The 57,182-nt window shown below is 45.5% G+C and carries 60 protein-coding genes and 3 pseudogenes (1 of these 63 running past the window's edge); 49 read left to right on the forward strand and 14 right to left on the reverse strand.

The window, feature by feature from the left end:
* The 8 genes from NST83_RS06880 to NST83_RS06915 form a co-directional block, all read left to right on the forward strand.
* Positions 1–414 carry the end of a filamentous hemagglutinin gene (locus NST83_RS06880; protein WP_342417074.1) on the forward strand. Its footprint begins 2,367 nt before the window's first position, so the window shows 414 of its 2,781 coding nt (coding positions 2,368–2,781); its start codon lies off the left edge, out of view; the stop codon is at positions 412–414.
* A 36-nt stretch (positions 415–450) separates the two neighbouring features.
* Positions 451–4,440 carry a DNRLRE domain-containing protein gene (locus NST83_RS06885; protein WP_342417075.1) on the forward strand — a complete coding sequence of 1,330 codons (3,990 nt, stop codon included), beginning with the start codon at positions 451–453 and terminating at the stop codon, positions 4,438–4,440.
* A 111-nt stretch (positions 4,441–4,551) separates the two neighbouring features.
* Entirely contained in the window at positions 4,552–4,836 is a 285-nt protein-coding gene (locus tag NST83_RS06890) for a hypothetical protein (RefSeq protein ID WP_342417076.1), read from the forward strand.
* A gap of 520 nt (positions 4,837–5,356) precedes the next feature.
* Positions 5,357–5,893 carry a sigma-70 family RNA polymerase sigma factor gene (locus tag NST83_RS06895; RefSeq protein WP_342417077.1) on the forward strand — a complete coding sequence of 179 codons (537 nt, stop codon included), beginning with the start codon at positions 5,357–5,359 and terminating at the stop codon, positions 5,891–5,893.
* Positions 5,894–6,054: 161 nt separating this feature from the next.
* Complete coding sequence (locus NST83_RS06900) at positions 6,055–6,471, forward strand: hypothetical protein (RefSeq protein ID WP_342417078.1); 417 nt, start codon at positions 6,055–6,057, stop codon at positions 6,469–6,471.
* 76 nt (positions 6,472–6,547) lie between these two features.
* Entirely contained in the window at positions 6,548–6,865 is a 318-nt protein-coding gene (locus NST83_RS06905; RefSeq protein WP_342417079.1) for a hypothetical protein, read from the forward strand.
* A 17-nt stretch (positions 6,866–6,882) separates the two neighbouring features.
* Positions 6,883–7,230, forward strand: coding sequence for a hypothetical protein (locus tag NST83_RS06910; protein ID WP_342417080.1), 348 nt, complete (start codon positions 6,883–6,885; stop codon positions 7,228–7,230).
* 43 nt (positions 7,231–7,273) lie between these two features.
* Positions 7,274–8,278 (forward strand): sigma-70 family RNA polymerase sigma factor, encoded by a 1,005-nt coding sequence (locus tag NST83_RS06915; RefSeq protein ID WP_342417081.1) that lies wholly within the window; start codon positions 7,274–7,276, stop codon positions 8,276–8,278.
* 110 nt (positions 8,279–8,388) lie between these two features.
* Here the strand turns inward: NST83_RS06915 and NST83_RS06920 are convergent, their stop codons facing one another.
* Both NST83_RS06920 and NST83_RS06925 read right to left on the reverse strand, forming a co-directional pair.
* Complete coding sequence (locus tag NST83_RS06920) at positions 8,389–9,477, reverse strand: Xaa-Pro peptidase family protein (protein ID WP_342417082.1); 1,089 nt, start codon at positions 9,475–9,477, stop codon at positions 8,389–8,391.
* Positions 9,478–9,556: 79 nt separating this feature from the next.
* Entirely contained in the window at positions 9,557–10,279 is a 723-nt protein-coding gene (locus tag NST83_RS06925; protein ID WP_342417083.1) for an MBL fold metallo-hydrolase, read from the reverse strand.
* Positions 10,280–10,491: 212 nt separating this feature from the next.
* Between NST83_RS06925 and NST83_RS06930 the strand changes: the two genes are divergently transcribed.
* A complete protein-coding gene (locus NST83_RS06930; RefSeq protein ID WP_342417084.1) occupies positions 10,492–11,013 on the forward strand; it encodes an N-acetyltransferase family protein in 522 nt (173 codons plus the stop codon).
* Positions 11,014–11,145: 132 nt separating this feature from the next.
* Here NST83_RS06930 and NST83_RS06935 read toward each other — a convergent pair whose 3' ends face one another.
* From NST83_RS06935 to NST83_RS06945, 3 genes are all read right to left on the reverse strand, one after another.
* Positions 11,146–11,580, reverse strand: coding sequence for a threonine/serine exporter family protein (locus tag NST83_RS06935; RefSeq protein WP_137062121.1), 435 nt, complete (start codon positions 11,578–11,580; stop codon positions 11,146–11,148).
* Between the two features lie 20 nt (positions 11,581–11,600).
* The gene (locus NST83_RS06940) at positions 11,601–12,356 is read right to left on the reverse strand and encodes a threonine/serine exporter family protein (protein WP_342417085.1); all 756 of its coding nucleotides are present in this window, start codon (positions 12,354–12,356) and stop codon (positions 11,601–11,603) included.
* Between the two features lie 111 nt (positions 12,357–12,467).
* Positions 12,468–13,316: a hypothetical protein gene (locus tag NST83_RS06945; protein ID WP_137062123.1), complete on the reverse strand. Its 849-nt coding sequence runs from the start codon at positions 13,314–13,316 to the stop codon at positions 12,468–12,470.
* A 374-nt stretch (positions 13,317–13,690) separates the two neighbouring features.
* Here NST83_RS06945 and NST83_RS06950 point away from each other — a divergent pair, with 374 nt between their 5' ends.
* Positions 13,691–14,128 (forward strand): HAD family hydrolase, encoded by a 438-nt coding sequence (locus NST83_RS06950; RefSeq protein ID WP_342417086.1) that lies wholly within the window; start codon positions 13,691–13,693, stop codon positions 14,126–14,128.
* Positions 14,129–14,182: 54 nt separating this feature from the next.
* On the opposite strand, the gene NST83_RS06955 is transcribed toward NST83_RS06950, so the two are convergent.
* Positions 14,183–15,535, reverse strand: a complete 1,353-nt coding sequence (locus NST83_RS06955) for an MATE family efflux transporter (RefSeq protein ID WP_342417087.1) — start codon at positions 15,533–15,535, stop codon at positions 14,183–14,185.
* Positions 15,536–15,671: 136 nt separating this feature from the next.
* Between NST83_RS06955 and NST83_RS06960 the strand changes: the two genes are divergently transcribed.
* The 3 genes and pseudogenes from NST83_RS06960 (at position 15,672) to NST83_RS06970 (ending at position 17,778) form a co-directional block, all read left to right on the forward strand.
* Positions 15,672–16,358 (forward strand): TetR/AcrR family transcriptional regulator, encoded by a 687-nt coding sequence (locus NST83_RS06960; protein ID WP_342417088.1) that lies wholly within the window; start codon positions 15,672–15,674, stop codon positions 16,356–16,358.
* Positions 16,359–16,409: 51 nt separating this feature from the next.
* Positions 16,410–16,977, forward strand: a pseudogene (locus NST83_RS06965) (response regulator transcription factor); the annotation flags it as partial.
* 120 nt (positions 16,978–17,097) lie between these two features.
* Entirely contained in the window at positions 17,098–17,778 is a 681-nt protein-coding gene (locus NST83_RS06970) for a serine/threonine protein kinase (RefSeq protein WP_342417089.1), read from the forward strand.
* A gap of 94 nt (positions 17,779–17,872) precedes the next feature.
* Here the strand turns inward: NST83_RS06970 and NST83_RS06975 are convergent, their stop codons facing one another.
* The gene (locus NST83_RS06975; protein ID WP_342417090.1) at positions 17,873–19,291 is read right to left on the reverse strand and encodes an NAD-dependent malic enzyme; all 1,419 of its coding nucleotides are present in this window, start codon (positions 19,289–19,291) and stop codon (positions 17,873–17,875) included.
* A gap of 569 nt (positions 19,292–19,860) precedes the next feature.
* On the opposite strand from NST83_RS06975, the gene NST83_RS06980 reads away from it, so the two are divergent.
* Entirely contained in the window at positions 19,861–20,109 is a 249-nt protein-coding gene (locus tag NST83_RS06980) for a hypothetical protein (protein ID WP_342417091.1), read from the forward strand.
* A gap of 273 nt (positions 20,110–20,382) precedes the next feature.
* Positions 20,383–21,231: a hypothetical protein gene (locus NST83_RS06985; RefSeq protein ID WP_342417092.1), complete on the forward strand. Its 849-nt coding sequence runs from the start codon at positions 20,383–20,385 to the stop codon at positions 21,229–21,231.
* 83 nt (positions 21,232–21,314) lie between these two features.
* Here NST83_RS06985 and NST83_RS06990 read toward each other — a convergent pair whose 3' ends face one another.
* A complete protein-coding gene (locus NST83_RS06990) occupies positions 21,315–22,361 on the reverse strand; it encodes an RluA family pseudouridine synthase (protein WP_137062129.1) in 1,047 nt (348 codons plus the stop codon).
* Between the two features lie 248 nt (positions 22,362–22,609).
* Between NST83_RS06990 and recQ the strand changes: the two genes are divergently transcribed.
* The 3 genes from recQ to NST83_RS07005 all read left to right on the forward strand — a co-directional run bounded on the left by recQ (position 22,610) and on the right by NST83_RS07005 (position 26,946).
* Complete coding sequence (recQ, locus tag NST83_RS06995) at positions 22,610–24,508, forward strand: DNA helicase RecQ (RefSeq protein ID WP_342417093.1); 1,899 nt, start codon at positions 22,610–22,612, stop codon at positions 24,506–24,508.
* Between the two features lie 50 nt (positions 24,509–24,558).
* The gene (locus tag NST83_RS07000) at positions 24,559–26,385 is read left to right on the forward strand and encodes a B12-binding domain-containing radical SAM protein (protein ID WP_342417094.1); all 1,827 of its coding nucleotides are present in this window, start codon (positions 24,559–24,561) and stop codon (positions 26,383–26,385) included.
* Positions 26,386–26,484: 99 nt separating this feature from the next.
* Positions 26,485–26,946: an NUDIX domain-containing protein gene (locus NST83_RS07005; RefSeq protein WP_342417095.1), complete on the forward strand. Its 462-nt coding sequence runs from the start codon at positions 26,485–26,487 to the stop codon at positions 26,944–26,946.
* A gap of 601 nt (positions 26,947–27,547) precedes the next feature.
* On the opposite strand, the gene NST83_RS07010 is transcribed toward NST83_RS07005, so the two are convergent.
* Entirely contained in the window at positions 27,548–27,826 is a 279-nt protein-coding gene (locus NST83_RS07010; RefSeq protein ID WP_192511528.1) for a hypothetical protein, read from the reverse strand.
* A gap of 142 nt (positions 27,827–27,968) precedes the next feature.
* Here NST83_RS07010 and NST83_RS07015 point away from each other — a divergent pair, with 142 nt between their 5' ends.
* Together NST83_RS07015 and NST83_RS07020 are read left to right on the forward strand one after the other, a co-directional pair.
* Positions 27,969–28,244, forward strand: coding sequence for a hypothetical protein (locus NST83_RS07015; protein WP_052646709.1), 276 nt, complete (start codon positions 27,969–27,971; stop codon positions 28,242–28,244).
* A gap of 54 nt (positions 28,245–28,298) precedes the next feature.
* Positions 28,299–28,592: a hypothetical protein gene (locus NST83_RS07020; protein WP_342417096.1), complete on the forward strand. Its 294-nt coding sequence runs from the start codon at positions 28,299–28,301 to the stop codon at positions 28,590–28,592.
* A 338-nt stretch (positions 28,593–28,930) separates the two neighbouring features.
* On the opposite strand, the gene NST83_RS07025 is transcribed toward NST83_RS07020, so the two are convergent.
* Together NST83_RS07025 and NST83_RS07030 are read right to left on the reverse strand one after the other, a co-directional pair.
* Complete coding sequence (locus tag NST83_RS07025) at positions 28,931–29,536, reverse strand: DedA family protein (RefSeq protein ID WP_342417097.1); 606 nt, start codon at positions 29,534–29,536, stop codon at positions 28,931–28,933.
* A 16-nt stretch (positions 29,537–29,552) separates the two neighbouring features.
* Positions 29,553–30,128: a phospholipid methyltransferase gene (locus NST83_RS07030; RefSeq protein WP_342417098.1), complete on the reverse strand. Its 576-nt coding sequence runs from the start codon at positions 30,126–30,128 to the stop codon at positions 29,553–29,555.
* Positions 30,129–30,392: 264 nt separating this feature from the next.
* On the opposite strand from NST83_RS07030, the gene NST83_RS07035 reads away from it, so the two are divergent.
* The 17 genes and pseudogenes from NST83_RS07035 to NST83_RS07115 all read left to right on the forward strand — a co-directional run bounded on the left by NST83_RS07035 (position 30,393) and on the right by NST83_RS07115 (position 45,270).
* Entirely contained in the window at positions 30,393–31,226 is an 834-nt protein-coding gene (locus tag NST83_RS07035) for a hypothetical protein (protein ID WP_342417099.1), read from the forward strand.
* 80 nt (positions 31,227–31,306) lie between these two features.
* Positions 31,307–31,663, forward strand: a complete 357-nt coding sequence (locus NST83_RS07040) for a FlxA-like family protein (protein WP_137062135.1) — start codon at positions 31,307–31,309, stop codon at positions 31,661–31,663.
* Between the two features lie 270 nt (positions 31,664–31,933).
* Complete coding sequence (locus NST83_RS07045) at positions 31,934–33,403, forward strand: hypothetical protein (RefSeq protein ID WP_342417100.1); 1,470 nt, start codon at positions 31,934–31,936, stop codon at positions 33,401–33,403.
* Positions 33,404–33,578: 175 nt separating this feature from the next.
* Complete coding sequence (locus tag NST83_RS07050; protein ID WP_342417101.1) at positions 33,579–35,222, forward strand: helix-turn-helix domain-containing protein; 1,644 nt, start codon at positions 33,579–33,581, stop codon at positions 35,220–35,222.
* Positions 35,223–35,317: 95 nt separating this feature from the next.
* On the forward strand, positions 35,318–36,298 hold the full coding sequence (locus NST83_RS07055) for an ABC transporter substrate-binding protein (protein ID WP_342417102.1): 981 nt from the start codon (positions 35,318–35,320) through the stop codon (positions 36,296–36,298).
* A complete protein-coding gene (locus NST83_RS07060) occupies positions 36,299–37,324 on the forward strand; it encodes an NAD(P)/FAD-dependent oxidoreductase (protein WP_342417103.1) in 1,026 nt (341 codons plus the stop codon). It begins immediately after the preceding gene.
* A 219-nt stretch (positions 37,325–37,543) separates the two neighbouring features.
* Positions 37,544–37,716, forward strand: a pseudogene (locus NST83_RS07065) (GNAT family N-acetyltransferase); the annotation flags it as partial.
* 52 nt (positions 37,717–37,768) lie between these two features.
* The gene (locus tag NST83_RS07070) at positions 37,769–38,260 is read left to right on the forward strand and encodes an 8-oxo-dGTP diphosphatase (RefSeq protein WP_342417104.1); all 492 of its coding nucleotides are present in this window, start codon (positions 37,769–37,771) and stop codon (positions 38,258–38,260) included.
* A gap of 2 nt (positions 38,261–38,262) precedes the next feature.
* On the forward strand, positions 38,263–39,270 hold the full coding sequence (locus tag NST83_RS07075; protein ID WP_342417105.1) for a phosphotransferase: 1,008 nt from the start codon (positions 38,263–38,265) through the stop codon (positions 39,268–39,270).
* A 39-nt stretch (positions 39,271–39,309) separates the two neighbouring features.
* Positions 39,310–39,831, forward strand: coding sequence for a GNAT family N-acetyltransferase (locus NST83_RS07080; protein WP_342417106.1), 522 nt, complete (start codon positions 39,310–39,312; stop codon positions 39,829–39,831).
* Between the two features lie 199 nt (positions 39,832–40,030).
* Positions 40,031–40,362 (forward strand): annotated as a pseudogene (locus NST83_RS07085) (hypothetical protein).
* 29 nt (positions 40,363–40,391) lie between these two features.
* Positions 40,392–40,526, forward strand: coding sequence for a hypothetical protein (locus NST83_RS07090; protein WP_342417107.1), 135 nt, complete (start codon positions 40,392–40,394; stop codon positions 40,524–40,526).
* Positions 40,527–40,679: 153 nt separating this feature from the next.
* Complete coding sequence (locus NST83_RS07095) at positions 40,680–41,714, forward strand: NAD(P)/FAD-dependent oxidoreductase (protein WP_342417108.1); 1,035 nt, start codon at positions 40,680–40,682, stop codon at positions 41,712–41,714.
* A gap of 347 nt (positions 41,715–42,061) precedes the next feature.
* Entirely contained in the window at positions 42,062–42,727 is a 666-nt protein-coding gene (locus NST83_RS07100; protein WP_342417109.1) for an HD domain-containing protein, read from the forward strand.
* Positions 42,728–42,894: 167 nt separating this feature from the next.
* Positions 42,895–43,956: an SPFH domain-containing protein gene (locus NST83_RS07105; RefSeq protein ID WP_342417110.1), complete on the forward strand. Its 1,062-nt coding sequence runs from the start codon at positions 42,895–42,897 to the stop codon at positions 43,954–43,956.
* A 5-nt stretch (positions 43,957–43,961) separates the two neighbouring features.
* Entirely contained in the window at positions 43,962–45,014 is a 1,053-nt protein-coding gene (locus NST83_RS07110; RefSeq protein WP_342417897.1) for a sugar kinase, read from the forward strand.
* A gap of 76 nt (positions 45,015–45,090) precedes the next feature.
* The gene (locus tag NST83_RS07115; protein WP_014280513.1) at positions 45,091–45,270 is read left to right on the forward strand and encodes a hypothetical protein; all 180 of its coding nucleotides are present in this window, start codon (positions 45,091–45,093) and stop codon (positions 45,268–45,270) included.
* Positions 45,271–45,371: 101 nt separating this feature from the next.
* Here the strand turns inward: NST83_RS07115 and NST83_RS07120 are convergent, their stop codons facing one another.
* Positions 45,372–46,484, reverse strand: a complete 1,113-nt coding sequence (locus NST83_RS07120; protein ID WP_342417111.1) for a LuxR C-terminal-related transcriptional regulator — start codon at positions 46,482–46,484, stop codon at positions 45,372–45,374.
* A gap of 309 nt (positions 46,485–46,793) precedes the next feature.
* Here NST83_RS07120 and NST83_RS07125 point away from each other — a divergent pair, with 309 nt between their 5' ends.
* The 12 genes from NST83_RS07125 (at position 46,794) to NST83_RS07180 (ending at position 55,848) form a co-directional block, all read left to right on the forward strand.
* A complete protein-coding gene (locus NST83_RS07125; RefSeq protein ID WP_342417898.1) occupies positions 46,794–47,579 on the forward strand; it encodes a class I SAM-dependent methyltransferase in 786 nt (261 codons plus the stop codon).
* Positions 47,566–48,651, forward strand: a complete 1,086-nt coding sequence (locus NST83_RS07130) for a saccharopine dehydrogenase NADP-binding domain-containing protein (RefSeq protein WP_342417112.1) — start codon at positions 47,566–47,568, stop codon at positions 48,649–48,651. The genes NST83_RS07125 and NST83_RS07130 overlap by 14 nt, the downstream gene beginning before the upstream one ends.
* A 346-nt stretch (positions 48,652–48,997) precedes the next feature.
* Positions 48,998–49,555: a DJ-1/PfpI family protein gene (locus NST83_RS07135; RefSeq protein ID WP_342417113.1), complete on the forward strand. Its 558-nt coding sequence runs from the start codon at positions 48,998–49,000 to the stop codon at positions 49,553–49,555.
* 24 nt (positions 49,556–49,579) lie between these two features.
* Entirely contained in the window at positions 49,580–49,759 is a 180-nt protein-coding gene (locus NST83_RS07140; RefSeq protein WP_137062148.1) for a hypothetical protein, read from the forward strand.
* A gap of 24 nt (positions 49,760–49,783) precedes the next feature.
* Positions 49,784–50,497, forward strand: coding sequence for an HAD family hydrolase (locus tag NST83_RS07145; protein ID WP_137062149.1), 714 nt, complete (start codon positions 49,784–49,786; stop codon positions 50,495–50,497).
* A complete protein-coding gene (locus NST83_RS07150; protein ID WP_137062150.1) occupies positions 50,494–51,087 on the forward strand; it encodes a GNAT family N-acetyltransferase in 594 nt (197 codons plus the stop codon). Before NST83_RS07145 ends, NST83_RS07150 begins: the two co-directional genes overlap by 4 nt.
* Positions 51,088–51,279: 192 nt before the next feature.
* Positions 51,280–51,438 (forward strand): hypothetical protein, encoded by a 159-nt coding sequence (locus tag NST83_RS07155; RefSeq protein ID WP_170970797.1) that lies wholly within the window; start codon positions 51,280–51,282, stop codon positions 51,436–51,438.
* A gap of 1 nt (position 51,439) precedes the next feature.
* Entirely contained in the window at positions 51,440–51,928 is a 489-nt protein-coding gene (locus NST83_RS07160) for a DUF2809 domain-containing protein (RefSeq protein WP_342417114.1), read from the forward strand.
* A gap of 60 nt (positions 51,929–51,988) precedes the next feature.
* Complete coding sequence (locus NST83_RS07165) at positions 51,989–53,200, forward strand: SGNH/GDSL hydrolase family protein (protein ID WP_342417899.1); 1,212 nt, start codon at positions 51,989–51,991, stop codon at positions 53,198–53,200.
* Positions 53,201–53,459: 259 nt separating this feature from the next.
* Positions 53,460–54,410 (forward strand): class I SAM-dependent methyltransferase, encoded by a 951-nt coding sequence (locus tag NST83_RS07170; protein ID WP_342417115.1) that lies wholly within the window; start codon positions 53,460–53,462, stop codon positions 54,408–54,410.
* Positions 54,411–54,452: 42 nt separating this feature from the next.
* Complete coding sequence (locus NST83_RS07175) at positions 54,453–54,869, forward strand: HD domain-containing protein (protein ID WP_342417116.1); 417 nt, start codon at positions 54,453–54,455, stop codon at positions 54,867–54,869.
* Between the two features lie 421 nt (positions 54,870–55,290).
* Positions 55,291–55,848: a hypothetical protein gene (locus tag NST83_RS07180; RefSeq protein WP_137062155.1), complete on the forward strand. Its 558-nt coding sequence runs from the start codon at positions 55,291–55,293 to the stop codon at positions 55,846–55,848.
* Between the two features lie 169 nt (positions 55,849–56,017).
* On the opposite strand, the gene NST83_RS07185 is transcribed toward NST83_RS07180, so the two are convergent.
* Together NST83_RS07185 and NST83_RS07190 are read right to left on the reverse strand one after the other, a co-directional pair.
* Positions 56,018–56,359, reverse strand: a complete 342-nt coding sequence (locus NST83_RS07185; protein ID WP_137062156.1) for a GIY-YIG nuclease family protein — start codon at positions 56,357–56,359, stop codon at positions 56,018–56,020.
* Positions 56,360–56,392: 33 nt separating this feature from the next.
* Positions 56,393–57,151, reverse strand: coding sequence for a DUF2087 domain-containing protein (locus NST83_RS07190; RefSeq protein ID WP_342417117.1), 759 nt, complete (start codon positions 57,149–57,151; stop codon positions 56,393–56,395).
* Between the last annotated feature and the right edge of the window lie 31 nt (positions 57,152–57,182).

A 57,182-nucleotide genomic window follows, 5' to 3' on the forward strand; every position in this document is an offset into this window, starting at 1 on the left:
AATGACGGTTATCCAGCTTTAAGGAAGCTCTTACCTCTTGATCTGCCGTTGCTGGGCTTCCGTAATGAATTTGGTAAATACTATACGGATAATGCAGGAGAGCGGCTGCGTTACCTGGAGTTTGGCACATTAGTCGCAAGCCAAACCTCTTCCCCCAAACCAGTATGGTTGCAAAATAATGCTGATTTCCCGGTGAATCAACTCAAAACATGGGTGGATAGTGCGACAGTAGCTAAAGGGATGGAAATTGACTTAAGTATGTCGGATACCCCATTTTTGCCTGCTCAGGAATTAGCTTTTAACGGCACATTGGCCAGGGGGAGCGCGGAAAAGCTCTATGTAAGAATCAAGTCGGATATTGCAGTGAAGACGGGCGGAACGTTTGATCTAAGGGCGAAGGCAAGCCCCATGTAATGATGTTCCAATACAATGGAATAGGGCGTGATGTTCATGTTTAGTAAGAGAGGATTAATCCTTTCCCTTCACGCTTCCCTTGCCGATCAAGGTTTGGAGGTTGGCTCCAACTCAAAACCCACTTCGCAATGGCATGATTTGAGTGGTAAAGGAAATCACGGCATACTGGAAGGCTTCCATTTTACGAAAGATGATGGTTGGGGAGGCAGTAACACCCTCGCCGATCCCTATGCCCTGTTTTTTAACGGGACGAGCCATTATATCCGATGTACAGGAGCGGATACCTCTAGGCCTGTCGCCAGTGTTACCTTTGAAGTGTGGATATATTATATCGGGGGCAACGTTGTTTTGTCTTCCGGGGGATGGTTGAACGATACCCAGGGCATTTTGGTCATGTTTAACCCTGTGGGGGAATTGGAGCTTCAGGTTGCGACCCATACGAGAAAAGCATATGCCAACTTAGGGAAGTTACCCAGAAACAAATGGTATCATATTGTTGGCGCATATGACGAAATTACAGGCAATCTATCTACCTTTCTGAATGGGGCTCCTCAAGGAAGTGTGCAAGCTGAAGCCACTGAACATATCAAACAGCCAGATGGACTTTTTATTGGTAAACACAGTACAGAGGCTAGTCAGTGGTTTCGTGGATATATTCCTGTTGTACGGATGTACAATGCTGCGCTAACGATGGATGAAATCGTTGCAAACTATATGGCTGGCTACCTTTTGGGGATAAGTCATTCGGACATGCAGATTCATGCAAGAGTGCCGGAAAGGCTGAATCTTACTGCATCCTTGCAAGTGGGAATTAGCGGGGAAGTTCAAGGAAAGCAGGCCATTATTCCTACCGACATGTCTGACATGTCTTCACATATAACCGTTAAAAAGCCTAGTCATATAGTGAGCAATATGCATATTAATACTCATGTTTCTGTAAAAGCGCACTATGCGACTCGCCCTGCGGATCATGATGATGTACAGAGTACTATTGAAGTTAAAGTAGCGGATCATCTTGCAGCCGTGCTGGGGGTTAATGCATCAGGGAAAGCAGCAGTTAAGGCTCGCTACAGTATCCTGCCTGCGATTAATAGTGATGTCCAAGGTAGGTTGGCAGTTAAGGTATTCGATCATCTCACTGCCGTGCTGAGTGTTAGTTCATCAGCTATAGCAGTAGTCACATACAATGTGAAGCGGCTCACGCCAAGTGATTTGCATTCCAGCCTGAATGTTGTGCAACAGGGATTACCTTCCCGTATATCGGTTCAAGCAAGTACTACCTTAGCCGCCCAATACGATATTCATGCTGCTCAGGAGCAAAACCTCAAAGCTGCAATAGAGGTCAAAAAGTCTAATGATATCGTCAGCAGCTTAAAGGTAAACACTCAGGCAAACAGCAATGGAAGATATCAGGTGCGGGGGATCGAGCTTGCTAACCTTAGCTCCAGCCTGCAAGTTAAATCTATTCAACAAATATATTCATTATTGTCTGTACGAGCCCATACTCGCCTGGGCGTGAAATATGGTATAGAGTCTCTTGGAGCCGAAGACTTAACCTCCTTCCTGACGGTACCAAGAATATCTGAACTACACAGTAGCATTCTGGTAGGTATCCATACCCGATTAATGGGGTATTACCATATTCGTAAAAGTCATGCCATAGAGCTTTATTCCAGTCTGGAAATAAAGAAAACGGTGAATCTACCTTCATCTTTATCTATTGCATCCTTTACCCAGTCTACCGGCAGATACCGGATAACTTCTCGGAGTTATGATGATCTTCCATCTGCAATGACGGTTCGGGAAGTTTCGAATATGGCTTCATCCATAGGAGTTGCACCCTATACATGGATGAAAGGCAGATATGATGTTATCGAGCCTCCGACATACACGACGATTATGTATTCTAATAAAGATGCTTTTGTTCGTGAGTCTCAGCCCAGATTAAACTATGGCGTTGAGGAACAAATGTATGTTGGATATTCTGCCTCGGCTCAGGAGAGATACAGATCTTATGTTGGTTTTGATCTGGATACTGCTTCTATTCCCAAGAAAAATACAACGATTAAATCTGCCGAGCTCAAAGTGTATTTCGATGGTCGCAACGTACCCCAGAAGGGGATACAGCTCATTGAAGCATCCAGGGAATGGACAGAATACGGAGTTACATGGCAAAATCAACCGTTTCCGTTTGGCTTTAGCAGCCCCAATTCAACCTATGACGGTATAAACATCGTTCAAGATGTAGGTGGAGATTCAGGGTACATTTCATTCGATGTGACCGATTCCATTCGTGCATGGTATGAAGGAAAAAGGCCGAATTTTGGATATATCTTTAAAGCTCTGGATGAATTTGAAAATGGAAGTATCCGTTTTTTTACCAAGGAGCAAAAATCGTACCGTCCTATATTAGACATTACCTACTATGATACTCGTATCTATAGCTTGGGCAGGAACAGTATCGAAGGTGGCCTTACCTCTCGTGTAAGTAAGGTATCTGATCTTGCAGCTTCGTTTCGTATTAAACAGTCTCATGGGGCAGCGGTTTGGAAGGGGAGCTTGTTTGTCCATAACCAAAGGGAGATCCTGGCCGATATTACAGTGACGGTACCTAACTTAACCAGTAAGATGTCCGTACGGCGCAAGGATAATCATTCTTTGGAAGCTCAGCTTGTTATTGCTGTTGCACGTGAGAATTCAATGGACAGTACCCTATGGGTGAATAGGAAAATAGTACCTTCGAATATGTATGTCTTTTACAGGGAGAACCTTGCTTCCGAACTGAGCGTTACCCGCTGGGCAGCTCCGTTTCCCGAGCTTCCAGCAATGATTCTTATCAATCGTAAGGAAACGCTTGGGTCGTTCCGTGTAAGAAGGACAGAGCACCAGGATATCTCCTCCGGTGTGGAACTGAATATCCCTAATATATTAGGGAGCATAACCGTTTTTCAGGGAGCAGTAAAGAAAAGCTCTATTTCAGTCCGTAGATCTCGTGAAGCGGATTTGATGGTGGAGGGGCGTATACTTGATAGGCAAGATATGCCTGCGGATATGAATATCCACAATCCTGATTTTTACGGCTGGCTTCAAATTGTGTTTAGTAATCAGCTCATATCCGGTTTGTCTGTAAGAGCCCAAGCGTATTCCAGGCTATCTTCAACGTTCACAATACCGCATTATACTTCTTTGAGATCAAGTATAGCGGTCTGGCCGAAAAAAGATGTGCCTTCAAGTCTCACTGTACTTTCAGGGAATTTATGGGCCTCCATATCCATTCCGTACCATAAAAGAATGGATATGCAGTCACGAATTACAGTGCGGGCTAAGCTCGTTTCTGATCTGGAAATTGCAGTAGGAGTAAGATCCGGCAATCTGGGCTCTAACTTAAAGGTTCGAGTGGACAGCCATACGGATCAGTCTTCTCATCTGCGAATCAGACGTAGTCATTTGGACTCTGTCTCAAGTGAGCTTTACGTAAAAACTTGGGAGAAATCTGAACTTAAAGGCAGCGTCAGTGCACGGAAAAGCCGTGAATCTGATAGATGGTCTCGAATCTCTGTGCGAATTTCCGATCAGCAGGATTGGGATACCGAACTATCGATTCGTGTTATGAAACACCATGATCTGAATGCTGAAGTGGGGATTAGGCGGGACGCAGCGTATGATAAATTTGGTTACGTTACCGTTCGACATTCCAAGCAAACCGAGCTTCCATCAGATTTGGGGATTCGTGAGCATAGTCACATCACAGGCTATCTAACTGTGAAAAGGACAGCACAAATAAGCTTGCGAAGCGAAATGAGTGTGTGGGAGAAATCCATTATCACTGGTTCAGTGGTGGTCAGACAGTATCGACAAAATGATCTTCATGGTTCCATGGACATTTGGAAAAGATCTATATTAACAGGTCATATTTCGGTATGGCAGAAATCATTACTACCTGGGGCTATACAGGTTCAGGTGTATGATGAGATGGCTTCCAGCATAGATGTGGCTACAGAATACGGATACTGCTTTATCATGTAAACCTAACCCCTGCTATTCGTAGCAGGGGTTAAATTTTACTGATTTTTACTTATATTGAACCTGTCGGGAAGAAAATAGACAAAAGGCAGGTGATGTGGGCTGGACATAAATGTGATAACCGCAGTTATAGGAGTCATCGGTACAGCCATATCAGGAGTCATCGGCTACGCCAGCGGTCGTAGCAATAATAAGGTCACGGATCGAGAGCTATTGTCAAAAGATGAGCAGGCTTTCCGGGTTACCCTAATGGATGCATTGTCAAGTCATAAGGAGGAAATCCATAGGTTAAGTGAAGAGGTAGCTGTACTTCAAGCTGAAAATTTAAGTTTGCTCGCAGAAAACAGATCCTTGAATGCAAAGGTAGAGGCATTGGTATCCAGACTTGAAGGTGGATAGGAAATAGATTTATAGGGAGAGCGAACGGCCTTTTGATATGAAGTACTAGTGGAGGCTATCGAGCAACTTCGACAGTCTCCAAAAGAATGTTGAAATAGGACTTAAGAAACATATTGGAATTGATTCAAAAGGCTTGATTTTAAAGATGTATACACAAAAAAATGGAACAACATAACCAGATGAAAATAACATCAATCAATGTTAGGAATTGACAAGGTTATATATACCTATTAGAATGGGAACATAGGTTCGTATTTTTGAAAAAGTGTAGATAAATTGCAACTCTTCTAATAGATATGACGACTATTAGAGTAGAATCCTATAAATTATATATTTAATTAGGTAAATGGAACTGATTCAAATGTATTACGTATTAAAAAAAGAGTAGGGTAAGATAAAGAAAAAAGTGGAAACTAATTGTCGAAATCGGAAAGGAGTTGTGTTACAAGTTTTAAGGAGGGAACGGAGTGAACTGGAACCTATTGAATTAAAATAAACTATTTAAAATAGGAGAACCGCGATGATAACGACAAATGTTAGCTCATTTAACCCAGATACCTTAAATCATATTTTTAACTTTATACTTCGTGGTGTTAACGAGGAGGATCGGGAAGATGTGAAACAGGATTCAATCGTTCAAATTCTGACAGCAATCCACAAAGGCAATATAAAAAAGGATATATCTACTTTTTCACATACGGTTATCAAACGTTCTGTGGTTGACTATTATCGTAAAAAAAAACGTAAAATTACACAGTTCAGTACAACCGTTAACTTTTGCGATGGCACAGATGAAGAAGGCTCAATGGCCAATTATTACTCGGTTCAAGTGAATGATTACGGGTTTAAATTAGCAGACGTGAAAGTAGACTATTTAAGCAACCGTAACAGGTTCACAAAACAGGAGCAACGAATCATAAATTTCATGCTATTCACTGAAGAAGGAATGGATATGAAACCTGCAGAAATTGCCCATTATCTTGATATTCATAAATCCCATGCTTGTCGAGCCGTGAAAAAACTAAGAGATCTCTATAAAAATGAGATTGACAAATAAACATTCTGATATACCACTATCAGAACAAAACCAAAAGGAAATAGAAAGGCACTACGCACTGCCCCTTACTATACATTTTTAGTATACATATCTGGCCGAGGCATTGCAAGTGAATGATTCTGAAAATTTAATGAAAATTGTTAAAAAGGGAGGTAGTTTACATGCTGAGTCGCTATATAGTTGGTGGAAGATTAGATCCACCTTTCTATCCTACCAAAACAAGGCCGTGCATAGCAAGTCGCAGGGTTGATTTAGATGGTTTAAGAACTTTAGAGGGTAAAAGGGCGGTAACGGACACTTTTAAGATATCTAATGATCTGGAGTTTTTCGCTATTTCCATAAAGGCGGATGTTATTACCCCTGCCGATTACTGGTCCTTAGTGGTAGATGAAAATGTAATTGTTAACCACGTATATTGTAAAGATTATAGTGAAGGTCTCTATTTTCAGGTAGCTCATCCTGTAAAGGGCGGGCGAGATTTTTGTTTTGAATTTTACACGGAGAGCGCTGACCGCAAAAGAATAGAAGTATCCTATTATTTTTTGACAGACCCGAAGGTTACCCTTCGTCTAATATAACGAACCAAAAGCTATGATCCTAATTCTCTACCTGACCGAGTTTCAGGAACAGCACCTAGGGAGGAGGTTATAGAACATGATCGGTTATATGAATAAATGCCCCCACTGTGGGGCGGATTCTTCTTTTGTTCCTGAAGAGATGGAATGCGATCAATCCCTTGTTCTTTGGTGTAAGCACTGTGGGGATTATATCAATCAGACCCTAACAATGGAGTCCCTGAGGAAGTGGTGGGCCAGATACGACGCAGGGGAAGACACATGTAAGCCGCCTGTGAGCAAAGGCATGCTGCTTATGTTTGAAAAGCTGGAACAAACGTTGGCAGCAGAACCTGACTGTAACCTGAATCGGGTCGAAATACATCTCAAGGATTTTACTGACTATCGCTATAAATAAACTTTGGAGGAAATGATATGAACTATATGAACAACCACATGTATGAGCAAGATGGGGAAGATTCTGATTCAGTAGAATTTATACAAATTATTAGCAAAATTCAGAGGGTTGTCAAAGAGAATAAGGAGCTTAAAAGGAAAAATCATCATCTGATTTCCCAAAATAGACAACTTGCGGCCCGTAATCAATTGCTCGAATTGCAAATGAATGAATATATGTCTTTGGTCCAGGAAATGGAGCAGCAGTTCCTGGACCAGCATGAGTATGTGTTGGATTCGATGCAAGCTAATCAAACGCGTTCAAAGAATTTTTTATACTTGGATGATTCCGGCGATATGTATCGTATTAACTATTCGGATAAATAAATTCTAAAAAGGTAGACCGACTACTAGAGTGTGAGCTTGATCAATGGAGAAGGAATTTCATTATGCTGGTATCGCCAGAAAATACGGGGTGAACGAATTGCTTAGTGATACGTATGTACAATTAAGAAAACCTGCTGTGAAGGATATGCATAATATAAAGCTGATCTGTGCGTGTAAAGAGGACAAAGACCTTCTTGGGGAGTTTCTTCAAGAGAATCGTAAATTTATGTTTTCGATTATTATGCGATATAAGGGAAGTATAGAAGATCTAAAAATGAAATTCAAGGTTACTGAGGATGACTTATACCAACATGCATGTATAGGATTACTAACGGCACTTAAGGATTTTGATATTCATCGAGGAATTAAATTTACTACGTATGTAGTAAGACCAATTTTATGGGAGGTTAACCAGTTATTATATAGCAACTCTCAAGAGGTAAGACTTAGTCGGGGAGCTATTGATATGATCCGAAGGATGGTAGAGATAGAAGATACACTAGGCTACAGGCCGGGTGAGCAAAAAATGGCGAAGCTCCTTCAAGTTCCTGTAGAGCGTTATAGAGAAGTTGCTCAATTCAGTGATGCAATGGAACATTTTGATTCAATAGATAACTTTGAAGCTACAGACAACTCACATTATAACATGGATGAACTTGTGATTAATAAGGTTTATGTTCAACAACTGTTATGTAGTACTCTGTTTACAGAACATGAAAAAACGGTAATGCACTTAATTATGAAAGGTGCAAATAACTCTCAGATATCCGAAATACTCCACGTATACCCCATGACAATCAGCAGGACGTTAGCACGCATCAGGAAAAAAATAGACAAACAAAAACAGGATACTGAGAATATCCCAATTGAAGCTCAATCAAAATACAGAGAAGAAATTAACTTAATTGTAGAGAGGAGTAAAGAACATAAACAAGTCTTGAATGTTACAGACATAACAGATGTACTTAAAATATCCGGCTATGATATTTCAAAGTATTCAAAACGTGTTCTTTACTATATCCGTAAAAAAGCAAAACTAGCTATATAAAGTATAGCAAAGTTAAACGCAAATCACAACTGCTCTCGATCGATTTAGAATCATAAGGGTAAAAAAAGCCCACGCAGCTTTCATCATGAGCTTTAAAGTGAAAAAAGGACTTATCCCAGCACCGTCAGCTCTTTCGGAAAAGAGGTCAGGACTTTTACGCCGTCAGAGGTGACCAGAACGTCATCTTCAATCCGCACACCGCCGAGGCCTGGCACGTAGATACCGGGCTCTATCGTGAACACGAAGCCCTCATGAAGCAGGTCTTCATTGCCGCCATGCACAGACGGATATTCGTGAACGCTCATGCCAAGGCCGTGTCCAACCCGATGGTTAAAGGCTGGGCCATACCCAGCAGCTTCTACAACTGCACGAGCTGCCTGATCTACCGACGCGCAGGATACACCCGGACGAATGGCGGCAATACCAGCCTCGTTTGAGCGGAGTACCGTCTGATAAATCGTCTCCAGCTCAGCCGACAGCTTGCCAAAAGCAAAAGTGCGCGTAATGTCTGAGGCGTAACCATCTGAATATACGCCCATATCAAACATGAGTAGTTCGCCATGTTGCAGCTTGCGGGTGCCCGGAACACCATGAGGCAGCGCTGTTTTGGGTCCGGACAGCACCGTGGTGTCAAAGGACGGGCCATCTGCGCCGATTTTCTTCATCTGGTATTCAATTTCGGCAACCAGCTCGACTTCTGTCACGCCTTCACGCACGTGGGTCAGGCCGTGGCGGAGTGCGTCCTCCACCAACTGTGCGGCATGTTTCAGACGCCGTACTTCCTCAGGTGTTTTTCTTACGCGCATGTCCTGGAGCAGAGGGCCGAGATCCACATATTGGGCCGCATCAATGGCAGTATGTAGCTGTTCGTAGCGGAGTACGGAGACGTGCTCCTTTTCCAGCGCGAACACCTCCACTCCAGTACCTGTGCGCTGGCGCAGCAGATCATATGGATTGTCTGTATCTGTGTGAGTGGATATGCGAGTCACGGAAGAAGCGGCGTGGGCCGCCTCTGCATCCAATGCAGGCACGATCAGTTCAGGCTCCTCGTCCCGAAGCAGCACCAAGCCGAGAAATCGCTCATGCGGGTCACTGGCAAAGCCAGTCAGGTAGTAGATATGCTTGGGATCGGTGACGAGCAATCCGTCCCATGATTGTGACTTCAATTCATCATACAGCCGGGTTATTTTATCATTCATACAGATTCATTCCTTTCTATTCATGGATTCATTATAACGCTTATTACATATTTGTTTATAGATCTGACTGACTTTATTCTCATTCCTGACTTAATGTCTGTAGACGTGCCTGTACATTCTGATCATAAAAACCCCCATGGTAGCACAGCACCTTCTCGACTTCCAATACAGTCAGTTTACCGAGGCTTTCCAAGGCCAGTGGCATATCCGGTGTAGCCGACTCAGCAGGGCCGACCAGTTCGCCTTCAACTACACGTAGCTCGTCCGCCGCCAAAAGCAGCTTTTGCGCAGGCGCATACAAGCTGATATGCCCCGGCGTGTGACCAGGTGTATGGATAATCTGTATTCCCCCACCGTAAGGAAGATGCTCACCGTCTTCAAGGGCATGGGCAAAGCGCAAGTCCGGCAGGCGGTGAATCATATCCTCTGCTTGCTCCTTGAGTACAGTATCCATCTGATTGATTCGTTCCGGTGTCAGCTTCACAAACGGCCGATCCCCTGTCATATAAGGAATATCATCCTTATGAGCCAATAGAGCGGTATTCGGCAGCAAGTCCAGTAGTGCATGAACATTTCCGATATGATCAATGTCCTGATGCGTTAAAATAATTCGCTTTAGGTGGCTGATATCCTCTCCCACATCTGCAATAGCCTTGCGCAATGGTTCCAACTGGCCTAGCATCCCCGTGTCAATGAGTGTAAGCCCGTCTTCATCCTTAAGCAGTACAGGATAAATCGTCGTCTTTCCAAAGAAGGATTCCATAGGTACTTCCAAAATCAAAATTTGGGTTCCAATATTCATATAAGCTGCTTCAGAATCCCGTGAACTCCGAAGCCCACCTCCTGTCTCTTATTGTTTAATGGGTCGACCAACCTTTGAGGCTTTTGTTTTTCATCAAGCTCTATTATAGAACCCTTTACATCCGAACCGCAAAAAATCAACTCCATATGGCTGTTCAGGCGCTTGTCTTGTACAATGAAATAAATCAACAGAGCAGGAGGCGGGTACAAACGATGAATAGGTGCCAATCTTTTTCCATTGAATTTGCGCGCAGGGAGGATCTTCCGGCTATTGTGGGCATTTATAATTCCACCATTGCAGGACGAATGGCAACGGCAGATTTGGAGCCCGTGACAGTGGAGAGCCGTATCCCATGGTTTGAGGCTCATCAAGAAGACCATCGACCTTTGTGGGTTCTGAGACATAAAGAGACGATTGCAGGGTGGGCCAGCCTTCAGTCTTTTTACGGACGTCCAGCTTATAACGGTACGGCGGAAATCAGTATTTATGTCCATGAAGACTCTCGTGGAACTGGAGCAGGAAGCCGTATGGTGCAGCATGTACTGAATGAATGCTCTGGGCTTGGAATTACGACGCTGTTGGGGTTTGTATTCGGTCACAACAAGCCGAGTATCGCCTTGCTGCGGAAATTCGGTTTTGAACAATGGGGTTATTATCCGCGTGTTGCGGTGCTGGACAGCATAGAGCGGGATCTGGCTATTCTGGGTAAACGAGTGGATGTTGAGGATAAATAGACGAACAAACATCATTTATAAGGTGAACATGAAAAAAGCTGCATCCAAAATGTTCTGTGCACTACAATCGTGCGTGGTTTTGGAAGCAGCCTTTTTATGTTGTGAAAAAAAGATGTTGTCTATCTCCGTCGTTCAACGGTGAGATTTAAAACGTATGTTGCGAAAAATCTGATTGAGCACCTCGGACAGTACCAAGCCGACAGCAATGGCACCTGCGATCATGAGTGTGCTCATAGCCAGCTCCAGCGCCTGAGGATAATTATGTTGTACAAACTGTCGCATCGCATTGTAGGCCATTCCCCCCGGGACGAGCGGAATCATGCCAGCCACGCTGAAAATAATAACAGGCATTTTGTACAGTCTGGCCAAACTCTGGCTGATGATTCCGATTAGAACCGTTGCCAACAGGCTGGCGCTCACGGGTCCCATGCTGTCTGATGTCCAATAATAGACGAGCCAGCCCAACATGCCGACGAAGCCACATTGTAACAGTGAATGTCGGGGAGCGTGGAAAAGAATGCCGAATGCAGCGGTAGCAATAAAGCTTGTGAATAATTGTGCAAGCATAAACTTGGATCTCCTCCGAATCACATATACGAAATGATAACCGCAACGCCAGCTCCAATGCCAAAGGACGTCAAGCAAGCGTCAGCACCCTTGGATATGCCCGAAACGAGGTGCCCGGCCATCAGATCCCGAATGGCATTAGTAATTAATAAGCCTGGCACCAATGGCATAACGGAGCCAATAATGATTTTGTCCATCATCTGGCCCCAGCCTGCAACTGTCAGTAAGGCCGCCAGCATGCCGATTAAAAAGGATGCAGAAAACTCCGAGAAAAACTTAACTTTAACGAGTCTGTGAAAATATTGCACAGCCGCGAAGCCAGCCCCGCCACAGAGAACGGCTGCAGGGAAGTCTCGCCAGACCCCGCCAAACATAATCATAAAGCAGCCGCTCGCCAATGCCGCAGCCATCAGCTGCACGCGATTGGAATAGCGGAGAGGACCACGTTCAATCTTGGACAGCTCCGTAACTGCTGCGCGGGGTGCCAGGTCACCCCGACTTATTTTACGTGAAATCGCGTTAACCTCTACTACCTTGTGCAAATCGGTGGTCCGCTCCACAATCCGGATCAGCTTGGCGGGCTCCGAGTCGTTAATGGCAAAAAAAATCCCGGTCGGTGTCACATAGCTATGGGACTGGGATATGCCGTAGGCTAAGGCAATGCGGGACATCGTATCTTCGACACGATAGGTTTCGGCTCCATTTTGCATCATGAGCTTGCCAGCCAGCAGACAAACCTCGATGATCTCAGGGGTAGGATGGGAATGATTATTCATGCTCGCTCTCTTTCATTCGTACCGGGCCGTTTGGCCGTATTATTTGTATATATTGTAGCACAAATAACCGCCCTTTCAGAGGCGGTTGTGTGGGAAATAAGAAGGCATCCGTCAAGATTCCATCGTATCTGGAATAACTGTATAGTAGGACTCTTCCAAATGTGTTGCAGCCTCAGACAAGCCCATGGATCTAAGCTGTCCTGCTACAAAAACACGAAGGGCAGAATGGGTGAACAGATGGCGTGTTTGAGCATCCCGGATAAAGGCCAATCTCGCTTCACGCGAGGCGTTGCGGAACAAATCACGAACCGTTTCACCTTGTTTATCCCAATGAAAGGGCTCTGCCACGCTTAAAAGAGCACTCTTCATAGAGGAATGCTGTTTTGCGGAAGAAGGAAATGCCGGAATGCCCAAGCCGTTCAGTGTAGGGGCAGCTTCGTTTTGCTTACGCTCGGTTCGCAAACTGTCAATGTAGGCAGCCATATCCTGAATCGTTTGAACACCGAAGCGCTCCCGAAAGCATTCCCGCACAAACGCAGTGCGTTCATCTACGGCCTGAGGAGGCTGATGTCCTGTATAATCCTGTCCATTAGCATAGTAGCGCTTTAATGAACTGTTCTCTGTATAAACAACACTTAAAAAATCCTGCAAGTGGCGGGCAACCACCCATACACCTGTCCAGTCAACAGGGGATATGCATACAATGGGGGCCTGCGAAAGATCCTTTACAAGTCCAAAATCCGTTAAAAAGCCGTAATGTATTCCGTCCACGCCTGCGTGGGCAAAGGGAATCACATCCGGCGGTGTAGCCATATATCGTGGCGCGCGGCCATGCTCCATAATCAATCCCAAATCAAAACCCAGAGAGTGCCGGTTCGCTTCAAGCTCCTGTTCAAATTCTATAAGTGCCTCAATCAAAGGTGTAGCTGATCCGTAGGCAGGGTTAGAACCGGAATTCATCGTGTATGCCTCCTTATCCAAGTACATCCATAAAGCGTCCATCCCTAAAAGGTACGTGATTTTACACGAAATGTAAACCTGTATGCTGAATCTTTTCAAAAATGTGACCTTTTACCTGTGTTCTATGGAATAAACCGCTTTCGGGGCAAAACAGGACGTGATGCCTATATTTAGAACAGTACAGAAGTAAAGTGAGTATATGAAAAAGATGTCTTTTCAGTTTATGACCGCCACGGTGAAGTGTGAATGCGGGAATGGATACGAGCTATGGATGTCGAAGGAGTAAGGTGCAACGTATCGGGTCAGCGGGTATAATATCAGGACAAGGTGAGGATGGACGTCATCCAATGATTTTTACAGAAAGAAGTGGGTATATGAACTTGCACAAGAAGGCCGTATTTTTTGATGTGGATGATACAATGTACGATCATTTGCACCCTACTCGCGATGCTTTGCGTACAGTATTAGGTTTGAGTGAGCGTTTTCCTTATGAAGAGGCCTATCATCGTATTCGCTATTACAGTGATGTGTTATCAGCAAAAGGAGGACTATTGGAGGGTAAAGCGGGGCAGGATGAGCTGGAGGATATGAGGGAAGGTCGTTTTGTTCTAGCTTTACAGGAATTTGGGGTGAATATTACCCGTGAGCAGGCAGTGGATATCCAAAAAGAGTACCTGGATCGCCAGTATCGGATTGAGCCTTTCGAGGGAGCTACATTATTAATGGACGAGTTGAACTCGGCTGGATATTTGGTTGGCTTGATTACGAATGGTCTCGAAGATCATCTTCTTGGCATTCCCCTATGTACCTAAAAAGGCAGGATCGGGGAGTTGCCCTTATCCTGCCTTCTTGCGAGTTATATTTTTCTACTGTACTAAACTATCCAATTCCGGCTGCAATTTATTCCTCAGAACATACAGCATGATAGCCCCAACAAGGAACGCGACGACATCCGCAATAACAAGTGACCAGACCACTCCGTGGAAGCCATTCATACGATTGGAAATAAACAACACAGGAATCAGGGTAATTCCTTGAATAACAGACATAATAAACGCGGCGGTTCCTTGCGCCGTTGCCTGGAAGATTCCCGTAAACAACGTGGTCATTCCTGTAATGAACAAGGATAAGAACGTCACATGCAAAATGTAGCTCCCCATTTCAATTAATTGCGGGTCATTCGTAAATAAACCAATTAAGTTGTCGGAAATCAGATAGACGACCAATCCGAACACGACGGCTAACGCTACGATCGCTTTGATCGTGAATCCAATGGTATGCTTCATGCGTAATTTATTCGCTGTAAAAGAGAAGGCAATGAGGGGCACGACTCCCTCGCATAAGCCCATCAGAATAAATTCAGGAAATTGCAATAAACGTGATGATATTCCGTAAGCCGCTACGGCCTGATCTCCATATTCGATAAGAAAATGGTTGAAGATGAGTGACATTGCACCCAAAAAGATACTCATAATAAAGATTGGAACTCCGATTTTGAATACATTGCTTAGAATGTCCTTGGTAGCCTTAAACCATTTTATAGAGACAGTTAAGAATTGGCTCTTATATCCCATATGGAAGGCGTAGAATGCACTCGCGACCAAGTTAGAAATGACCGTAGCAGACGCAACGCCGATTATGCCCCAATGGAAAACGAAGATGACCAGCGCATCGAGAATAATATTCACGACAACACTCAGAATCATACCGATCATCGACGTGAGAGCCGCACCCTCCGAACGCACGATATTCTCCAGCGTGAAAAATAATACGACGAATGGTGAACCCATAAGCATAATTGTGACATAGTCCTTCGTGAAGACGAAGGAGTCAGGCGTTGCCCCCAGGCCATTGACGATTGGATCGATCAACGGGAGCCCTACGGCAATTAAGAAAAGACTGAGAACTAAACTGCTGTAAAAGGCGAATGAAGACACATGCTTTACATCATCATATTTTTTCTCTCCCAGCAAACGTGAGATGAAGGTACCGCTGCCCATGCCAATCAAGTTGCCTAACGCCATTATGATCGCGAATAACGGCAAGGTTAGTGCTAGTGCGGTTAACATGGCGGTATTGTTGAGAGTGCCAAGGAAATAGGCATTCAAGATGGAATAGATGACACTCATTGACGTACCTAGCATCATAGGTACAGCGAAGTGAGCTACGGCTTTAGCGATCGGTGCTTTTTCAAAATAATGGAGGTTTTCTGCATCCATGTGGATCACTACTTTCTTTATATATTTTGTTCTGACCTAACAGTGTTAGTTTGAACCTTACAGTGTTAGATGGTATCATGTACCTATAGATCTGTAAAGAACAAACTTACACTGTTAGATAAAAGGGCGGATAACGATGAAAAAGCAGCAGCCTCAGATTTCGGAGAATAAGATTTTGGAAGCCTCGTGGGAGCTTCTGGGGGAGCAGGGGATCGAGAAATTCAGCTTGAGACGATTGGCCGACCGGCTGGGGATTCAGGCTCCCTCTCTGTACTGGTACTTCAAGAGCAAGCAGAATCTCTACCAGCGTCTGGCCAACCAGGTATCGAAAATCATTCTGGAGGAGTTTCACTCCGAGGGAGACTGGAAGGAACAACTGACAGGGCTTGCGGGAACGGTACGGAGCGTGCTCAGCCGGTATCCCTGCTCCACGCAGCTCATGATGATGACGCTACCCCATGAACCGGACATCATCCGGTTTACCAACCGGATGATGCTCTGCGTGGAATGGACGCCGCTTGAGCAAGAGCAGAAAATGCAAGTCATTACTACGTTTGTCAACTATGTCTACTTCTTCGTTCTGGACGCTTATCAGCATGAGCGCAATGTCTCCGCTATCCTTAAGGACCAGGGAGCAGAAGCGCTTCCGGGCGAGGAGATGATCCGCCTTCTGGACTCTATGAGCGAGACGGAAGCGGGACTGTTCCGGAGGATGTTCACGAACGGGCTGTTCGAGCTGATGGGGACCGACAGGGCGTTCGAGTTCGGCTTGAAGCTGATTCTGTTGGGGATTGAGCAGGTGATAAAGGAGCAGGAGAAGTAGAAGTAACCAAGATGAGGAGTGAACTTACTCTAACGTAAGAATGATCTGCATATGAAAATTTTATTAGTCGAAGATGATAAGACGATCGCGTCGGGACTGGAATATTCGCTGCAGCAAGATGGTTATCGGGCCGTTCTCTGCCATGATGTCGCCTAAGCCAAAAAGGTGCTCGCCGAATACATTGATCAATTCACTCTATGCTTGTTCGATTTACAGCTTCCGGACGGAAACGGCTATGAGTTGTGCAAGATGGTGAAGGAGCGGCGAGACATTCCGGTCATCTTCTTAACGGTGATCGACGATGAGGCCAATGTCGTGATGGGACTCGACATGGGAGCCGATGATTACATTACCAAACCTTTTAGAATACGTGAGCTTCTCTCCCGGATCAAGTCCGTCTTGCGGAGATACCAAAAGCCGTCCCACGCCGTAGCTATCTGGAACGGTTGGCTATGCCAAGCCTGATCCACGTATTTTCGAAGTAGTGAACGAACGGACAGGGACTCTGGCGGAGCATTGCTGCTATATTGGGGATTCCTGGCGTAATGACGTGGCGGGAGCTGTAGCGGCGAATTGGCGGGTCATCTGGTTCAATCACAGAAAGGTTGCCCCGGAGTCCGAGATAGCAGGAACCTATGAAGCAGCAGCAAGCTATTCAGAACTGAAAAAATTACTGCTGTATCCGACAGATGTCTAACTTCATTCCAATGTTTTAGAACAGAGAAGGAAGGGATCGCGCATGGTTGAACAATGGAGGCAGGCAGACGAAATTATAAGTCAAGTGACTGTTTACAGTACGGAGGATAATGATCCGGTAACAATTAAAACAGTCTCCCATGACGTCCGTTGTATTGGCATCGGGACGGATGCGGCCGTATTTACGCTCGATACGTTGCCCGGCTACGCGTTCAAGGTGTACTCAGACATGGCGATCGAGAAAAAGGATGCGGAGGCCGATGTATACGAGCGTTTGCGGGGCTCTGATTTTTTTCCACATTATTACGGGAAAGGTGACAAGTATATTGTCATAAGCTATGAATCAGGTATTACGCTGCTGGATTGTCTGCTGCAAGGCATTCCTGTGCCGGAGCAGGTCATTCTGGACGTGGAAGAGGCGAGGGAGTTTGTCCGATCCAAGGGGCTGAACCCTCGTGATATTCATCTCAAAAATGTACTGATGCAAGATGGACGCGCCAAGGTATTGGACGTATCCGAATACGTGAAGGAGGGCTATGACAAGCGCTGGGAGCATCTGGTGTGGGCGTATCATACGTTTTACTCAGGTATCTCGGAGGTTAAAGTTCCGTCATGGATTCTGGATACGATTAAAAAATGGTACTACAAGCTGGACAACTCCAGCTTTAATCTGGAGGAGTTCGCCCAACGCGTCAGCCAGTTATTTTCCAAATGGAAGTCATAGCTGCAGGAAATCTTGATCTTCTTATAAAAAAAGGATTGCACCCGTATTAGGTAGGGGAGCAATCCTTTTTGGCACGTTACATGGTAGTTCTCTTTTACCTGAAATCGCGAGGTACTCTTCTGGCGGTTCCGCTCTCAATCGCAGCCTGAATGACCTTCTCACGCACCCGCTGAACGGCATTCTCGTTAAATACGCCGGGAATGATATACAGCTTGTTTAATTCTTCGGGACGGATCGTACTCGCAATGGCTTCGGCTGCCGCAAGCTTCATCTCCTCGTTAATTTCACGGGCGCGACAGTCGAGCGCCGCACGGAATATGCCGGGAAAGCAAAGCACGTTGTTGATCTGGTTAGGGTAGTCTGAACGTCCGGTGGCAATGACACCTGCGATGTCTTCGATATCCTCGGGTGCAATTTCGGGAACCGGGTTAGCCATGGTGAACAGCACGGGGGCCTCGTTCATGCGTTTTACGTCTTCCCGCTGGAGTAGTCCGCCTGCCGATAGACCGATAAACACGTCAGCGCCTTTCAGAACCTCGGACAGCGTGCCTGACAACCGTTCGGGGTTGGTATGCTGTGCGTACCAGTTCCACACCGGATGATCGTATGTTTCATCAGCTGTAATGGCTCCGTGGCGATCTACACCAATGATGTTAACGGCACCCGCAGACAGCAAAATTTTAGTGCAGGCTACTCCCGCAGCTCCGATGCCGCAGACCACGATTTTGACCTCGGACAGTGCTTTGCCGACGACTTTAAGAGCGTTGATCAGTCCTGCATACAACACAACAGCGGTGCCATGCTGGTCATCATGAAAAACAGGAATGTCTAGTTCCTGACGTAGCCGTTGCTCAATTTCAAAGCAGCGGGGCGATGAAATATCCTCCAGATTAATACCGCCGAAAGCTGGAGCGATTTGCTTGATCGCCTTGATGATTTCCTCAGTGTCCTGTGTGTCCAGACAAATCGGGAAAGCATCGACAGACCCAAGCTGCTTGAAGAGCATTGCTTTGCCTTCCATGACCGGCATAGCCGCGTAGGGGCCAATATTGCCCAAGCCGAGGACAGCGCTTCCGTCCGAGACGACTGCAACCGTGTTACGTTTGATCGTCAAACGGAAGGCTTTGTCCGGCTCTTCATGAATCGCCATACACACACGTGCTACATCTGGAGTGTACACCCGGGACAAGTCGTCGCGATTCTGAATCGGAACCTTGGGCTGCATTTCAATTTTACCTCCAAGGTGCAGCAGAAATGTCCGGTCAGAGATGGACAGTATCTTCACGCCTTGCACTTTTTTAATCTGGGCAATCATTCGGTCGATTTCGGCCGGATCAGCAACGGTAACCGTAATATCCCGCACGGTGACCTTTTCAGAGGTGCGAATGACGTCAATTGCAATAACATCCCCGCCATGTTCGTTGACCAGCGTAATCAATTGACCAAATTGGATGTGCTCAGTGGAAATTTCCAGTCGTAAAATGATATTTTTACCGCCAATACCGCCTTGCATATAAATTCCTCCTTTAGTGTTCCATACAAAATAAGTAGGATCAATTGTTTGCGTTTACAATCGAAAGCGTGCCTAAGAGGTGAATTTAATATTTCAAATTAGTGGATTCTTTCCCTATCATAGTGAACAATCTCCCACTTGTACAGATAAAGCTGAATTAAATCTCACATTTGCATCAAAAAAGGACAAATGCCAGGCTCTGTTTCAGCTCCGAAGCTACGTTATATTTTTGCCGTAATAAATTTCATTCATTAACCTGGAATCAACGTTCACGTACGCTCTTGACCAAATCCTCGTGAACGTCTTCATTAAAGATACAATGAATCTCCCGAACCATCGTTTTTCGCGGCACCCGCAGTCCACCGGATCGCATTGTCTATTTAAGAACCGCGCTGGCTTTCATATATCCGTGAAGTTCTGACAGAAGCAGACGGCTTGAGGGAGTCCACACACAAGGCTTTAAGGCTGCTGGACGCTATTACCTGAGCGAGCTTTGTTTTGACATGCCGAAACATCATACGCATATACTTTAATTCACGTTTAGCTAATCTTTAGTAACAGGATTTATAATGACAAAGCAGATGATGAATAGAACGCTCTGTGGACATTTGGCGCACAGTCAGCAGGACAAGGAAAATGAAGGCCGTAAACGCCCATGTTCGGGGTTAAGTCTCGTGCAATTCACGAGGCGCTTTCAGACGGTGGTGGGCTTGACAGCCATCCGGTATGTAACCGCGCTGCGTCTTGAGAAGGCCTGGACTTTATTGCTGGAGACAGAATATACGCTGGATTATATTGGGAAAAATGCGGATATCTGAACGGATTTTATTGTAGTCGATTTTTTTTCGTCAGAAAACACGTGTCACCTTCACAATATCGCAAGCTTAACCGAATATGATTATAGACTTGCAGGGAAAGTGACTTTGGGCATTGCGTAAAATGAGAAAAGAAACTTCAGCTAATAATAAGCGTATATTAAATAAACGTAAGAAGCTAAGAATTATGAAGTTAAAATGAATTTGATAGCAAAAAGAATTTCACAATCCCATCCCATGTTACACTGAAAGTAAAATGGTGAAAGGAGTTTCAAGATGCTGGCTTTGTCCGATCCGGCCTGGGCTTTGCTCCAAGGCCCCTATGGTTCCTCTCAATACGTCCCGGAAATGTTGAAGCAGCTCCAAGCCGGATATGACGGCGAAATGGCTGACACCTTGTATTGGGAGGAACTGTATCACCAAAATACGTTATATACTTGTACCTTCGCAGCTGTACCGTACCTCGTAGATATTGCGTTAAGCACTTCTGATATAAGTATTCGAGCGGATATTTATAATATTTGCGGAATATTCGAAGCCAAAAATGTTAATCCATTACATACAAAAGTTCCGTTGGAATTTGCAAGGGATCAGGTAGAATTGGATGCAGATTTGGCTGAATATATATATGAACAATACCAACAAGCCATTGTCCGGCTTACAGGATTAACCGAGGAAATAGTGCTGTATGCCAAGGACCACGAAGGAGATGTTGGCAAGCGTTATGTTTTGGCTGCGGGGGCTGCCTTTCAGGGTTATCGATGTGTAGCTTTTATGCTGCAAAGCTTTGATACTGGTGATGAATATACGCTGGATTGTCCGCATTGCGGAACTTCGCTCTATATTTGGCCTGCTGAACAAAGTGATGTTCTGGTGGTTTACGATAAAGATCCGGTAAACTCAAACAATCTGATTCCCTATTCGATCCAACCCGGCTCATTGGACCATAAAGGCTCTAATCTACAATGGCTATATCAATATGCCCAAAAAATTGAAGAGAACAACCTTTTGGCCCATTTACCCTATTTAAACGGTCGGATGAATTGTCCCGTTTGCAATACACCGATCTCCATTTGGGACGAGCTGATGAAAACAGCTAATGGTGTCCGAAAGTACACCGCTTAATGAATAAAAAGGGGGCTGTATCATACACCCCCCTGATTTTCCCGTAGATCCGCTCCAATTATTCCTGCTTGTCTTACATAAGTCTACTCCCGAAACGGATTTAGAAAGGTTTTAGGAATGTCGGATTCAAACCGCAGCAATACTCCAGTGACGGGATGAATAAACGACAACACCCGCGCATGGAGACCAAGGCGACCGATAGATTTGGCTTTGGAGCCGTATTTTTTATCTCCCACAATCGGATGGCCGATATCCTCCATATGAACGCGGATTTGGTTCTTGCGTCCGGTTTCCAAACGTACTTCCAGCAAAGAAAAATGCCGATTGGCCTGAAGCAGCTTGTAATGAGTAACCGCGTGCTGTCCGTCATTCGGATACGGGCTGGAATACATTTTCAGCGTCTTGCTTTCTTTCAGCCATGAGGTGATGGTACCCGCAGCTTTTTTAACCTGTCCTTCTACAAGAGCAATGTACGTTCGTTCATACACGACTTCCTTCCACGCTTGTTGCATTTCCTGCTGTATGGCTTCGCTTTTCGCAAACATCATAACTCCGGATGTATCACGATCCAGACGATGCAGCACAAAAATACGATTGTATGGATGTTCTCGTCGCACATGTGCCGTAAGCTGACGATATGCTGTTACTTCCTGTTCCTGCGCAGAGGCGACGGACAGCAGCCCGGCATCCTTGTGGATAACAATAATGGCTTCATCCTCATGCAAAATACGCAGCCCGGTCAGCGGCACCTCGGGAGTGATTTTTTCCTTGGAGAGCGCTACAGTCTGACCCTGCTCAAGCGGAAAATTGTACACAGTCCGAGGAATGCCGTTCACGGACACCTGTCCACGGGCCAGCGCTGATTTAATGGAATTGCGGCCCATGCCAGACACATGCTCTACCAAAAAATTCAACAGCTCGGCAGGCTCCTGCACGATGTAAGTTTTTGCAACGTTTTTTTCTGGTTTACCGTGCTCTCGGGCAGCAGTTTTATCAAAAACCCCCGCTTTGCCCCGTGCATCGGGTCTATGTGAGCCGGATTTTCCGGCGGGTTTGTGGCTGCGTCTGGAGTTGCCTGTGTTTGGCGTGGATTTTGTATGATTTTTTCGATTGGGTTTACGATTGTTCATAGGTTCTTTCTCCTTCTTGATACCGTGTCTCATCATAAGTAATGGACAAACTTGCGGCACCGTGTCCACTATATCATGAGAAAACAGCGAACGCCATGGTAGAAAGGGTTCGATAAGAATTTCATTATACATCATGCCTATGGACTTCCAGCGGTTGAACATTACCCTGAACCCCGGTAAACTAAAGGTAACGAAAGATAAGCCGATATGCGTCGAGGGACGCCAGAAATATGAGGAGTTTTGAAACTATGAGTGTACAAGCACCAACATTGGAACGGGCGCAGGATTTACTGCAAAAATTTTATGGCTATCCCGATTTCCGGGAGGGTCAAAAGAAAATTGTCGCCAGTATGCTGGAGGGCAACGATACGTTAGGTATTATGCCAACAGGTGGAGGTAAATCCATATGCTACCAAATTCCTGCACTGCTGCATGATGGGCTGACGATTGTTGTGTCACCGCTGATCTCACTGATGAAGGATCAGGTGGATGCGCTGACCACGATGGGAATTGCGGCTGCCTATATCAATAGTACGCTGAGTGGCCGAGAAGTGAACGACCGCATACGTGCCGCACGGAATGGAGATTTGAAGCTGCTATATGTTGCACCGGAGCGGCTGGAGCTGGACTGGTTCCGCGATGAGATGGCGCAGCTACCGATTTCCTGCGTTGCGGTTGACGAGGCGCACTGTGTATCCCAGTGGGGACATGACTTTCGCACCAGCTATTTGGCGGTGGCTCCTTTTGTGGACGGGCTATACGAGCGCCCGATTGTAGCGGCATTCACGGCAACGGCGACACCGCAGGTCATGGACGACATCGTGCGGCTGCTTCGCTTGCGTGAGCCGGAGACATTCGTCACGGGACTGGGACGTCCGAATTTGGCGTTCAGCGTGCTGCGTGGGGAGGATAAGCGCAGCTTTCTGCTGAATTATGCGCGTGAGCATGACGGCGAATCGGGCATTATTTATGCGGCGACACGCAAGGACGTGGACGATCTGTACCAACGGCTGCGGGCTGCGGGAATGGCGGCTGGGCGTTATCATGCCGGGATGACCGATCAGGAACGGGCAGACAGCCAGGAGGGCTTCCTGTACGACGATATTCGTGTCATTGTAGCGACCAACGCCTTCGGCATGGGAATCGACAAATCGAACGTGCGCTACGTCATTCACTACAATATGCCTAAAAATATGGAGGCTTACGTACAAGAGGCGGGACGCGCAGGACGTGACGGCGATCCGAGTCAATGTATTTTGCTGTTCGGACCGCAGGATATTGTGACCCAGAAATTCCTGATCGAGCAAAATCCGCAGGATGAGGACCGCAAGCGCAACGACTATCGTAAGCTCCAGCAGATGGTTGATTATTGCTACACGACTCGCTGCTTGCGTACGGCGCAGCTTGAGTATTTTGGTGAGGCAGAGGAGCATGAAGCTTGCGGCACATGCAGCTCATGTACAGATGAACGGGAACTGGTAGACATGACCATTGATGCGCAAAAGATTTTTTCGTGTATTCATCGCATGCGGGAACGTTTTGGTGTTTCGATGGTAGCCTCGGTATTGAAAGGCTCGCGTAACAAAAAAGTGCTACAGTATGGCTTTGACAGCCTGCCAACCTATGGTGTAATGGGCAATCGGACGGAAAAAGAAATTTCTGAAATTATTAACGTCCTTGTATCGGAAGGCTATCTGCTGCTGTCTGAGGGACAATATCCGGTTGTCCGTTTGCAGCAGCCTGCGGCTGAAGTGCTGAAGGGCCAGCGCGAAGTCATGCAGCGTGTGGTGCGACATGCCACAGCTTTTGCAGGTGGGACAGGCTCACGTGGACGACAGGGACGCGATGCGTACCCAGCGGCAGTCAACGAAACGGTGTTCGAGCAACTGCGCCTGATTCGCCGCGATTTGGCTGCGCAGGAGCATGTACCGTCCTATATCATTTTTAACGATGCCACGCTGCGTGAGATGAGTGTAGCGAACCCGCAATCCGAGGCGGACATGCTGCGGATCAAGGGTGTTGGTGAAGTGAAGTTCCGCAAGTACGGCAAGCTGTTCCTTGATTTTTTTCAAAATCAGGGGAATGCCGGGGGAACGGTGAGTGAAGATGAGATTTATGCGGACGATGTGTACGAGGATTTTGAATAGCTATACTAAAGGATATGAGGCATCATGCAAACTATAAAAGGTTGTGACCTATGAAAGTCATTTTATCAACGTTAAACGCAAAATATATTCATACCTCGCTGGCGATCCGGTGTCTCAAAGCCTACAGTGAAAAGGACTTTGACATCGAGCTGGCGGAGTATACGATCAAGGACCCTGTGATGAACATCGTATCCGACCTGTTTCAGCGGGGAGCGGATGTCATCGGCTTTTCCTGTTACATTTGGAACATTGAAGAGACAATTAAAGTGATTGATGTATTGAAAAAAATTATGCCAGAGGTCAAAATCATTCTCGGTGGCCCGGAAGTTTCTTACGATACCGATCATTGGATGAAACGCCTGCCGAATGTGGATTTTATCGTTGTCGGTGAAGGGGAGGAAACCTTTCATCAACTGCTTCAGGAGATTGAGGGTACGCAAAAGTACCATTTTGTCTACGGATTGGCCTACCGCAAGGGAGAAGAGGTCATTCAGATGCCAGGTCGTCCAAAGGCGGACTTGAACGAGCTTCCGTCACCGTACCGCTTTGCAGAGGATATACCGGAATTAGGCAAACGGGTTGTTTATTTTGAAACCAGTCGGGGTTGCCCGTTCAGTTGCCAGTTCTGTCTGTCCAGTATAGAGGTAGGGGTGCGTTATTACGATATTGAGCGTACAAAGTCGGATATTCTGTATCTGATCGACAACGGAGCCAACCTGATCAAGTTCGTGGATCGGACCTTTAACATTAAACGCGATTATGCGCTGGAAATGTTCAAGTTTCTCATTGAAAACCATCGTGGATGTGTCTTCCAGTTTGAGATTACAGCAGATATTATGCGTCCCGAGGTGTTGGATTATTTGGCAGAAAACGCGCCGCCAGGCGTATTTCGCTTTGAAATCGGCGTCCAGTCGACGAACGATCCGACCAATGAATTGGTCAAGCGTCGCCAGAACTTTGCCAAGCTTTCCCGTACCGTTACGAAGGTCAAGCAAAGCGGCAAGATCGACCAGCATCTCGATTTAATTGCAGGCCTACCTTTGGAGGATTACAATACGTTCCGTAAAACGTTTAATGACGTTTTTGCGCTCGGCCCGGAGGAGCTTCAGCTCGGCTTCCTCAAAATGCTGCGCGGCACTGGACTGCGTATCGACGCAGATAAGTACAACTACACGTACATGGATGTTGCGCCTTATGAAATGCTGAGCAATGACGTCCTTTCCTTTGCCGATATCGTTCGGCTCAAACGCTTGGAAGATGTGCTGGAGAAATACTGGAACTCCCATCGTATGGATCATACGGTGAACTATCTGATCGAGCGCGAATTTGCGTCGGCCTTTGATTTCTTTCAGGAGTTCGGAGACTATTGGGAGGGACAAGGCTGGCAAAAAATCGGCCACCAGCTCGAAGACCTGTTTACGCGTCTCCAGTCCTTTCTTGAATCACGCGGAACGAAGCGAATGGATATGGTGCTTGGGCTGATGAAGCTCGACTATTTCCTGAACCATAAATACAAGCCGCGTAAAATCTGGTGGGAGCATGCCTTGGAGAAGGACGATTGGTCCAGCTATATGAAAATGGCTCTCCAGCACCCGGATGCGCTGTTGTCACCTGTGGTTGCAGACTCTGTGGCAGATCAGCCGCAGCCATACCGCGAGATCATTCCGACTTTCGCTTCCTTGAAGCTGGGTGAAAAGGAACTGCAAAAGCACGCTGTGCTGGATGTTCTTCCGTTCCGGTTGGATCATATGCTGAGTGGCGGCAGCCCTTTGACCGCAGAAGGCCGCACACTGCTACTCGTAATCTACCAGCAAAACGAACAGCAAAAGCCGCTGTACTACACCATGCCGATTGGCAAGGAAATTGCAGCGATTTAAAAGGAATAAGGTACAAATGACATCTAAACATCAGAAGGCATCGTTCTTGACAACACAAGAGTCGGTGTCTTCTTTTGACGAATGAAAAGAGTGATCAGATTGGGCTATATGATGGACTTAAGAAAAGTGGTAGGTACCAGACCCTTAATCATGGCAGGCGCTTGCGTGCTATTACTTCATAAAAACAAATTACTACTAGGACTTCGAACAGATAATGGTTTGTGGGGATTGCCAGGCGGGTCATTGGAACCGGGAGAATCTATGGAAGAAGTCGCGGTAAGAGAATTAGCCGAGGAAACAGGGCTGAAAGCAGGTAGCCTTACTCTATTGGATGTATTCTCCGGGCCGCAATTATACTATAAATACCCGCATGGGGACGAAGTATACAATGTCGTTACAGCCTATATTTGCACCGAATATACGGGGGAGCTAAAGGAAGATCCAAATGAAGCCAAGGAATTAAGATTTTTTGATCTCGACCATCTTCCTGATGAAATTAGTCCCCCGGATATCCCGGTAATTCAACGGTTTTTACAAATAACCCTGCTTTCAAAAAAATAACTTGGGATGAAATGCTGTCATCTGATATATGAATAGAGAATGTTAGGTGGGAAATCCTGCATTTGGGTGCCTGAATAAAAGATTTTCCATATTGGCAATATGGTTTTTCCTGTGATAAACTATAGCCAATAGGTATATACTAAAAAAGAGTAAGGATGCTACCAACACCCTCACTCTTTGACAACAGCCGCTTATAAGGGCGGTGGCTGTGTTAACAAAGGCGTTGAAGTAGACCGTTTACCTTTGCTGAGGGCGGTCTACTTCTTTTTGTTGAAGGAAATAATCAAGATCACCAACGTTGCAAACTGAATCATCAACATCAGCGTATCTTTAACCTCCACAGGCATCACCTCCTTTGCAGGAGACTAGCCGACCGCCCATCTAAGCCATTCTGTTGTTAGTTCATAGTATATCATATGGATAGTCTTGCTAAAAAGGACAAAAATGAAAACGTCTGTTTCTAGATTCTAGGTTAACTGTTCACCAACGATTGTGCAGGATGGACAGAAAAGTTTAACCTATCATTTCGTGAAATTAGAGTGTGGTTTTTGGATAAGCTATTAAGGGTAACTTTATCCTTCTGACAAGAGAAAAGAGAAAATTATTCACCAAGCAACATTTGGTTTAGGCATACGCCATCTTTTAAGCCTTGTTCATACATAATAGATTCAGCCATGCCTTGGAGTAAGGTAGTATTGGTTTCATAGTCGTAAAGTGCTTGTATGTATTCCTTTGGCAAGCAATCATGTAGAATAGAAAAGAGTTGATTACAGTTTTTTATTAAATCTTCGTATTCTGGGGATGTAGCCAACATGGAACTTGCAACATGCTCCATGCGAATAGAAATGAACTGGTTAAGGCCATCTTGTATAGCATTCATTTATCTTCCTCCGTTAAGGTGACATCAAAGTGAAATCATAATTTCATTTTAAAGTGACATCACTATGATGTCAATAGGTAGAGTTAAATGGTTGTTTCACAGTGCTATAATAATGAAATCACTATGGTGAGGAGTTTAAACGATGACAACAAATAAAAAAGCGTTCACACTACGATTAAATCCAGAAAATTTTGAGAAAATCAAAATTATAGCTGAGCATGATAAGCGGTCAATCGCAAAACAGATTGAATATTTAATTGAACAACATATTGAAGAATTTGAGAATAAAAAAGCTAAAGAGCTTGAAGAGGAAAAAGCTAAAGAGTTAGAAGATAAAAAAAATGAAGAGCTGGAAAATGAAAGACTGGTTAATGAAATAGTTGAAGATAATAATTCTGACTCCGCTAAACAAGAGTAATTCAGGACTGCTCTGCTTTGTAATAGATTAAATAATGCCTAAGGGAGTGCAGTCATGAACTCCATACTAATAAACTCGGCTCAAACCTCCTTTTATACGGATTTAAGACTGGTTTTTGAATCCATAAACAATATCCAAACGGAATATAATTGGTTACTTACCGGGTTAGAGTTGAATTGGATACCGGACGATCTTTTGGAATATGTAGAACGCAATCTGGCTTTTGAAGAAAACGGGTATGGAAATACGATGTTATGGATGACCGGGGAGCAACTGACACGCCTTGTACATAGATATGAGATTCAATTTATTTGGGGAATGCTTATGGGATTTAGAAACATTTTATAACCAGGAATCGGATATAGAGGGCGCGACAGTTTCTACATGATCGTTTTGTCGCAATGGCATCTGTCGTTTTTATCCTAAAGGATATATATAAGTTGAATTAAAAAAATGTACATGGAAAACGGAGTAGGCGGAATGGTGCTGTACAAGCGAAGCGGTCGCTTTTGTCCCCGGATTTCTACCCTTATAAAAGGCTTTATTCAAGAAATCCGGGGGCGGTGGCGATGGGAAGCACCATCCGACTGCGTAGTGGCGCATTAGGTAACTTTTAAATTCAGATTATATAGAAGAAGGTAAATTGATCGGATTTACACAATTGTATCCTTCATTATCCTCTATCTTTACTCCTCAGTTGTTTTCTTCCCCCAAACATATTTCATTATAAAAAATAGTATTGCCAGTACCATAAGAAGCATTGTGATCTGTAAGCCATAACGATGTATAAGTTCTTCTGCTGTTTGTACATGATCACCGAAGAAATGTCCGACCAAAAAGAAGATTAGCGTCCAGATCAAGCCTGTTGAGTAAGAGAACAGAGCATAACGCCTAAAGCTCATTTTATTGATTCCTACAATATAAGGGATGATGTGACGGACAATTGGTAGGAAATAACTGATGCAAATGGTGAAATTGCCATACTTATGTACCAAATTTTCCGAAAATGTAATGTACTTGTCCATTTTCTTTTTTCGTCGTAAACGATCTAGAACGGTTGTACCCAAGAATCTTCCCAATACATAACCTAAGGACAAGCCCGATATAACCCCTAGATATACGATGAAAAAGGCGAGTAGCGGTTGAAGTATTCCTATGCTGGTTACAGCCCCGCCAGTCATCACAATGACTTCATCTGGAATGGGTAGCCCCACGATCCCGAGCCATAAGGAAAAAAATAATGCCGCATAGCCGTAGTCTTCGATAATGGAAATTAAATAATCAACGTCCATATCCAACCTCCCTTGCTCAAGCTTTTTTCCGGCAAACATAGACAAACGCAGGTGGAAGGTTCATGGGCACAAACTTGATTTCCTCAATATCAAACCATTCCTCTAATTGCTGTTTCATTTGCTTGGAATATTGAAAGGCGACAAACATTCCCTGATCCTTGAGCGATAGGTGAATCTGTTCTACAATTTGATCTCGCATCGCTTGGGGGAAATTAAAAAATGGCAGCCCGCTTATAATGCAGTCAAGCTGTTCAATTTCGGCATTTTGCATAGCACGTTGAAGCTCACGGGAGTCGGAGTAACAAAGATAATTTGGAAATTTCTTTTTTAAATCTCGTTGCATTGTCTGATCCTTCTCAAAAAGCAGTACCTTGGTTTGTTCCCTTGTAGCAGATGGAATGTATTGGGTGATTGCCCCGGTACCAGCGCCAAGCTCGGCAACGCTATGAATCTCACTCCATGGAATGGATTCGATCATTTTTTTAGCTAGAAATCTGGAGCTTGGCGTTACACTACCCACATAGGCTGGCGAATGCAAAAATTTAAATAAGAACAGAAATCTCTCTTGAACCAAATGACTAATACGGATCATGAACCGTTCCCCTACTTTCGATTTTCTGAATACGTTCGTTTATTCTCTGCTAAGAGTAACAAATTATACCTTTGCTTACTCCTGTCTGGAGTAGGGTTCATATCCCCGTCCTGAGGCGGGTTTTTTCCTTGACTATAGTCCAGGGAGCAGTGGGGAAATTATTCAGTTATCATTCAGCGGATTTTCAGGTTGCATTCAGTTTCGCTACCGATGAAAGAGGGGTGGGCAACTAAAAACATGATGTACACTGAGAGGAGATCTACTTTGTCACTATCCATTAACAGGCATCTGATCACGACTTCCTATGATACCTCCAATACGGTGAAGTCCAACGAGACTGGATTAAATAACACAGGTAACACCACACACAAGAAATCGAATGATTCACTCGAATTGAGCACGGAATTTATGGAATATGCGGGTGGAATGCAAACCTCGCTTCCTACGGAAAACTACAGTTATGATTACAAATACGACCAGGATAAGCTTACGTTGAGTACAGATCAACAGAAAACGTTATTATCCGAGCTGCAAAGCTACCTGACCTCCTCAAGCGCTTTATCTGAAACATATGAACCTACTAGAAGCACCAAGAACCCGCTGGCTTCAGTTACCGAGTTATTATCCAATCTGGATATTTCGACTATAACGGATGAGGAAGTATCGGATCTATTCGATAAAGTAGCAGAAACGATCCAGAATAATCGGCCTGCACCGCCGCCCAAAGATGACTCATTCCAGTCGGAGGTTGATAGCAGCGGTCTACCTCCTATGATGCAAGCGATGGGTGGAATTATGCCTCCGTTCGCATGGAATATACAGGAGACCTCGAACCAGGAGGGCAACAGCACTACATCTGACAAGGAACTTACGGTAGATGAAAAAAGATCTCTCATGAGTGATTTGCAAAGTATCCTGAGTTCCAGTCTGGTGTCCGGGTCGACATCTTCAGAGGATGATCAAGCAACAGATCTGTTGTCTGCATTAAAAAACGCATGGGGCAATACGGACGAATCGAATGCGACAGATGAAGAAATATTGGCTTTATTTGATAAAATCGCTAAAGTTTTCGAACAATCTGTTTCATCATCTTTTTAGTCATACTTTGCAATACTATTACTTAGAGCATAGTTAGCCCACAACTGTAAACCCATACTATGATAAAGGCGGAACCTTTTATGAACATTTCATCGACTTCCAGCAGTTCTATATCTATTGCAAGCACTTCATCTTCATCCAGTACCAACGATACAGCTAGTCTGGAAAAGCAAAAAGCTCAACTTGAAGCGGAGTACAACAAGGTACAGCAAAGTAAGGATAATAAGGATACAAAAGAAACGAAAATGAAGCAGCTTCAGCAGCAAATTAAACAAATTGAAGCGCAGATTGCCCAGCAAAGTTCGCAATCCAGCAGCACGTCAACTTCAAAAGCGCAACAGCCAGCTCCACCAAGCAACACGGAATCCACTCGTGTCAACACTGCTAACAGTAGCGACATTACCGGTGTTGGGAAGTCATTGGATATTTCAATCTAATCAAACTTTCTCTTCTCATTTTACGGCAGACAACAGACAACAGAAGACAGCAGTTAGCAGGCTCTCCGCCTCACCGGGGGCCTGTTTTTTTAGCATTCAGCAAACCTTCAGTAAGCACTCATTTTATTTTCAATCTAGTATTCTAAAATGAGTTTGTAGCCGATAAGGACAAGCAATTCACTCCTTATAAGCTCCCTGACACCTTGTAGAACCATCAAGTCTATGCATACAGGCTTCACCAAACTATACTTTGTGAAAAGGAATGATTTTATGAAAAAGAAATTGAATGTAATCGCTACGGCTGTACTGCTGGCTTCCATTACTGCATCGTATGCTTATGCTAGCTCATCGACGGACGGGACGACCGCTGCATCTACTTCATCATCTGTAACCGCCACTCAAGAGGATTTTGCTACAGTAACTGCTACAGACACCAATTCGACAGGTACTAGCGCAACCGTAGAAGCCCTACCGGAAGGAACGCCTCCGGATGGAGAGCCACCCAGCGGACAACCAGGTGAAGGCTCGGACAGCTATACAGATAACGGAACAGCAAAATACACACAAAGCGGTAAAAGTGTAACCCTGTCCAAGCAAACGATTGCTGCGGATCAGGCAGATCAGTCGATTGTCAAAGTAACGGATAGTGGAAAATTAACACTTTCCAAATCCACTCTAACTAAAAAAGGTGCTACCTCATCGGACGATTACAGTAACTTTTACGGCCTGAACGCCGGGGTTTTAGCTGCCTCCGCCAGCACCATTCAGTTGTCGGATTCCACTATTAAAACGGATGCCAACGGAGCCAATGCGGTGTTTGCAACAGGAGAAGGCTCTACCATTAATGTAAAAGATGTTACCATTCAAACCAGCGCTGACTCCTCGCGTGGACTGGATGCTACCTTGAAGGGAACGGTTCATGCAACGAATGTCAAAATCCAAACGACTGGTGAGCATTCCGCAGCTATTGCGACAGACCGGGGTAACGGTACGATTAATGTGACCAAAGCAACGGGCAAAACAACAGGAAAAGGCTCCCCGGGCATCTATTCGACAGGTACGATTACTGTATCCAATTCGGATTTGAAAGCAACCGGATCGGAAGCGGCTGTCATTGAGGGTAGAAACAGCATTATGGTCAATAACACCAGCTTGTCTGGAGATGTAGATCGTGGCGTCATGCTGTATCAAAGCTTCTCGGGCGATGCCGAGGTCGGAACCAGCGTCTTTACGATGAATGGGGGTACATTGACGGCTAAGGCGGGGCCGATCTTCTATTCTACCAATACAGAAGCTGTGGTTAACCTGAAAGGGGCCAAATTAAAAGGAAATACAGGAGTGCTGCTGAACGCTGCTGCCGACAAGTGGGGAACCACAGGTTCAAACGGGGCTAACGTGACGCTGAACGCAGACAACCAAACACTGCCGGGCAGCATTACTGCGGATAAAGTCAGTTCCATTACCGCTAATCTGAAAAACAAGACAACCCTGAAAGGCGCTATGAATTCGGAAAATACAGCTAAATCAGTTGCGTTAAATCTGGATAAAACAAGCAAATGGGTCGTTACAGCCGATTCCTATCTGACCTCTTTGACAGACAGTGATACTAAGCTCTCCAACATCGTGGATAACGGACACATCATTTATTATGATGCAAGTGCGAGTGCAAATAGCTGGTTGAACGGGGAAACCATTACCCTGTCCGGCGGTGGCAAGCTGACCCCAGTCAGTGCCTCATAAGCAGCTTATTCGATAGAGTTGTTAGTTGAATCTATAAAAAAGATTGTGTTAAAATAGCTAAAGCCCATGTTGGATTCTTCCGTGCATGGGCTTATTTGTTTTAAGCAATAAGAGCATTCAGCTTAAAATCGTTGACATAACCATCTATATTTGCAGGAACAGGAGATTAACAATATTGACTCAAGTACAAGCACAACCAAATGAGAACGCATGGATTGCGAAATGGGAGTCAACTCAGCCGTTAACAGATAAATGGCTTACCGTAGGAGAAATACATTATTTTCTTAGCCATGCACTGATTATCATTACAGACGGGCAAGCGGTTTGGAACATTAATGGGCAGCATGTCCATGTTGCATTTGGGGATTTGATTGCCATCGAAAAAGGATCGTTGATTGAGGTTCTAGAGGGTGGGAATCTTGATCTGGCTGGCTGGAAAATTCAGTTTGATACGTATTCTTTCCACCAAGAACGAGAAATCATGAAATTTGAATGGCATGTACCTACCGGGAAAACCTATCAAAAGGTGCAGTTAACCCGCGGTTTTTTAGCGAGTATACGTGACCGTTTGAGTGAAGAACAAGTTTGTGATGGAATTAGTGAGATGATGGTTGAGAATCAACATCTTTTGTATGGATTATTGAAGAATTTATATCATATACAGCCAACTGAGCAGCAGACCACTGAAAATGGAATTATACGTTCTATCACCTATATGCAAGAACATTATGATGAAGTGATTACACGTGAGCAATTAGCACAGATGGCAGGCATAAGTCAGTGGCATTATTCTCGGAAATTCAGTGAATTATGTGGCCAACCTCCATTAGAGTATCTAGCGAAATACAGGATTTATCGCGCACAAGAAGAGCTGTTATTAACTTCAGCGAAATCTCAAGAGATTGCTAAAAAAGTAGGTTTTGAGGATGCTCATTATTTTAGCCGCCGCTTCAAACATTTTACAGGTGTGTCACCAGGAAATTATGTTCGAACCTTGGAGCAACGCAAAATTTTATCCATATCACCGCTTTGTGCTGACGTTTTAATTGATTTAGGCATCATACCCTATGCGGTTATGGTCACCCCCCTGCTATTACCACAGCATCAACGGCAATTATTTGAGAAACATCAAGTAGAATTGCTGGAAGTACCACAATACGATATCAATATAACTTTAATTCAACAAAAAAAGCCGGAGCTGATTGTTGGACATCTGTTAACGGAAGATACAAAGAAGAAATTGCGCACAATCGCACCCATTATCACAGGTCTTACCATCCATTTGGATGTTCTGCTTGACCAATTTGCAGCATTATTTAATAAAAATGCAGCAGCAGAAAAGCTCCAGGCTCAAATGGAAGAAGGAGTGAGAGCAGCAAGAAAACAATTAAAAAGAATAATAGACTCCTCTGCTACAGTCATGGTTCTAAGAGTGGAACCCTTTGGATATCGATATCTTGGGGGATATTCAAGCGAGGTATCTCAATTGCTGTATCAGAAGTTAGGACTATCACTCCCAGAATCGCTAAAGGCGGGAGAAGCATGGTTTAATCCATGCTCCCTTGAGCAGCTGCTTATGGCTAATCCTGACTATCTATTTGTGGAGAAGCGTGTGATGGAGAATTTCAGCGCAGAGGAAAATATGAAGAAGCTCATGGAGAGCAGTCAGTGGGAAAATGTCAGAGCGGTTAAAGATCATCGGGTGTTCTATATAGATACGAGTCTGTGGGTGGATGGTAGTGGAGTTGTTGGGTATACGATGATTATGGATCAAATCGTGAGCAGTTTAATGGATTCACCAAATAATAGAGCACAATAATCCACTTCAATACGCACGGTTAGCTATGGAAGGATATCTTCTTATTTGATAATCTTTGATAATGATAATTATTATCAACAGAAGAGAGGGCCATCATGTCAAAACGGGCAATGATACGATTGGGAACCGTACTGTTAGCTTTTACCTTCGTATTAGCAGCGTGTACCAATGCACCAAAGCAGAAGGAAGCGGCTTCTTCCATAGGGAATCCAGAGAGCAGTGGAACAAGAGTGGTGAAGGATGCTTTTGGAGATGTGACAATCCCATCTCATCCGAAAAATATGCTTGTCATGAGTTCCAAATATGCAGAGTATTTAATTGAAATGGGAATTACGCCACAAATGGTTTCATTTGTTCCCGAAATAGAACCGGCTTATCGGCTGCCATATTTTGAAAAGCATGGAGTTAAAATGATTCAAGAGCAGCAGTATCAAATGAATTATGAAAAATTGCTTCATTTATCGCCAGATTTGATTATCACACAAGGAGACGGGATGGATGCACAAGTATATGAAAAGGTATCCAGGATTGCTCCAACCATTGCTTTACAGGCAGGTAGCGGCATGTATGACGCAATGCCCAAATTAGCAGACCTCTTCGATAAGAAAACAGAATCCGAAAAGGTATTAGCTGAATTTGGGGAGAAGGCGACAAGGGCGAGAGAAAAAATTCATCAAGCTATTGGGAATAAAACGGTGCTTATTCTTCGAGTAGACCCCAAACAATACCGTTATTTAGGATCACAAGCTGGCGAGAGCAGTGAATTCTTTTATAAAACACTTGGGCTAACAATCCCTGAAATATTTAAAGACTCGAAAGACTGGTTTACACCATTTTCACTAGAGATTTTACCTGAAATCAAACCGGATTTTGTTTTCCTTGAGAAAAGAATGATACAAAATTATAACAGTGCAGATTCACTGAAAAGTTTGGAAGAAAACCCGTTATGGAAGAACATGGACGCTGTTAAAAATAACCATGTATTTCCACTAAAAACAAGTGATTTTGTTGAAGGTGAAGGTCCCATTGGATCAAGTCTGCTTATTGACTATGTCGTAGAAAAGTTGGTGCCTTAAATGAAAACAGAGCAACGGGATATTTACGATATCACCATTATTGGCGGCGGCCCTGCTGGTATGTATGCTGCTTTTTATAGTGGAATGAGAGCGATGCGTACTAAATTAATTGACGCTAAACAGGAGCTGGGCGGATTTATGCGTACATATCCTGAGAAATTAGTCTGGGATGTGGGCGGAGTAGATCCGATACGATGTGAGAGATTGATTGATGCCTTGGAGAGACAAGCGAAAACATTTGATCCCACTATTGTGTTAGGTCAGGAAATCGCACATTTGGAACGTCATGAGGATGTCTTTGTACTGACATCAAAAACGGGTGAATGTCACTACACACGTACTATATTATTATGTGCTGGAAGAGGAATGACACAAGTTCAAAAGCTGGATGTTGAAGGGGCAAATCGGTATGAATTGACGAACCTTCATTACGTGATTACAGATTTGTCCAGATTTAAAGATAAGCGTGTTCTAATTTCAGGGGGCGGAGATTCCGCGGTGGATTGGGCGAATGAAATTGTAAAGCTGGCCAAAGAAGTTATTGTGGCTCATAGACGAGATGAATTTACTGCACATGAACTTCCCGTAGCCCAAATGAGGGCATCTGCTAAGGTCATGACACCGTACATGATAGATTGCTTACATGGTGCGGGGGATTCTATTGGAAGCGTGGCTCTCAGGCATTTCAAGACCGGTGCTATCAAGCAGGTTGAAGTAGATGAAGTTGTAGTCAGTCATGGATTTGATCGTGATTTCGGTGATGTATTGAATTGGGGGCTAGACAGGGAAGATTATGGAGTCTCTGTTGATGCCCGAATGCGTACAAGCATCCCGGGAATTTTTGGGGCTGGAGACTTTATCACCTATGGCAGCAAGGTACGTTTAATTGCAGGAGCATTTAATGATGCCGTATTAGCCGTAAATAGTGCTAAGCTCTATCTGGAACCAACTGCTTCAGATATGGCTGGTGTTTCGTCTCATCATGCTGCCTTCTTTGAAAAAAATAAAGCGATCTTACAAGGTTGATAAGAGATCACAGTAATTGACGAGATTTTTCTCGAATCATTACTGTGATCTTTTTGGTGTAATAAGAAAAATGAGAAGGTGACTTTACATGGAAATATTTATACAGTAGCTTTAATAAAGGGTCATATAGATCAAAATGGCTTAGTTTGTCTATATGTAGTATACATTTCGTTGGCTTAATCATTTTTGAAATGGATTCAAGCGATTATAGATTTTAATTTTAACTGGGCGGAGGTTGATATTTTGTGGATAGATCAGAGCTACAGAGGGAAGGGCTATGGTTCACAATTGCTTGGTGAGATCGAACAAATCGCCAAGATAAAGGGTGTACCTTTATACAACTCAACACATTTACTTTTCAGGCACCCGGTTTTTATGAAAAGCAGGGGTATGTCGACTGGAAAGCTAGAAGTTATACTATAAAGAATAGGGATAAAGAAAGGTATGATCGGATTGACCACGGAAGTGACACACAAAATATATACGATGTGCATGATTCAGGACGGAACCAAGGTATTGCTCCTCAACAGACCGGATAAAAAGGGCTTTCCAGGTTACATCGCGCCAGGAGGGAAAGTAGAATTTCCAGAGAGCATTGTGAATGGGGCCATTCGTGAAGTGAAGGAAGAAACAGGATTAACCGTAACGGAAATTGTATTTAAAGGAATTGACGAATTTTGTGACCCTAGCAAAGGGTTAAGATACATGGTATTTAACTATTTGGCTACTGCGAGTGAAGGGGAGCTGCTAGAAAATCCTCCAGAAGGAGAACTGCTATGGGTGGATATGGAGGAAGCGCTCGATCTGCCGATGCAGGATTGGTTTAAGCAGAGATTCCCATTGTTTTTCGCTCCCGGTACCTTTGAGGTGAGCCAGGTGTGGATACAGGACACGAATGAAACTTTGGAAGCAACGATCAAAAACTATGGGGTGTAGAGATGACAACGACCATTTATTTTTCATCTAATCGGTTGGGGGAGGTAGCAGATGATCAATTGCAGAGGATGCTGGATCGTTTCAATCTGGGTCGCCTGCGATCTTCGGGGAAAACGGCAGAAGGCGTCATGGGACAAACCCTCTATATTTCTTCGACGGCTGGACAATTTGTGTTGAAGGGCAACCCGCTTTTTCAAGGGCAATGGGTGGAAGAGCAGTTTATAGTGGAGCAACTACATACAAGGACCCAAATTCCTGTGCCTGCACCGTATCTTGTGGATGAAACCGAGGATATTTTTGGCTGGAGCTATGCTGTTATGCCCCGTTTAGACGGTCAGCATATACATACGCCCGAGCTGCAAGCGAAACTGACACCGCCTGATCGACAACAGATGGCTGAAATGCTGGCTACTGTACTACTGGAGCTTCATAGCTGGAAGGTTGAGAACAGTGGAGAGCTGGATACAATCAGTCTGGCTATTCGTCCTTTTGATGTCTCTTATCGGGCGTGGTTATATGGACGTATCCGCTACTGGCTAGAGGATGCCCGAAAATACTCAGACATTTCCGTGCAGGACATAGCATGGGTAGAGGGCATATTGGAAGGCTCACGCCAAGCATTCGATCAACTGAATACCCACACATTTGTAATGGGAGATTTTAAACCGCAAAATTTCCTTGTTAAAAACGGCGATGGTGATTGGAGAGTCAGTGGACTTTTTGATTTTACAACAGCCTATTTTGGTGACGGGGTTGCAGACCTTCCGAAAATAACCATAATGTATTTGGAGAATGGAGAGGAAGAGCTGGCAAGACGTTTTCTTACAGCTTACGTGAAAGGGATGAAAGACAAAAAAGGATTTGTAGAGCGCTTCCGGGTGCATATGCTGCATCAGCAGATTTTAAATTGGGGCTGTGCCAAAGCGATGAAGCAGGTCACTTGGGATGACAAGCAATCTTTTACAGATTGGGCCCGTAAATTCACGGATATTGAGATATATGAACACTAGGCAGAAGAATTGCGAGTTTAATAGGAGGAAGTGATAGGCGTGCAAACAGTCAGCTTGGTAAAGCCGGAAAGTGTATGGAAGGAAGCTTATCTTTCTTTCTATGAGGAATGGAAACAGAGTCAGGAGCTTATGGTACCGTGGGTAATTTCTACAGAACCGTATGATTTTGAAGGTATGCTGACGTTTTTGAGCAATCAGGAAAATGGAATTGGTCTGTCGGAAGGCTGGGTCAAAACTTCAACGTATTGGCTTGTGACTGCAAATGAGCAGGTTGTCGGAGCGGTAAACATCAGGCATAAGCTTAACGAAAGTCTGTTGAATGCCGGAGGGCATATCGGCTACGGTATCCGTCCTTCCGCACGGGGGAATAGCTACGCTGTTACTATGCTTGCGTTGGCACTGGAAAAAGCAAAAGAGCTGGGGATTTCCAGAGCTTTGGTTGTATGTGACTCCGATAATATTCCCTCCAAAAAAACAATCCTTGGCAACGGAGGAATCCCGGATCAGGATTACGTTGATGAAGATGGAAAACGTATGAATCGATTTTGGATAAAACTGTAAGTAGATTTTCACATATACGCTTGCTCATACATGGGTCTGTATTCTCCACGGTTATTCGGAGACACCTTGCTATAACGTCCGATTCTGCCGTTGGAATTTGTTATATTGGCATTAAACGGAACCGTGTATCCCAAATAAATATTTTGCGAAGTCATGATATACAACAAGAAAGTGAGAAAGAGGTAGCGCGCAAAAGCTTATGAAATTACAGCCTGAATATGCGCAAAACATCATTGTGGGTGTCATTTTTGAAGGACAATGGAACTGGTAAGATATAGAGTAGCTGCTGATGAACTAACCTTACTGCTCAGTATGCTGGCTGATGCCATTGAGCATAAGGATGAGGTGTTAGAGTTCTGCCCTGCGCTGTATGTTGATTTTGACCGAAAAATTCTCTATTCGCTGTTTCCAGAGCCAGCATCGTTTGAGCATTATGTTCCAGCGGGATGGAATGGGGAATACCAAAACTTTTTGAACGAGGTGCCTCCGTCTGAGCGGTATTGGATTATAGATGGGAAGTCATTTTTTTGAAAAATTCATATGAAAGGGGCAGGGGAAATATGGATTCTTCCATGCATGAATTTAAAATCATCTCCAAGCACAGAATGTACGATCAATATTTGGTAAAGCTGCGGGTATGTGTCGAGGTTTTAGACGAACAGGTGTTGTGGCAGGTGAATACCTCAGGAAAATGAGAGTAACAACAGCCATGTGTACTGTATAAAATGTAGCTCCAAGCCACAAAAACCTCCGCAGCGGATATATTTTTAATTCTTAATTGATATTGATAATTATTATCACTTATAATAGGAGCAGACATATCACGCTAAGGTAGGGAGAGTTGCAGAGTGACAGAGTCCTTGGAATTATATGATGTAACGATAATCGGCGGTGGTCCTGCCGGTATGTATACTGCATTTTACAGCGGAATGAGAGATATGAAGACCAAGCTGATCGAAGCCAAGCATGAGCTGGGCGGACGGATGCGCATTTACCCGGAGAAGATGATTTGGGATGTTGGAGGTGTCACGCCGATATTATGTGAAAAGCTGATTGATCAGCTAGAGCAGCAGGCGCGGACGTTCGAGCCTACGATTGTGCTGGGACAGCAGATCACAGGTTTGGATCGACAAGAGGATGGAACCTTCCTCCTGACCTCTGCGACGGGTGAGCAGCATTGGACATGTACGGTGGTGCTGGCAGTAGGCTATGGCATTCTCAAAATGGCCAAGCTGGAGATTGAAGGAGCTGACCGCTATGAGGTTACAAACTTGCATTATACTGTACAAGAATTGGAGCCGTTCCGGGGCAAGCATGTCCTAATTTCCGGCGGAGGCGACTCGGCTGTGGATTGGGCGAATGAGCTGGAGTCTATTGCTGCGAGTGTGACGGTAGTCCATCGGCGGGAGCATTTTGGCGGACATGAGAAAAATATAGCCCGCATGAAAGCGTCTTCTGTTCATGTCCTCACACCTTATGCGGTGAGCCAGCTACATAGTAATAATGGTGAGACGATTGAACAGGTGACGATCAGTCATGTAGAGACGGGTGAAACACAGGTACTGAACGTCGATGCGATCATTGTGAATCATGGTCTGAAATCGGACTTCGGCCCGCTTCGGGATTGGGGACTGGATATGGGTGAGTGGCATGCCAGAGTGAGTGAGAAGCTGGAAACGAATCTGCCAGGGGTTTTCGCCGCAGGAGATTTTGTCGAGTACGGAAGCAAGCTGTACCTGATTGCGGGTACGTTCACGGATGCTGCCCTTGCGCTGAATAGCGCCAAGCTGTACATTGATCCCGCAGCAGATAAAGTGGCCTATGTATCTTCCCACAACAGCCGCTTCAAGGAAAAAAACCGCGAGCTTGGTGTCGTGGAGTAAGGTGCGTAAATAAGTCTGATAGGATAGATAGGATAGAGATAGGATAGGCAAAACGCAAAAGAACTTCTGAAACCACTGTTGATGTGGAATTGGAAGTTCTTTTTTGTACGGTCACTAACTCCAGCACAAAGGTTGGATGTCATACCCCATATAGAATAAAATAGAGATAGCCTGTCCTTTTCGGACACTAAAAGAAGTAGTGGCACGGGGGAATGCCAAATGGGAGGCTGGCAGCTCGCATACCGCTTTCTATGATCCGCAGTAAGCAAATGAATAGGTAAATGAACAAGCGTTAGAAATTAAAATAACTCGCCATAGAATGCAAGGGTGGGAGCAGAAGGTGACTTATGGAGAATCGAACAGGGCAACAGGAGGCAATAAGGGCAGATATTATTCAAAAGGCAGAGCCTTTTGTACAGCAGCAGTTGGAGCATGACCACAGCGGTCACGATTGGTGGCATATTGACCGGGTGAGAAAGCTGTCTCTCGTAATTGCTGCCCAAGAGGGCGCAGATTCTTTTGTTTGTGAACTGGCAGCGCTACTGCATGATGTAGCGGATGAAAAATTAAACGACTCCAAACAAGCGGGACTGGACAAAGTGGAGAAGTGGCTGTATCTGCATGTAAGCGATCCGGGCGTGATTGAGCATGTAATGACCATTATCGCTACAATGTCCTACAACGGTGGGCAAAATCCGCCTATGAATACGCTGGAAGGTCAGGTTGTGCAGGATGCAGATCGGTTGGATGCCCTTGGAGCGATTGGCATTGCGAGGACTTTTATGTATGCAGGCTCCAAAGGCAGTATGATGCATCACCCGGAAAAGGATTTTTCACAGCATGCTTATCGTGCTACGGGGAAAAGTGCTATATACCATTTTTACGAAAAGCTGTTAAAGCTCAAGGATTTAATGAATACCGCTTATGCCAAAGAGCTTGCGGCGGTCCGGCATCAATGGATGGAGATGTACCTAGAGCAGTTTTATAGGGAATGGAATGTGGATGATAAATAGGTTGTTTCAATAAGGCTGTTTCCTCTAACCGAGTGTATCGGAGGGGAAGCAGCTTTTTTTATATAAATGTCATATTGATATTATTGAAAATGTATGCTATTTTATTGTTAATAACTAATTGATAATAACAAAATAATAAAAACTATAACGAAGGCGAGGCATCTGCCATGTTCGGATTTAATTTTGTGAAATTTCAGCCCAGTGAGTATGTGATGAAGGTGAGAAACGGGAAGGTAGTTCGGGAAGGGGTGGGATTATCTTTTTATTATTACGCTCCAACAACCTCGGTCGTCGTCGTGCCTGTTTCCTCTATTGATGTGCCGTTCATATTTGAGGAAATGACCCATGATTTTCAGGCGGTGACTGTGCAGGGGCAACTGACCTATCGGATTGTGGATTACCGGAGAACGACGCAGATTTTGAATTATACGTATGATTTGAAGACCAAACGCTACATTTCGGATGACCCGGGCAAGCTGGCCCAACGGGTGATTAACATTGCCAAGGTGCTGACCAAAAAGTATCTGGAGCGTGTTCCGCTCAAAGAAGCTGTTCAATCCAGTGAACGTTTGGCCCAAAGCATGGCGAAGGATATCGCTCAACACGCGGAAATCGAAAAGCTCGGCATTGAGGTTATGGGCCTGTCGATTTTGGCGATTTTGCCGAATAAAGAAACGATGAGAGCATTGGAGGCACAGGCGAGGGAGGAAATTCTTCGCAATGCGGATCACGCCCTGTATGAGCGTCGGAACGCTTCCATTGAGCAGGAGCGGCGTGTGAAGGAGAATGAGCTGAACACCGAAATTGCAGTGGAGACGAAAAAGAAGCAAATCCGCGAAACTCAGCTCGATGCTGAACGTTCAGTCAAGCAAAAGCAAAGCGAGATGAAGGAGGAGCAACTACGTTTTGACACAGCCTTGGAGGAGAAAAAACGGGTGCTGATTGAGCTGACGGTAACGAATAAAAAGGCGGAAGCGGATGCCAAGGCCTATGAGCTGACGGCAGTCATGAAATCGTTGCAGGATGTCGAGCCGAACGTGCTTCAGGCTATGGCGAATATGGATATGAGCCCAGATAAGCTGATTGCCATTGCATTCCAGGAGCTTGCAGAAAATGCAGGGAAAATCGGTCAGTTAAACATTACACCGGATTTGTTGCAAGGTCTGATGTCGGGTACGGGAACAGGTGGATCGGAAGGAACGAGAGGATCTGGAGGAAGAGCACGATGAGTACGATGAGCAACCGGATGACGGAGCACAAGATCATTTTGGTGAAGCGTAAAACACGCTTGGAGGAACTGATTGTCCGATATAACACGGTGCAGCAGGCCCGGTTTTTTATAGAACGGCTAGGCGCGGATTTCAGTGATTATGTGCTGGAGGATGAAAATTACCGCAGAGCGGTGGCAACGGCAGCATCGGAGCTGACGACCTTGGGGCGGGTTCAGATTGTGGAGCGGGAGCATGTGCCTAATTTTATTTTTGGTGAGCAGGATACGGTGGTGGTACTGGGTCAGGATGGGCTGGTGGCCAACACGTTAAAGTACTTGACTGAGCAGCCGTTGATCGGTGTGAATCCAGATCCATTGCGCTGGGACGGAGTATTGCTGCCATTTACAGTATCGGATTTGCGCTGGGTTGTGCCAGATGTGTTCGTACACAAACGTCCGATCAAGGAGGTTACGCTGGCTAAGGCCCAGCTCAATGACGGTCAATCGTTGTACGCTGTGAACGATTTGTTCATCGGGCGCAAAACCCATGTTTCAGCGAGATATGAGCTGAGGCTGGAGGATCAGGTAGAGCAGCAATCCTCCAGCGGCATTATCGTTTCGACGGGGCTGGGCGCGATAGGCTGGTTGACCAGCGTGCTTGCCGGGGCGGCAGGGATTGTCGGCAGCGCTACGCAGCGTCCAATTTCGCTGACTCCAGATCATCTGGTGACGGGCGCCGTCTTCCATCAAGAAGCAGTGGAAGAAGGACGGCAACGAGGCCGGAGAAGCAATGGGGGCGACCATGGCAGTGACGATGACTATAGTTATGACAACCGCGCAACATGGAGTTCGCCATCGCTATATTTTACGGTGAGAGAACCATTTCCCAGTCGGACGACTGCTACGGATCTGGTATTTGGTCAGGTGGAAGCCGAAAAACCGCTGCGGATTGCTTCGCAGATGCCGGAATATGGAGTGATTTTCAGCGATGGAGTGGAAAGCGACTTTCTGGAGTTTAATGCCGGGATTGAAGCAACTATTAGTCCAGCAGAGAAAAAGGGGCATCTGGTTGTGTAGAGGTTTGCACAGGATGGCAATGGGGAATGTTGAGTAAGGTACATCAATCAGATGAAGTCAAAAAGGAGGAATCAACATGAGCGACCATACTCAAGACGAAGCGAAAATCCGCAATAAGAAGAACGAGGACGGAGATTCCTTGATGGAGAAAAACAAGCTGGAAAACGGCGTGGATATCGAACCAGAGGCTGACGAATGGATTGCGAAGCCTTCACCCGTGTCCTACGATGATACGAAAACCTCTTCGAAGCAATAAGGCTCTTGCGTCCAAATAGAGCAAACATGCAAAGACAGATGATCCTTAATGGGGTCATCTGTCTCTTTGGCATGTATTATTGTGGAATAGGAGGATTGAAATTAGTTGAATCTGGAATATACCTTCCATACCAGCTCACGGCGGCTGCTTACACCTGTTTTCAAGAAAATCGCTTTCAGATGATCCTGCACTGTGTAGGCTGAAATATGAAGTGCGCTTGCCAGCTCTCGGGTCGAAAAGCCTTGAACAATGAGCCGGACAATCTGTCTTTCCCGCTCGGACCATGCAAACATCTCTGCCATGAGCGGCAGCATTTCAGATGCTTTAGCAGGCTCAAACCATACGGCAAGCTGTTTTTCATCTTTACTTTGCCCGCTTTGAAGAAGGGTGGCCCTGAGTGTTACCCACGGGGTTCCTGCGTCTGCGGCGGGTATACATAGTTTGGCTGGTGAAGCGGAAGCAGTGAAAGTTCCCGGAAGGGCTGTGGATAGTGCGCGAAAGCATACCGCCCGAACGGGCGCGGGAAGGCTATTTTCGTCGATGTCTTCCTGCTGCCGAAGCAACTTTAGCCACTGGTCTGCCGTTGGATTGAAGGAAATCGGCTCCAGCTTGCCAGAAAGCACCAGAACCCCTGGCTCCATATCATTTTCCATAATTATAGCGGAGTCTGGAGATAAGCCCACACTGGCCTGACGCAAATGGTAGGCTATAGACGGTGCTAAGGCTTCAAGAAGCTGCTGCTCTTCCTCACTAAATACCGGCTCTGTATGAAGGCGAAACAACGTGAGAAATCCCCAACAGCTTCCTTTGTACATTAACGGAACACGTAACTCATCCCCGAATCCGGCAGGCTGCAAAACATCCCTGTAACGTGCGCTCCGATTCGGATGACCTCCCGTAGCTCCGTTTAGAGTCGCTATGGATTGCCCCTCCCGCACCAACTGGTCGTATTTCATCACATCATTGCGCAGATATTCGTACTCTAACAGCTTGTAATGAATGCCATCCACGCCTGATTCGGTGAATGCCCCTGTGGAAAGCAGCGTATGCGGATCTATTGACGTACAACACGCCGCATCGAACGAAACCTGAGTACGTAAGCGGTCGATTAGCGTATGTTTGTAAGCTTGCGATGAATGGGCTTTTTCTCCCAGTCGAATGATTTGCTGTCGAGCATCTTTTAGCTGTGAAAATTGTGTATATTGTGCGCTCATACATTGCTCCCATCGTGAAAAGCTGGAGTTTCGCCTAAGTGTATCGAAGTAAATCCCACATCTATGGGATGGTGGATATACGTGTGGTTGTTATAATTGAGAATAATTCTTAATTAAATCAACAATATACGAATGCTAGGGGAAGATCAAGGCTAAATGCAAGGCCAGTCGCATCTTTTTCCAGCTGTTCGATTTTGGAGGGAACTATATATGGAATATAGCAGCAGTAAGCCAAACGATCCTATGGGTGCTCATCACACAGGCAACAGCCGCCATACAAGCGCTGAACATACAAGTCCTAACCAGCCTATGAGTTGGAACGATCCGAATGTACGCAAGTACCCGGACACGATTGCTTTAAAAATACCGGGATATGCTCATCTGTATGAGATGACGGACCGCTTGATAACCGCACAGCTTGAGACTCAGGCCCGCACGCAGGACGCGGATCCGAACGTATTGATTATCGGGGCTGGCGGCGGTCAGGAGCTGATTACACTCGGAGGACAACATGCGGCATGGTCTTTTGCGGCAGTTGATCCATCTGAACGCATGCTGGATTTGGCACGTCAGCGTGTGGCGCAAGCGGGCATAAGGTCAAGAATATCATTTGTCACAGGCACGTTGGAAGAGCTGCCCAGAGAACTACTCCAAGAACAGCCTAAGGAGCAGTCTGGACAACGGATCGAAGAATCACACGCGGAGCCGATTTATGATGCTGCCACCTGCTTGCTGGTGCTTCATTTTCTTCACAGCCTGGAGAGCAAACGGGCATTGCTGCAGCAGATATCTGCTCGTCTCAAACCGGGCGCGCCTTTTTGCTTGGCCTCCATCAATGGAAATCCACAGGAGTCTGCCTTTTCCATTCAAATGCAGGCGTGGAAAAGTCATATGCTGGATCAGGGCATTCCCCTGAAGGATTGGGAGCGATTCGCTGCCTCCATTGGCCGTGAGTCAGACCCGGTGTCCAATACGGCAATACAGGAAATGCTGGTAGATGCAGGCTTTACCCATATCACCCGGTATTTTGGCGCTTTTTTAGTGAATGGGTGGTTTGCAGTTAAAGGGGGAGAAGTTACTCATGACAAAGGATAACATTATCATCATTGGCGGATATGGTCATGTCGGAAAAATTTTATGTACGGAACTAAGTAAAATGTTTCCCGGCAAGGTGTTTGCCGCAGGGCGTAGCATGGAACGTGCCGCTGAATTTAGCAAGCAATCGGGTGGTAAGGTACTGCCTTTACAGCTTAATATTCGTGAGCCGATAGCCCCGTCGATTTTAAAGCAGGCCAGGATCGTTATCATGTGTCTGGATCAGGAAAACACAGACCTGGTACGTGCCTGCCTTCAGCATGGGGTGCATTATATGGATATTACCGCGAATGCAGCCTTCTTGAGTCAGGTGGAGCGGTGTCATCAGGAGGCGCGAGCTTATCAGGCTACTGCCCTGCTAAGTGTAGGATTGGCCCCGGGGCTGACAAATCTGTTGGCACTGCAAGCGACGCAGCTTATGGATCGGACGGATGAGTTGAACATATCTCTGATGCTGGGCTTGGGAGACGAACACGGTCAGGCTGCCATTGAATGGACAGTGGATCAGATTCATACCGATTTGGAGGTTATGGAACAGGGCCGCCCGGTGATTCGAAAAAGCTTTAGCGACGGGCGGGTGACAGATTTCGGCACAGGTGTAGGGCGTCACCGCGCGTATCGTTTTCCTTTTTCCGATCAGCATACACTTCCACGTACGCTCGGAATTCCTACGGTCAGCACACGTCTTTGCTTCGATGCGCGGTTGACGACCCGGCTTCTGGCAGGGCTTCGTACAACAGGGATATCGGGTTTACTCCGACAGCAATCCGTGCGTAACGCAGTGGTTCGCAGCTTTAGCAAGCTGCATCTGGGAGGGAATGCGGTGGCGGTCAAGGTAGACGCGCGAGGAACCCTCCATGGCAAGGAAACGAAAGCCGAATGCCAACTAAGGGGACATCATCAGTCCGATTTAACCGCCAGGGCAGCCATCTTTGCAGCGCTGGCGCTATACCGCTCCGAGCTTGATCATGGTGTATTTCACATGGAGCAGTGTTTTTCGTGGAATCGTATGCGGGAATGGCTGGGGCAGCAGGTAGCCGTGGATATTCAGGTGAACGGACAGCAGGTGTAGAAGTCATATTTTTTGACCCAAGAGGGACTTATGTAATCCAAGCTTATTCGGCAACTCATTGCGGATGGGTCTTGGATTTCTTTTCCTGTTAGATTACACTAGAAAGAAGTACATATTTTTGGAAGGACCTGAGACAACTCAGATAGATTCGAATGGCATACCAAACGGATATCATCGTGTATGGGGAATGTTTACAGGAATATTTCAAGCTTGAGTTTGGGGAGAAATCTTATGAAGAGATTGATTTTGTTTCCGTAAAAGAGTCCGCTTTTGGAGTAGCTTGTGTGAATGATTGTCAGGAAGTTGAGTAACTATTCTTATTTCATTGAGGAGGACATGTAGTAGCATGAAAACATACGTATTTATTTACGAAGGTTTTGTACAGTTTGAAATCATGTTGGCAACATATTTTTTAAGAACACGTGGAGAAATTATCCCTTTTGCAATTAGCAAAGATCCTGTTACTTCATACGAGGGTTTTTCAGTTCTTCCGTTGTGCTCAATAGATCAAGTGGATATGGAGAGTGTGGATCTACTGGTTATTCCAGGTGGTGACATAAGCGGAGTTGCTGCGAATAAGCATCTGCACAAATTGCTCCAGCAGTTGCATCAGAATAAAAAAGGGATCGGTGCTATTTGTGGAGGTACATTATTGTTGGGTCAGGCGGGTGTGCTGAATGGGCGCTCATTTACGACTAACGTAGTTGAAGAGATGGAGAAGCTTGGCCCTCAGGGAACATTCGTAAATACCAATGTTGTTACAGATGGACATATCGTTACAGCCAAAGCCAACGCCTATGTAGATTTTGGTATTGAATTGGGAAAGCTCATGGATATTTACAAAAACGAGCAGGATCTGGAAGAGACTATTTCATTTTTTAAATATTTTGAACCGTTAAATTAGAACCAAGAAAGGGGGAGAAATGGCATGAAGGTAGAACAGGATTTGGAAGACATCAAGGACAGACTGACCCAGATCGAGGCGAAGCTGGAACAAAGGTCGACTTCCGGAAGAATACTGAAAACGATGCTTATCATTTTCTTGTCTGTTTTTTTCTTGCTTTTGGTGATCGGAGTTATTCAATTTGTTTCCAACTCATCGGTATGAGGAACCGAAAGAAGGGAGTTCGTTATGTCCATAGAAGCGATCATTTTTGATCTGGATAATACGCTGATTCATCGTAAACAGGCGTTTGCGGCATATACGGAGCGTTTTGTGGAACGCTTCATTGTGGTGGAAGATCCGGCGAGCAGGTCAGCAATAGTCGAGCACATACGCCTGGCGGATCAGGATGGATATCGGGACAAAAGGGAGCTGTATACGGAGCTGCATGCAGACTTGAAACTGAAAAATCCGGATACGACGGTACAGGAAATGCTGGGCTTTTGGTATGGTGAATTTCATAAGTTTACGGTACTGATGGACGGGGCCAAGGAAGTGCTGTCTGAGCTACGGTCGCGGGGCTTGAAGCTTGGTATCATCACCAATGGTTCACTCCGCACGCAACAAGCAAAGATCAACCGCGTTATGCTGAAGGACTATTTTGATTCCATTATTGTTTCGGGAGGCGTCCGCGTGGAGAAGCCTAATCCTCGCATATTCGAGTTGTCGTTAAGTGAACTGGAGATTACAGACCCAGGCAACGTCTGGTATGTAGGCGATCATCCGACAAATGATATTCGTGGTGCCCAAAGTGCAGGCTTGCATACAATCTGGCTGGAGGGATTTATGTCGTGGCAGGAAACGGGCATTGTGCCGGATTACAGGATTGGCAGTTTGCGTGAAATCATCGGTTGGCTGGATCATGCCAGCTATTCCGGGAATATGGAGGAGGGAGCATCATGAGTAAGGAGCAGGCGAATCAGACTAGCCCTATGCTATTATCGTTCCCCGAGCAATTCCAGACAGAACGGTTGACGATTCGCGCTCCACAGTGGGGGGATGGGGCAACGGTCAATGAAGCCATTCGTGAGAGTGTGGATGAATTGCGTCCCTGGCTGCCTTTTGCGAGAAATCTTCCTACGCCAGAGGAATCAGAAATTCGCTCACGCCAAGCCAGACTTAAATTTCTGGACCGGTCTGACATGATGTTGTACGTATTTGAGACGGTATCGGGAGCTTTTGTAGCCAGCAGCGGCTTGCACCGGATCGACTGGGCTGCACGTAAATTTGAAATCGGATACTGGCTCAGAACGTCTTGCACAGGTAAAGGCATGATAACAGAGGCAGTACATGGTATCACGGATTTTGCCATACAGCATTTGGAGGCGAATCGGCTGGAGATCCGTTGTGATTCCAGAAATACGCGCAGCGCCAAGGTAGCAGAGCGGGCAGGTTTTACGCTGGAGGGCATTTTGCGGAATGTCGAGTATGATGAAGAGGGAACACTGGCCAGCCAAATGATTTTTGCCAAGGTACGCGGTATTGAATTTTAGCATCAGAACAATATATTTTGACCCGACTCAAGCCTGAGCGCGGATTTAAGTAACAGCATACGGTTCGATTTGTAAATGAAGCGGGCAAAGCGATCAAATCGATGGACAGGGATTTCAGAGGGGATACATTGTTACTACGGGAAGATAACCATATTTACAAGCTACGTTTGTACGATATTGCGGAGGCTCGTTATGATGAATTGGATCACGAAAAATACAGACAAGCTGGTGTGCATACAATATGACATCAGCAGGAATATCAGCACTCTTGCAAGCGCTAACCTAAGGGTATACTCGACGAGATTCCAGCAGCTTGGCGAAGATTTTTCAGCGTTAGGTCAGGTGATTTAGTATGGGGAGAACTCGTAAAAGCGTCGACGTCGACAGGAAGACGATTTGGAAAGTAGGTGCGGAATTTCGCTGGAAGGCCCGGGCCATGTATCTGGCTGCTGTGCTGGTCGCTATCCTGTTGGGCTTGGGAAGTCGGACCTTTTCCTCCCGGTTGCCTGAATTCGTTGCCAATCATTTTGGGGATGCCCTGTGGGCGTGCATGATTTACTTTGGGCTGAGAATGTTGTGGGTGGATCGTCGTGTATCTGTAGCGCTATGGGGCAGCTTGTTGTTCTGTTTCGCCATCGAGTTCAGTCAGATGTATCAGGCTCCCTGGATTAACAGTATCCGGGCGACGACACTGGGCGGGCTGGTGTTGGGAAAAGGGTTCCTGACCGCCGATCTGGTTCGGTACACGGCCGGTATTGCAGTATCCTGGGCGTTGGACCAAGGATATAGAAGGCTGGCAGGCATCACTACACGTATAGACGATGACGAGTCATTCGAATAATCTGAAAAGCGAGGGTTGCGCTTGAGACAAAAGGGAAAGCGTTACAGGTTGTTGGGTAAAATGATCGGATTATGCGCGGGGTTCAGCTTGTTGTTTGCGACCATAATTGTTCCGGGGCAGGCATTGGCGGTTAAACAGCTCGCGGGGCCTCTTCGTTTTGATTTTGGCCCAGGTAGCGTTGCTACAGGCTACACTCAGGTCACCGCCAAGGATGCATACACGCCCGAACGGGGCTATGGATTTACCGATCTTTCCAAGGTGAAAGAAGAGGATCGTGGTGGAAATGACGCTATTCGTTCGGATTTCGTTCGTGTTCAGGGATCATCCTTTGTTGTCAACTTGCCGCCTGCGGATTATACGCTTTCCCTGATCGCCGGGGATACAGACGGAAGCACAGATATTTCGGTAAAGGCCGAGTCCATTGTCAAGGTGGAGCCTACCACCAAAACAGCGGGACAATTTGTCGAGGCTACATTTGAGCTTGCGCTCATCGATGGTCAACTGGAATTGTATTTCTCGGGAAATGACCCGAAGATTAACGCGCTGGTTATTACGCCAAAAGAGACTCGAACGCAGAGTGAGCATCCTTCCGTATATCTTGCGGGGGATTCCACGGTCCAGACCTATAAAGCCTCTATGAAGCCTCAGGCTGGTTGGGGACAGATGATTGCGCCGTTCTTCACAGACGAGGCGACTTTTGTGAACCGTTCTATTGGTGGACGAAGCACGAAGACGTTCCTTGTACAAGGAAGACTGGACGATATTTTGCGGACCATCCGACCGGGTGATTATGTACTCATCCAGTTTGGTCATAATGATGCGGCAATCAACAACCAAGAGCGTTATGTTTCCCCAGCCGATTATAAAGTCTATTTGAAAACCTACATTCAGGGAGCGACACAGCGCGGGGCCACACCTGTGCTGATAACTCCTGTGGGTCGCAGGGATTATGACGCCGCAAGTGCTTCCTATCGAATCAGTTTTCCGGAATACGTGCAGGCCATGAAGGAAACGGCATCCGAGACAGGCGTTGCGCTGGTCGATCTAAGCCAGTTAAGTGTGGCATACTATAATACACTTGGCCCAGAAGGGACACTTCCGTTATTTTTACATCTGGAGCCGGGAGTATATCCTGCATTCCCTGATGGGGTGAAGGACGATACGCATTTTCAGGAGTATGGCGCGGGGCAAATAGCCCGTCTGGTAGCACAGGGTATCCGTCAATTGAATATCCCTTTATCCTCTTATGTACGGACGAATAATCCACAATAAAACGCTATTTCCATACGCATGGTATACTTAGATGATAAGCTGGTCCTACCCAAAGATGGCTCTGTTCCGGCTTGGGTAGGGCCTTTACGTTTTAGGCAGAAGAAGTAGAGGACAGGAGTGAGTACCCGGCTGTAGTTCAAGTGTCCTCCATTACACATAGACATCGCATTTCCATCATCGCTTGCGTATTTTATGTGCATATGGAATTAATCAGAAAAATAAAAGCTTCATTTATCTTGAGCCTTGGGAGGAAACGCTAATGACGGTTGCCCAGTTGAACAGACTCATTGACGGTCAAATACTCTATAATCAGCATCGGAGTTTGTTTTATATGCATGAGGGGAACGCCCTGATGGGACCTTCACCGGAAATGACGTATTGGCTGACACAGAGAAGCCCGGAACTGCTCCTCATGCTCCAAAGCTTGAAGCGTCAGCATGAGTATACCGCTTTTGTCACTGGCGTAGCGGTAAAAACGCTGCACCAGTTTGTGAGCGTCAATCAGTATATTCATTTTCACTCCGATCATCTTGATGAGCTTACGCAATTGTATGATAGACTCTTCACCCGGATTCAGAAGCTGTTCCAAAACCAGGCTATGAATGAGAGCATGCTAAATTTACTGCTGCAACAGCATTACGGGCATTTAAGAGATTTTCTAATTCGTACCAACGGACGGACGATGTTTGCCAAGTATGCAGAGAGTGAGTACACCTTTTGGATACCTTGTGAGGAATACACGCCTGAATTGCAGGCAAAGCTCCTAGGATTGGACATTGCACGTTTGCAGGAGCCTGTTCTCGATATAGGCTGCGGATCAGAGGCGCGGCTGGTCGGTTATTTGCGTTCCCTTGGAATTGAGGCTTACGGGACAGATCGGTTGGCTGAAAAAGGAACAGGTGTTACTCAGGGCGATTGGCTGGAGACAACCTTCAAGGAAGGAGAATGGGGAACGATTATCTCTCATATGGCGTTCTCCAATCATTTTATACATCATCATCTGAAAGCGGATGGCCATATTCACGAATACGCCCACAAATATATGGAATTGCTAAGGGCAATCCGGCCGGGAGGAAGCTTTATTTACAGTCCGTGCCTTCCTTTTATGGAAAAGCTTTTGGATATCCAAGCTGGTTATCGAGTAGAGTATATCCAGTCATCTAAAGGTTATGAAGCTACGAAAATAAAACGATTAGTTCATAATGGCTAAGGGTATTCAAAGGTAAAAAGCAGAGTATGGAGGTGGCGTAAAATGAACATAGAAACAGCGATTGCGACTGCCGCACAGGCTCACCAGGGACAGACGGACAAGGGCGGTCAGCCTTATATTTTCCACCCCCTTCAGGTCATGAACCGCGTAGAGCATATGGATGAAAAAATAGTAGCCGTGCTGCATGATGTGCTGGAGGATACAGAGGTCACAGCGGATCAACTGAAAGAAGCGGGCTTTGGCAAACATATCATTGAAGCAGTGGAAGGACTCACTCGGAACGAGGGAGAGGAGTACAGCGATTTTATACGCCGAGCCAAAAACAATCCATTGTCCAGAGCAGTGAAAATAGCGGATATTCAGGAAAATATGAATCTGGATCGCATCCCTCATCCCACGGAGAAGGATACAGCACGAATAGAAAAGTATAGGCAGGCGCTACAAGAGCTTTTGGATTGAACCCATTTTAAGGAAAAGTAACTAAATTATTCATGTCCCAAGGCTACAGCATCACCACCATTCGGCAAATTGCAGAGGCGGAGCAGATTGGGCGAGGATACATGAATGACATTATTTTAAATTTGGGCACACCCAAATGTTTGGCAACCCAGGTATGTATGATTGAAGAATTATCACGGAGAAAGGCGGGACTTTAGTCCTTTTATTTGTCAGAGTTCATCTTTTAATGGTAGTATAAGGATAGATATTACTCTATTTGGGATTCTATTAACAATGATTATCCTATGGATAACCGTAATTTTCAGAATAGATTAAACCATATTTTCCTAAATGCCGATATATCTGAATGAGGCGAAAACACACTGTTATTGTACCCGTCCATAAAAAGGAAGTATATGATTGGGTTAGGAGAGTAGAAGAAGTGTCGGATCTGTATACGAAAAAAGAAGTAGAGGATTATGTAACGAACGTAGTTCTTGAACGGCCTTTAAGTGTAAGTATTGCAGCCATTTTACTGATTTTTAATGGAGCGCTTTTGTTGGTGACACAGCTGTTGACGCTTAATGCGTTGAATGAGGCTTCTACGCTGGTGGGGATTTGCAGGGGGATGTTTCAAGGGTTCATCGCTTTGCTCGGTTTGTCAGGGGCAACTGCGGGTGTGGGGATGCTATTTGGTAAGAAGTGGGCCTGGTGGCTGGCTGTATTTTATTTTACATATGAAACGATGCGTTATACGTGTGCGATCCTGTTAATTCCGGATGTACCTCCAATGTTGGGGGGCGTACATCTAAGTCCTGCCCTGTACTACGTAAAGTATGGTATGCGTATTGTGTGGAATTTGCTGTTTACGGTGTATATGTGTCGTAGTACGGTGAGTGGATTTTTTCAAACAAGTGGACTAAACAAGTGGAAAGCATGTATTTTATTATTTTCAATCAATGGGGTGATGGTGGGGATCGGCTGGTGGCTGATGAATTAGCATCTTCATATATAGGAAGGAGATCAATGATGAAAAAGGAAATGAAGCCTTCATTGACCAGTTAACGAAGGCTTCAGACGGTTGTTGCTCAAAAGTGGTTTTACCGAGGTTTTCTCGACGCTGTTATTTTTGTCATCCTTCGAGAAGGATATCGTGCGGATTGGTAATTTTACAAATATCCTTTTTCTCCGTAAGGCTGAAGTCGATCAAGCCAGGTCTGCTCCAGCTTGGACAGCGCATCCTTGACATCGAAGAACTCCGAATCTTTTTTCTTCAAAAGTTCCAGCACCTCAAACTCAAATGCATCTTCGCCATACTCATTCCATTCCCGTTGCAGCTGTTGGTTCTGACAAGTTCCCATTTGTAACTCAAACCGACGACCGTTCAGTGATTTTAAATTTGGTGTGCCAGCGACAAAAATTTTCCCGTTGTGTGTATTGCGAATGCAGTAGATTCCGGCCTCTGTCTTGATCTCCATATACTGCTGCACCAGTTCTTTTCTTCGATTCATGTTGAGTTCTCCTTCGTTTTCAAATATCGTGCCTCAAGATTCCTTCAACCCATATTCACTGCCATCCGGCTTGCGATCCAGTAGACTATATTCAATCATATATCTTCGTAACGTGACATAATCGTCATACACTTCCTGTAAAATAGCATTAATATCCTTCTCATGATATGTCCGTCCTACCTCAAAACGTCGCGCAATTTCACGCAGCACGATCCATTTATGCTTTTCCTGCATTTTGAAGGTTTTCAGGCGACCGTGTGTACCCTCTGGGAAATATTTTGCCAGTACCTTTTGCTGTTCGTCTTCGGTAATGTTGTAGCGTTCATCCACCATCCGTGCCCGTACAGGCACTTCCACGATAGCGGGGGCGTGACGGTCTTTTTCTTTTAGCAGCTCCATCAAGGTCAGAAATACCTTGGCCTGCCGTTCCTTTTCTTTGAGGCCAAAGCGATGATTGCGGATGGTGGATGCACTGCCGATTCCGGTTTCCTTTTGAATATCCGTATCGCTCATGCCTTGATAAAACAACTGGAGCAATCCATTCTGATGATCCGTCAGTCCAGTCAGCTTTTTGTCCAGGCCGATCAAATAGTCAAAGACCGAACCGTACGTCCGCTCAATATGAAGACGCATAAACCGCTCCGCGTCATAAAATACCCCCTGATCCTGATATATGATTCCTTGCTCATAGCGCTGTCCGTCCAGCAGACAAGCTACCTGCTCCCCTTGACGGATATATCCACGTTTTAGTTCCTCAATTCCAGCATTCCAAAATAGCTCGGAATGATCCATTTCAATAAACACCTCGATTAAATAACGATTA

Source organism: Paenibacillus sp. FSL R10-2782 (assembly GCF_038592985.1).
GTDB classification, from domain to species: Bacteria; Bacillota; Bacilli; order Paenibacillales; family Paenibacillaceae; genus Paenibacillus; species Paenibacillus terrae_C.

Excerpts from the sequence above, each read along its gene's own strand:
- NST83_RS06910 (WP_342417080.1), top strand. The coding sequence starts at position 6,883 with ATGAACTATATGAACAACCACATGTATGAGCAAGATGGGGAAGATTCT.
- NST83_RS06940 (WP_342417085.1), bottom strand. The coding sequence starts at position 12,356 with ATGAATAATCATTCCCATCCTACCCCTGAGATCATCGAGGTTTGTCTG.
- NST83_RS07150 (WP_137062150.1), top strand. The coding sequence starts at position 50,494 with ATGAGTAAGGAGCAGGCGAATCAGACTAGCCCTATGCTATTATCGTTC.
- NST83_RS07185 (WP_137062156.1), bottom strand. The coding sequence starts at position 56,359 with ATGAATCGAAGAAAAGAACTGGTGCAGCAGTATATGGAGATCAAGACA.
- NST83_RS07125 (WP_342417898.1), top strand. The coding sequence starts at position 46,794 with ATGAGTTGGAACGATCCGAATGTACGCAAGTACCCGGACACGATTGCT.
- NST83_RS06985 (WP_342417092.1), top strand. The coding sequence starts at position 20,383 with ATGCTGGCTTTGTCCGATCCGGCCTGGGCTTTGCTCCAAGGCCCCTAT.
- NST83_RS06945 (WP_137062123.1), bottom strand. The coding sequence starts at position 13,316 with ATGAATTCCGGTTCTAACCCTGCCTACGGATCAGCTACACCTTTGATT.
- NST83_RS06955 (WP_342417087.1), bottom strand. The coding sequence starts at position 15,535 with ATGGATGCAGAAAACCTCCATTATTTTGAAAAAGCACCGATCGCTAAA.
- NST83_RS06920 (WP_342417082.1), bottom strand. The coding sequence starts at position 9,477 with ATGAATGATAAAATAACCCGGCTGTATGATGAATTGAAGTCACAATCA.
- NST83_RS07060 (WP_342417103.1), top strand. The coding sequence starts at position 36,299 with ATGAAAACAGAGCAACGGGATATTTACGATATCACCATTATTGGCGGC.
- NST83_RS06950 (WP_342417086.1), top strand. The coding sequence starts at position 13,691 with ATGAACTTGCACAAGAAGGCCGTATTTTTTGATGTGGATGATACAATG.
- NST83_RS06980 (WP_342417091.1), top strand. The coding sequence starts at position 19,861 with ATGACAAAGCAGATGATGAATAGAACGCTCTGTGGACATTTGGCGCAC.
- NST83_RS07170 (WP_342417115.1), top strand. The coding sequence starts at position 53,460 with ATGACGGTTGCCCAGTTGAACAGACTCATTGACGGTCAAATACTCTAT.
- NST83_RS07025 (WP_342417097.1), bottom strand. The coding sequence starts at position 29,536 with ATGGACGTTGATTATTTAATTTCCATTATCGAAGACTACGGCTATGCG.
- NST83_RS06970 (WP_342417089.1), top strand. The coding sequence starts at position 17,098 with ATGGTTGAACAATGGAGGCAGGCAGACGAAATTATAAGTCAAGTGACT.
- NST83_RS06895 (WP_342417077.1), top strand. The coding sequence starts at position 5,357 with ATGATAACGACAAATGTTAGCTCATTTAACCCAGATACCTTAAATCAT.
- NST83_RS07040 (WP_137062135.1), top strand. The coding sequence starts at position 31,307 with ATGAACATTTCATCGACTTCCAGCAGTTCTATATCTATTGCAAGCACT.
- NST83_RS07000 (WP_342417094.1), top strand. The coding sequence starts at position 24,559 with ATGAAAGTCATTTTATCAACGTTAAACGCAAAATATATTCATACCTCG.
- NST83_RS07145 (WP_137062149.1), top strand. The coding sequence starts at position 49,784 with ATGTCCATAGAAGCGATCATTTTTGATCTGGATAATACGCTGATTCAT.
- NST83_RS07160 (WP_342417114.1), top strand. The coding sequence starts at position 51,440 with ATGGGGAGAACTCGTAAAAGCGTCGACGTCGACAGGAAGACGATTTGG.
- NST83_RS07120 (WP_342417111.1), bottom strand. The coding sequence starts at position 46,484 with ATGAGCGCACAATATACACAATTTTCACAGCTAAAAGATGCTCGACAG.
- NST83_RS07130 (WP_342417112.1), top strand. The coding sequence starts at position 47,566 with ATGACAAAGGATAACATTATCATCATTGGCGGATATGGTCATGTCGGA.
- NST83_RS06990 (WP_137062129.1), bottom strand. The coding sequence starts at position 22,361 with ATGAACAATCGTAAACCCAATCGAAAAAATCATACAAAATCCACGCCA.
- NST83_RS07070 (WP_342417104.1), top strand. The coding sequence starts at position 37,769 with ATGATCGGATTGACCACGGAAGTGACACACAAAATATATACGATGTGC.
- NST83_RS07100 (WP_342417109.1), top strand. The coding sequence starts at position 42,062 with ATGGAGAATCGAACAGGGCAACAGGAGGCAATAAGGGCAGATATTATT.
- NST83_RS06935 (WP_137062121.1), bottom strand. The coding sequence starts at position 11,580 with ATGCTTGCACAATTATTCACAAGCTTTATTGCTACCGCTGCATTCGGC.
- NST83_RS06960 (WP_342417088.1), top strand. The coding sequence starts at position 15,672 with ATGAAAAAGCAGCAGCCTCAGATTTCGGAGAATAAGATTTTGGAAGCC.
- NST83_RS06885 (WP_342417075.1), top strand. The coding sequence starts at position 451 with ATGTTTAGTAAGAGAGGATTAATCCTTTCCCTTCACGCTTCCCTTGCC.
- NST83_RS07155 (WP_170970797.1), top strand. The coding sequence starts at position 51,280 with ATGATGAATTGGATCACGAAAAATACAGACAAGCTGGTGTGCATACAA.
- NST83_RS06900 (WP_342417078.1), top strand. The coding sequence starts at position 6,055 with ATGCTGAGTCGCTATATAGTTGGTGGAAGATTAGATCCACCTTTCTAT.
- NST83_RS07015 (WP_052646709.1), top strand. The coding sequence starts at position 27,969 with ATGACAACAAATAAAAAAGCGTTCACACTACGATTAAATCCAGAAAAT.
- NST83_RS06930 (WP_342417084.1), top strand. The coding sequence starts at position 10,492 with ATGAATAGGTGCCAATCTTTTTCCATTGAATTTGCGCGCAGGGAGGAT.
- NST83_RS07030 (WP_342417098.1), bottom strand. The coding sequence starts at position 30,128 with ATGATCCGTATTAGTCATTTGGTTCAAGAGAGATTTCTGTTCTTATTT.
- NST83_RS07055 (WP_342417102.1), top strand. The coding sequence starts at position 35,318 with ATGTCAAAACGGGCAATGATACGATTGGGAACCGTACTGTTAGCTTTT.
- NST83_RS07020 (WP_342417096.1), top strand. The coding sequence starts at position 28,299 with ATGAACTCCATACTAATAAACTCGGCTCAAACCTCCTTTTATACGGAT.
- NST83_RS07010 (WP_192511528.1), bottom strand. The coding sequence starts at position 27,826 with ATGAATGCTATACAAGATGGCCTTAACCAGTTCATTTCTATTCGCATG.
- NST83_RS07105 (WP_342417110.1), top strand. The coding sequence starts at position 42,895 with ATGTTCGGATTTAATTTTGTGAAATTTCAGCCCAGTGAGTATGTGATG.
- NST83_RS07110 (WP_342417897.1), top strand. The coding sequence starts at position 43,962 with ATGAGCAACCGGATGACGGAGCACAAGATCATTTTGGTGAAGCGTAAA.
- NST83_RS07135 (WP_342417113.1), top strand. The coding sequence starts at position 48,998 with ATGAAAACATACGTATTTATTTACGAAGGTTTTGTACAGTTTGAAATC.
- NST83_RS07045 (WP_342417100.1), top strand. The coding sequence starts at position 31,934 with ATGAAAAAGAAATTGAATGTAATCGCTACGGCTGTACTGCTGGCTTCC.
- NST83_RS07190 (WP_342417117.1), bottom strand. The coding sequence starts at position 57,151 with ATGGATCATTCCGAGCTATTTTGGAATGCTGGAATTGAGGAACTAAAA.
- NST83_RS06925 (WP_342417083.1), bottom strand. The coding sequence starts at position 10,279 with ATGAATATTGGAACCCAAATTTTGATTTTGGAAGTACCTATGGAATCC.
- NST83_RS06905 (WP_342417079.1), top strand. The coding sequence starts at position 6,548 with ATGATCGGTTATATGAATAAATGCCCCCACTGTGGGGCGGATTCTTCT.
- NST83_RS06975 (WP_342417090.1), bottom strand. The coding sequence starts at position 19,291 with ATGCAAGGCGGTATTGGCGGTAAAAATATCATTTTACGACTGGAAATT.
- recQ (WP_342417093.1), top strand. The coding sequence starts at position 22,610 with ATGAGTGTACAAGCACCAACATTGGAACGGGCGCAGGATTTACTGCAA.
- NST83_RS06915 (WP_342417081.1), top strand. The coding sequence starts at position 7,274 with ATGGAGAAGGAATTTCATTATGCTGGTATCGCCAGAAAATACGGGGTG.
- NST83_RS07165 (WP_342417899.1), top strand. The coding sequence starts at position 51,989 with ATGATCGGATTATGCGCGGGGTTCAGCTTGTTGTTTGCGACCATAATT.
- NST83_RS07175 (WP_342417116.1), top strand. The coding sequence starts at position 54,453 with ATGAACATAGAAACAGCGATTGCGACTGCCGCACAGGCTCACCAGGGA.
- NST83_RS07090 (WP_342417107.1), top strand. The coding sequence starts at position 40,392 with ATGGATTCTTCCATGCATGAATTTAAAATCATCTCCAAGCACAGAATG.
- NST83_RS07140 (WP_137062148.1), top strand. The coding sequence starts at position 49,580 with ATGAAGGTAGAACAGGATTTGGAAGACATCAAGGACAGACTGACCCAG.
- NST83_RS07075 (WP_342417105.1), top strand. The coding sequence starts at position 38,263 with ATGACAACGACCATTTATTTTTCATCTAATCGGTTGGGGGAGGTAGCA.
- NST83_RS07115 (WP_014280513.1), top strand. The coding sequence starts at position 45,091 with ATGAGCGACCATACTCAAGACGAAGCGAAAATCCGCAATAAGAAGAAC.